This is a genomic window from Flavobacterium denitrificans DSM 15936 (genome assembly GCF_000425445.1).
Taxonomy (GTDB): Bacteria; Bacteroidota; Bacteroidia; order Flavobacteriales; family Flavobacteriaceae; genus Flavobacterium; species Flavobacterium denitrificans.
On record NZ_KE384378.1, the window covers coordinates 532205 to 589875 of the forward strand.

Below are 57671 nucleotides of genomic sequence, written 5' to 3' on the forward strand. Positions count from 1 at the left end.
TGTGTTTATAGTTCCAATCACTTTTTGTTCCGAATTTTTAGTTCCGTTTTGAATAATCGCAATTGGCAAATCATCCGTTCTGTTTTCTTGATAGATTGAAATGATTTCGTCCAATTTGTGCATTCCCATCAAAATCACTACAGTCGCCGCCGATTTTGATGCTAAATGAATATCTTTCGACAATTCATGATTGGAAGTTGTTCCAGTAATTACCCAAAAACTTTCTGCAATTTTACGCTGTGTCAAACTGATTCCCGCAGAAGCTGGAACACCCAAAGCTGATGAAATTCCTGGAACAACAGCCGTTTCTAAACCAAATTTTACGGCGTAATCAATCTCTTCGCTTCCTCTTCCAAAAACAAAAGAATCACCGCCTTTTAATCGTACCACATGTCCATGAACATTAGCCATCGAAACAATCAAATCGTTGATCTGGTCTTGCGTGTAAGCGTGGCAACCTAAACGTTTTCCAACAAAAACAATTTCTGCATTTGTTGCATATTCTAATAATTCTTCATTTACTAATGCATCGTACAAAACTACATCGGCACTTTGTAAAGCCTTAATTGCTTTTAGCGTGATCAATTCAACGTCACCAGGACCTGCGCCTACAATCGTTAATTTTGGTGTTTTAAAATTTTGCATAATCTTCAAGTTAAATTGATATTCAGATCATTTAATTCGTCTGCCGAATTAATATTGGTTAAAGGAAAGTTTTCACTTTCTTCAATATTGATGATTTGGTGCGGTATATTGGCAAACAAATTCATCATTTTCAAATCGTCGTTATCAATTGCGCCTTTGATAACAGGCAATATTTTTTTTGAATAAATTCCGATTAACGGATGCAATCTGCTTTCAGAAGCAAAAACCGTAATTTCGGCTTCTGTATTATGTTTTGAAATTAATTCCTGCAATAATTCGGTTGAAATCAATGGAATATCACAACTTAAAATCAAATTGAATTCGGTTTCAGAATGTGACAATGCTGTGTAAATTCCTCCTAACGGACCTTTTTCTGCAATCAAATCTGGAATTTTTTCATATTCCAAATAATCATATTCTTTTGATGCCGTAATCAGCTTTATATTATTTGTAATAGGCAAAATCGCCTGAATGATATGCTCAATAAATGGTTTATCCTGAAACAAAACCAATCCTTTTTCTGACTGCATTCTGGTGCTTTTTCCTCCGCAAAGAATAAATACTGTTGTTTTCATTTTTCTTTTGTTTCAGGTTTAACGTTTCAAGTTTGCCAATCTTTTTCTTTTATTCTAACACATAGAAACATAGTTTTTCTTTGTGTTTAAGGCGTTTCACTTGCATAAATAAACATAGCGCTATGTGTAATAACTAGTTATCTTTTTATTCTTTATTTTAATTTAATCTATGTTTCTATGTGTTTAAAATTTTTCTTCTCTACGGAAAAATCAATTTCACACTTGCCATTAAAATTACGGTTCCTAGAACCATTTTTAAGGTTCTGTTTGAGAATTTTCCGCTTCCATAAAATCCGCCTAACATTCCTCCTATAACTGCTATTGGAACTAAATAAAAACTATCCATCGGGATTGTTTTTCCTCCTAAAAAGAATCCTAGCATTCCGGCAAATGAATTCACAAAAATGAACAAACTCGAAATCGCCGCTGATTCTTTAACCGAAGCCCATCCTAAAAATAATAGAATCGGACTTAAAATAATTCCCCCACCAATTCCTAACATTCCTGATAATAATCCGATAGTGAACCCAATTGCTAATGCAAACGGAAGATTTATTTTTACTTCTTCTTTCTCTTTAAAATTGAAAATTCCAAACAATCTCAAAGCAGCAAAAACCAGTACAATTCCGAGAACTATTTTGTAAATCGTATTATCCAAAGTGATAAAGCCACCAATAAAAGCCGCCGGAATCGATGCAATTGCAAACGGATAAAAGAGCTTTGGCTTGAAATAATTATTTCTGTAATAAAACAAAAACGAAATACTAGATACAAACAAATTCAGCAATAAAGCCGATGGTTTCATTACTGAAACTGGGAAAGCAAAAATGCTCATTAATGCCAGATATCCCGATGCTCCGCCATGCCCAACACTTGAATATAAAAATGCAATGACAATTAATGCGAAACTGAATAATAGTATGTTTTCGGAACTAAGTAAGTGCATTTTGTTTAATCGTTTATTTGGTTAACTGTTTAATCATTTTTTTCTTCAGATTTCTTAGCTATATGTTTTAATTTATACACTGCTTTTCATCAGTACTACCTAAAAATCTATTTTCTTGCTTCTTTCTTCTATTTTCTAATTCTAAAATCTAATCAATCGGCAATAATGTCACTGATTGTCCTTTTACATAATTTTCTATATTCTCTGGAACAATTAATAAACTGTTTGCAACGGCAAATGTGTTTAGCATTGCAGAGCTTTGGCCGTCTAAAACCGTGACATTTGTTTGGTCATATTTTGCTTTTAAAAACAATGTTTTTCCAGTGGTGTTCTTTATTTGTGAATTTAGTTTTCGAACTACTTTCGTTTTATGGATTTCCGAAAACCCCATTCTATTTTTTACTGCCGGTGCGACGTAAATATAAAAATTAGTCAATGAAGAAGCGGGATTTCCCGGAAGGGCAAAAACTAACGTTTCATTTTTTTTACCAAAGAACATCGGTTTTCCCGGTTTTTGATTGATTTTGTAGAAAAGCTCTTTTACATCATTTTGCAATAAAGCTTCTTTAACAAAATCATAATCACCAACTGAAATACCACCCGAAATAAGAACGATGTCATATTTTTTTAAAATCTCTTTCAAAGATTTTTTTGTCGCTTTTAAATTATCTTTTACTCTAAAAACTTTCGTTTTTTTTATTCCGATTGTTTGAAGTGCGGCTTCCAACATAACCGAATTGCTTTCAAAGATTTTTCCTTTTTTTAGTTTTTTTCCCGGTTGAACCAATTCATTTCCAGTAACTAAAATGGCTACTTTTGGCTTTTTATAAACTTCAATTTCTGTAATTCCCAAACAAGCCAAAAATCCAATTGCTGCAGGCGTAATTAGCGTATTAGCCTCAAAAACCATTTCCTCTTTGCGAATTTGTTCTCCAATTGGGCGAACATTTGCTAATTTTTCTGGCATTGTAGCAATCAAAATTGAATCATTATTTGCCATTACATGCTCTTGCATTACCACTGTATCTGCGTGATCTGGAACGTGAGCGCCTGTAAAGATTCTAATTGCTTCGGTTGCTTTTAATTTTATATCCGAATGATCTCCAGCCTGAGAAATCCCCACAATGTCATATTGATGTCGAATGCTGTGCGCAAAAGCATATCCATCCATTGCCGACTGACGAAACGGCGGCATGTTTATTGGCGAAATCACTTTTTTAGCCAAAACATATCCCAAAGCTTTATTAACCTTAATTCGCTTGGTTGGCATTTTAGTACTGTTCGCTTCAATAATGGCTATGGCTTCTTCAACTTTGATCATTTCTGGTAATATATTAAAAGCAAAAAATACTTATTACAAATATAAGTATTTTTACTTAGTTAAAATCATTAAAAATCTTAATTCTTTAAAAAATATAAATTTAGTGTAATTAACGCAATTAGAATCAGAAAAAATCAAAATAGCTTTTTGAAATTACGGATTTCATTTTATTTCTTTCTAAAATTTCCCTTTGGAAGATAGTATAGCCATGCAAAACCAATGAAAAATAGGATTGCCGAAGCTATAAAAGCAGGAATTAAAATTTCTTTATTATTATCTAACGCATTATTCAATGAGGCATACAAAAGCCAAATCTGGATACTGACATTTAAAATCAGAATAAAAATAAGTGTCGAAAGTATATTATTCAGTTTATTAGGATTTGCTCGGTTCTGGCTTCTTCTAAATGTGCTCATAGTTTAAAAATTAAATTAGCTTTCTTTTTTCTCAATCAGCGCTTTTACAAAAACGGCATTTTCTTTAAAAAACACTTCCAATTGTGGCAATGCTCTTGGCGGTGGCCCAGCAATTACGTCACCAGTACTGGCATCAAAAGATCCTTCATGGCACGGACAATGTATAATTCCGGTTCCAGGTTTGTAAAAAACAGAACAGGAAAGATGTGTACATTTTTGCTCGTAAGCTCTAAAGTCGCCATTTTCAAGATGGATCAAAATATACGGAATTGTGCTTCCTTCTAAAACAAAACCTCTTGTCCCTCCCACAGGAACATCTTCTTTGTTACAAATAAAATGTTCTCCCTGAACTTCTTCTTTTGGCAAAAAAAGCGCTTTTGCCGTAACGAAGCCAGTTCCAACCATTAATCCGCCTGAAACAAATGTTAGGAACTTGGCAAAATCGCGTCGACTGACTTGAGTTGATTCTTGTTTTTTTATTGGAAAATCTTTTTTCCAGTTTTCATTTAAATTATCTTCTTTAGACATGACTTGTCATTTAATAAATTCGTAATTCTGTACTGCCTTTTGGCATCATAATATTAACTTTTGTCGTTACTTTTTCTTGTCCAAAAATAAAATTATTAATTGGTGTACTATTTGGTCGCATTTCTTCAATTTGTTCTCTTGTACCAAAAAACAAAGCACCGCTTGGGCAAACTGTTGCACACATTGGTTTTTTTCCAACGCTTGTTCGGTCGTAGCACATATTGCATTTCATCATCAAATCATAATCTTCATTTTTCTTTGGAACTCCGAAAGGACAAGCCATAACGCAATTCGAACAGCCAATACATCTTTCTGTGCTTGCAGTGTGAACAATCCCAAATTCATCCTGCGAAATTGCATCTGCAGGGCAAACATTCGCACAAACGGGATCTTCGCAATGCATACAAACCTGAACTGTCGTCTGGATTGTTGAAGCACGATCTACATAATTCACGCTGATTAAGGTTTGCTGACCGTTGGTTTCACATTCGGCGCAAGCCATTTCACAGGCTTTACAGCCAATGCAACGTTGCATATCTACAAAAAATTCTTCACTGGTATTAAAATTGGTTAAATTCATAAGGTTAAATTTTTATAGATTAAACACTTGCATATGCTTCAGATTCTTTAGACGGCGAGGCAATTGTTCCCTGCGGAAATAATTGACAGGCACAGACTTTAAACTCTGGAATTTTTGAAATTGGGTCTAAAGTTCCAGGTGTTAATTGATTTGCCGATTTATGTCCCGGCCAGTGATACGGAATAAAAACAGTATCTTTTCTGATAGTTTCTACAATATTGGCTGGAAATATTCCTTCTCCTCGACGCGTTACCACTCGAACTAATTCACGTTGCTTTATATTGTATTTCAGAGCCATTTCGGGATGAATTTCAACCATTGGCTCCGGAAACTGATCCACTAATTTTCCAATTCTGCGGGTTTGTGTTCCGCTCAAGTATTGCGAAACGACACGTCCGGTTGTCAATGTTATTGGATATTCTTCATCGGTAATTTCGCCCGGAAGTTTGTATGGAGCAGGATTAAAATGTGCTTTTCCATCAGGTGTTTTGAATTTTTTATCTTCCCAAAGTCTTGGTGTTCCGGGATGATCTTCGGTTGGGCAAGGCCAAAAAATGCCCATGTTGTCTTCTACTTTTTTATATGTAATTCCGAAATAATCTGCTGTTCCTCCTTTTGAAGCTACACGCAGTTCGTTGAAAATTTCTTCGCTATTATTGTAGGTGAATTTATCCTTTTCGCCCAAACGTTCAGCTATTTCTAATAAAATCGAAGTATCAGTTCGCGCTTCACCCGGAGGCGTAACGGCTTGCCTGATGCGAATTACTCGACCTTCTGCCGAGGTTGTTGTTCCTTCTTCTTCTTCTTGTAAAGATCCTGCCAAAACAATATCGGCATGTCTTGCGGTTTCATTTAAAAAGAAATCAATACAGACGTAAAACTCTAATTTTTCTAAAGCTGAACGCACATAATTATTGTTTGGAAGTGAAACTAATGGGTTAAAACAAATCGAAATTAATCCTTTGATTTCATCTCTATGAATGGCTTCTATAATTTCATAGGCCGTAAGTCCTTTTCCGGGTAAATCTTTTTCGTCAATTCCCCAAACTTCTGAAATGTATTTTCTGTGTTCCGGATTTTCAATATCTCTGTTTCCCGGCAATTGATCGCATTTATGTCCATGTTCTCTTCCGCCTTGGCCATTTCCTTGTCCGGTAATAGTTCCGTAACCACAATATGGTCTTCCAATTCTTCCGGTTGCTAAAACGAGGTTAATACATCCTAAAACATTATCGACACCTTTTGAATGGTGTTCAATACCACGTGCATGAAGTAAAAAACTTGTTTTCGCTTTTCCCCATAATTCGGCGGCTGCTTTTATTTTTTCTTTGTCAATTCCGGTAACTTCTTCTGCCCATTCTAATGTATAGTCTTTTACAGCATCGATAGTTTCCTGAAATCCTGAAGTATAATTATCAATAAAATCGTGATCAAGCATATCGTGATCGACTAAATATTTCAGCATTGCTCCATACAACGCAGAATCTGTTCCGGGTTTTACATCTAAATGAATATCGGCAGTTCGCGCAAGTGGAATCATCCTTGGATCGATTACGATTAATTTTGCGCCTCTATCTCTTGCTTTCCAAATCCAATGTGTCAGCGTTGGAAAAGTTTCACTAATATTGGCTCCAGTTACAATAATCACTTCGGCATATTCTAAATCGGAGTAATTATTTGAAGCGCGATCTAAACCGAATGCTTTTTTATTTCCGGCACCAGCACTTACCATGCAAAGTCTTCCATTGTAATCCAGATTTCTTGTTTTTAGAGCAACACGGGCAAATTTTCCAACTAAATAACTTTTTTCATTTGTCAATGAAACTCCAGATAACATGGAGAAAGCATGTTTTCCGTATTTTTCCTGAATTCTTTTTATTTCAGAAACAGTTTTATCCATCGCATCATCCCAAGAAACTTTTTCAAAACCTTTTCCCTCTACTCTTTGTATCGGGTGTAAAAGTCGGTCTGGGTGATTATTTTGCAAATAACGTTGCACTCCTTTTGGACACAAACGCCCTTCGTTGAAAGGAAATTCCATCCAAGGTTCAAAGCCCACGACTTTATTTTCTTTTACCATTAATTGAATTCCACATTGCATTCCGCAGAAACAACAATGCGTTTTTACAACTTCGTCTGGTTCATCTCTTCCTTCATATCCGTCTACTGGCGCATAATTTTTGTGTGGACCAAAAGCCTCTATAATTTCCTCTATTGATACTGGTAGTTTTGCCATGCTTTTTTTGTTTGTTTTGTTTCAAGTTTCAGGTTTCAGGTTCTGTACGGAACTTGAAAACTTAAACTTAAACCTTTTATAAATTTTGTCTTCAGGTTTCAGGTTCTGTGCGGAACTTTAAACTTTAAACTTTAAACCTGAAACTATTTTCTTTATCCAAATAAATTTCCGCCCTCTAATCTGGCTTTTAAATGTGCTTGCGCTAGTCTTGATCTTTTTCCTTCGGGACTTAAATCAAGGTGAGAAGTTCCGTCTTCGTGGGTAAAATCAAACCCTAATTGTTTGGTTACTGTTTTTAAATCGTCGATATGAAGCTGTGTAGCGAATTCTTCACCAGTATGCGGACAAACTGCCATTCCTTTTTTAATTCCTTCTTGCTTATAAATATGTGCGCCAATTTGTGCCGGGCGCTGAATGATATGAAAGAATTTCCCAAACGGAATCCACAACAAAAACATAATTACAGTTACACAATGAATTACAGCAAGGAAATCGTATGCAAAACCTTTCATGAATTGATACGAATAAGTTAGGCACAAACCTGTAACGGATATTGCGATCAATAAAATTAGAGGCAGTAAATCGCCTTCAAAAGTTTGTGTTGCAATTAATCCAGGATTTGTCAATCTTCTTCTTAAATAATAAACTGAACCTATTATTACAAGCCAAGATGACCAGTTTAAAGCATGAAAAATTAGAAATGCCAAAAAGGAATTTATCTGGAAATCCATCATTTTGAATCCGAAAAAATGAGCTTCGTAAATGGAAATGGAATTGGGTGCCAATGTGAAATGAATCCATCCGAACGTAAGCGGAATTGTAATAGCAAAAGCCGATAAACATCCTAAAGCAATACAAAAATGAGCAAACCAACGCCATTTGCTTCTTGGATAAATGAATCTTTGAACTAAAATATTTTGTACCGATTCTTTCCCCAAAAACCATAAATGTGCAAACACTTTTCCGGTAAAAAGGAATTTAAGGCTTCTTTTAAAATACATCCAGGTTGGAGGTCTTTGAAGCCAGACTGTGTATCTATAAACAATTCCAAAGAAAGCAAATACGGTTCCGAATAAATAAGTAACCAGTGCTGCATCAAAATTTTGCAATTGTCTTGAACCGTAAAACACTAGTATAATTGTAAGTATAGAAACTACTGTTGCAACCAGTAAAGCTTTGGTATTAAACGTTTTATTTTTCATCCTTAATTTTTAATTTAATGATTACTTCCTTAACTTGGCTTCTCGCAATTCTTACGATTGTAAAACCACCAATTGATACCTGTAGCTAATATAGTAAAAAAAGCAACACCAATAAAAAATTGATTTACAGTACCATTACTAGAAATATTATTTCCTATTAATTTAGAAAATATAAATGGCCCAAACGCTGCTATAGCAGCTGTCCAGCCAATAACACCAGCTGCCTGACGCGGATTTTCTTTAAAAATAATTGGATATTGTCTAAAAGTACCCGCATTTCCAATTCCGGTGAAAAAGAACATTACCATAATTACTCCCACAAAAAGCGGAAATTGATCCATGCTTGTTGGTGCAACTAATCCTTGAGTGACTAAAACAACCGCTCCAACCAGAATTCCTAATCCCGTTATGGTTGTCAATACTGCCCCTCCAACTTTATCGGCAACAAAACCGAAAGCGATTCGGCTGGCAGAACCAATCAATGGACCATAAAAAGCATATACCAAAGGATCTGGCGCATTTGGAAAATCTCCGTATAAAAATTTAATCATTAAAGGAAAGGCGGCAGACAAGCCAGCAAAAGTTCCGAAAGTCATAACGTAAGTGATTGTACAATACCAAGTATGCTTATTGGAAAAAATATCCAATTGCTCTTTTACTGAAGCTTTCATTGGAATACTTTTTAAATAAAACCAGCTCACGATCGTCATTATTATTAAAAAAGGCGCATACCAAAATGCTGCAGATTGCAAATAAATTGGTTTGTTTTTTACTGCCGTATTTTCAGCACTGAGGTTGTTTATTATTTTTTCAGCTAGTTTTGGATTTGCATTTGCAATCGCTTTTGCCTTTGCTTTATTAGGAAGTGAAATAAAAACAATTGCATTATCATTAGAATTCACGGCAGTGCTAACTGAATCAATAACAATCTTCTTTACATTAGAAAGAATTTTTGCTTGCACTTCGGTATCTAGCGCTACAAAAACTTCTTTTTGTTTTTCTATTGATGAATTTTGAAAAACTGCTAATGTTTCTTTGGGATCAATATTGGTAAAAACGGTTGAGGCTCCAAAAATTCCAACACTGATGACTAAAGGTGTAACAAATTGCGCTATTGAAACACCAAAATTTCCAATTCCTGCCTGAATTCCTAATGCAGTTCCTTTTAATTTTTGAGGAAAAAACAAACTGGTACTTGGCATATAAGATGAAAAATCACCACCGCCAAAACCAGTTGTAAAAGCCAAAACTGCAAAAACCCAGAAAGGTGTATTTACATTCATAACAGCAAAACCAATTCCGATTACAGGAATTAATTTAATTGCTGTTGCGAAAGACACAATATGTCGTGTTCCAAAAATAGGAAGCAAAAACGTATGAATAATTCTTAAAAATCCAGCAGCTAATCCAGGAATTGCAGTCAACCAGAAAAGCTGGTCTTTTGAAAAATTAAATCCTAATCCGGGTAATTTTACTGCTATAACGCTCATCATAAACCAAGAAGCAAATGACAGCACTAATGTAATTGTTGTAATTGTTAAAGTTCTCCAAGCTATTTTACTTCCGCCAGCATTCCAATACGCTTCATCTTCGGGGTTCCATTTGTCTAACCAAGTTTTCATTTTATTGTATTTTAATTTTTAATGATTGTCTTCTATTTCTCTAGTAAAATCAGGTGATTTGCTTCGTAATGCATTTATAATTGTTCTGTGCATCCATATCAAACAACCCACAGAAACTAGAAATATGAATATCCATGAACTTGTCCAGAGTCCGGTATAATTGAGGAGATAACCAAAGATTATTGGACCTAAAAATCCACCTAGACCGCCAATCAAGCCAACCATTCCTCCCACAACTCCAACTTCATTGGGAAAATATTCTGGAATATGTTTGTAAACCGCTGCTTTACCAATTCCCCATGAAATTCCAATTAACGTTACCAAAATAACATACACCCAAAGATTAGCGCTGAAGTTGATTTGCGTAATTCCTTTTGCTAATAATTCTTTCTTTTTAACTTCTTGATTTTGTTGTACGATAATTTCCTGCCAAGATTTTTTTACAGGAAAAACGGTAGATTCACTGTTTATTTCTAAGTCTTTTTTATTATTGATTTGATGTTTTTTTCCGTTGACGATTATTTTATCAGCCGCTATTTCTGTTACAGTTCCACTACTTAAAGACATAACTCCGGGTCCTGCAGTAAAGATTTCCATTTTAGGAAACATTAATAAAAAACTGATTATGATTGAAGACCCTAGAACCCAATACATTACTTTTCGAGCCCCAAATTTATCAGATAGATAACCTCCAAAAGCTCTTATAACCCCTGAGGGAAGACTAAACATTGTTGCAAACATTCCGCCCATTACTAATGTAGTATTATAGACATTCATAAAATTGGGAAGAAGCCATTGCGAGTAGGCAACAAAAAAACCGAAGACTAAAAAATAATAGGTTCCAAAGCGCCAAACTCTGACTTTTTTAAGCGGAGACATGAGCTCACTCATAGTTTTTGAAACGCCTTGATTTGTTTTGTTTTTAGCAAAAACCATAAAAAGAATTCCAATAATAACAAGTGCAAAGGCATAAATAACCGGAAGCATTTTCCAGCCATTAACGGGATTATTTTCCGATAAATCATTTAGAATAGTTGGCGCAATAAAAGTGGTAATTGCTGCACCAGCATTTCCCATTCCGAAGATTCCTAATGCTCTTCCCTGCCATTCTTTTGGGTACCAAACTGAGGTATATCCAATCCCGACAGCAAAACTAGTACCTACTAATCCGAAAAAAAAACTGAGGACTGCGAAACTCCAAAACGAATCTGCAAAAGGCATTAAGAAAAGTGGAATAGAACAAAGCAGAAGCAAAACAGAAAAAATAATTTTACCTCCATACTTGTCGGTTAAAATCCCAATTGGAAGTCTAAAAATAGCCCCTGAAAGAATCGGAATTCCTAAAAGCCATCCGATTTCGACAACTGTAAAATTGAAAATTCCTTTATCGGCCAAAAAAGTGATCAAAACTCCATTTAATGTCCAACAAGCAAAACACACTGTAAAAGCAAGGGTATTGAGAAATAAAATTCGGTGAGATTGAGATAAATTACTCATAAAATATAGATTACTTGAATATCACATAGAAATTATTCTGTGTTATACCAGCAAAATTATAGACTCAAATCTTCATTTTATATGACATATATCATATAAAAGACAATTATATCTTATTTAAAAAAATACTGAAAAATTAAAGTTTAAAACATAAAAAAGCCTTTTTCTCATTTTAAAGAAAAAGGCTTTTAAGTATAACTTTTTAATGCGTTTTATTTACATCAATTTTAATGTTTTCGATCCATGTCTTTTGCATATTCTGGTGATTTCTCTTTCATCAATTTCACGACAACGCGATGCATCCAGATTAAACAAATAATTGAAATTGCCAAAATGAACATCCAGGAACTTGTCCAGAAACCTGTTGTACTCAAAAGATACCCGAAGATAATTGGTCCAAAAAAACCGCCTAAACCACCCAGCATTCCAACCATTCCTCCAACAACTCCAACTTCATTTGGGAAGTAATCTGGAATATGTTTGTAAACTGCTGCAGAACCAATTCCCCAAGCAGAACCAATAAGAATAACTAATACCAAATAAATCCACATATTGGCTTCAAAATGAATTTGTGTAATTCCCTCTGCCAATAAATCTTTCTTTTGAACTTGTTGATTTTGTTTTACAACTACTTCCTGCCATGATGTTTTTGAAGGCAGAAATTTGCTATGTTTGGCATTTTTATCCTCTTGCGTTATCGGATAGGTTTTATCACCAATCACAACTTTATCTGCTGAAACTTCCGTAACTGTCCCTGCTTTTGCAGCAGTAATTCCAGAACCAGAAGTTGTAATATCCATTTTAGGAAACATCAATAAAAAGCTTAGAACAACCGATGAGCTCAAAACCCAATACATAACTTTTCTCGCCCCGAATCGATCTGATAAAAATCCGCCATAGGCTCTGATTACTCCAGATGGCAAACTAAATATGGCGGCGAAGATTCCGCCCATAACCAAAGTTGTATGATAGACATTCAAGAAATTAGGGAGCAACCATTGTGAGAAAGTTACAAACGAGCCGAAAACCAGAAAGTAATATAATCCGAAACGCCAAACTCTAACACTTTTTAATGGTTTGAAAACCTGTTTTAAAGTTTTGGGAGCCGCTTCAATTTTTTTATTTTTCGTAAAAATCAGAAAGACAATTCCCATTGTCAGCAAAACACTTGCGTAGATAACAGGAAGTAATTTCCAACCGTTTTCAGGATCGCTTTCTGAAAATTTTGTCAATAAAGACGGAGCTAGAAAAGTAGTCAGTGCGGCGCCAGAATTTCCCATTCCGAAAATCCCTAACGCTGTTCCCTGCCACTCTTTTGGATAAAATAGTGAAGTATATCCGACGCCAATTGCAAAACTAGTTCCTACCATTCCAAACAAAAAACTCAAAATGGCAAACGTCCAGAAATTATAAGCAAAAGGCAACAAAAACAAAGGAATTGAACTTAAGATTAATAAACAGGAAAAAACAGGTTTTCCACCAAATTTATCGGTCAGAATTCCCATTGGCAATCGCATTACCGAGCCTGTTAAAACTGGGATTCCGAGCAACCATCCAATTTCGACGACACTCCATTCGAAAATACCTCGGTCGTTTAAAAAAGTTACCAATACCCCATTGAGCGTCCAACAGGCAAAACAGATTATAAAGGCTAACGTATTAAAAAAAAGAATGCGATGTGATTGGGAAAGGTCTGACATAGAAAAATAGTGTTAGAATTGTTACTTAAAAATTTAACCTATAAATCAATACTTCGGAAAACAAGTTACCGTTGTTTTCTGGTAAAAAACTAAAATTAGGAAAAAATTGATTAAAACACTAATAATAAATCAGATAACTGACAAAAGGTAATTATAAAATAACATTTCCTAGTTATTATAAATTGATATTAAAACCATTTTCAAGAAGTTTTGAAGCTGTTTTTCATTCCGTTACGAACTTTTAGAAACAAAAAAATCAAAAAATCAAATGTAAAATACTACAATTTCATCTTTTTAATGAAATCCTTTTAACATTTTCACGCTTTTACAAAAACAACACAAAACATTGAAAAACAGCAATTTACACAATAAACTATATTCCAAAAAAGGAAAATAACAAGAGTTTTTCAAAAATAATCGTCAATTTTTTTGGTTTTTATTATATTAAAATTAACTTTGTCTATAGGATTAGTAGAGTTTAAAATTATATTTGAAACTAAAAACACTATATTTTGAAAACAACCGAAAGCATATCGTATTACATTCTTCCTAAAAAATATACCTATAACAATTGTTGTTATATGTGCTTCTGTTGTTAATTCCTAACAATTACATATTCGTTTTACAGATTGATTTCTACATCTAAAAAACGAAATCTAAATTTAACCTCAAGATTATTTTACTGAAAATACAACGATCTGATTGTTGCTTAACCAGCGGCAAAAGGTTTTTGATTATAACTATATTTTTAAAAAGAAAATGACTAACAACTAAAAAAAATCAAGATGAAAAATATGCAAAGCTGTTGCTGTAAATAAAAAAAGCCATTTCTGCGGCAACAGAAATGGCGAGGCTTAAAGAACATTTATCACTAAATCAAGGACATTATTAGAGGGTTGAAAATTCAACGCTCAGGGCGCCTTGTTAATTACTTAAACCATTACAAAGAAATGAAAAATAATTTAAAGATATACTCTATATTATTTCTCCTGCTTCTGACGGCGGGAATTAATGCTCAAAATACAACTCCCCTCATTCAATCAAAACTTGACGGAACCGTGGTTGATGATGTTACAAATCAACCCATTATAGGCGCATCAGTAATTATTAAAGGTACAACTCACGGAGTCCAGACTGATGCCGAAGGAAAATTTTATTTTCAAACAGGCCAAAAATTTCCTTATACTTTGATTGTATCCTACATAGGTTATAAAAAAGCCGAAGTTGTTGTAGATAAAAATCCTGTTATCATCAACTTAAAAGAAGAGCGTCAAGAATTAGACGAGCTTGTAGTTGTTGGATACGGATCTCAGAAAAGAAAAGATATTACAGGTTCTGTAGCATCTGTTCCAAAAGCCAATTTATCGCAAGTAACCTCATCGGCAGACAACCTGCTTCGCGGCGCCATTCCGGGTGTGGTAGTTACGCAAAGTTCAGGTCGTCCGGGAGCATCATCAAGTGTGCGCATTCGTGGAGGAAACTCAATTACTGCAGGTAATGAGCCCCTTTACGTATTAGACGGTGTTTTAATTTATAATGACAATAATAATGGAACTGCCGGCGTGGCTTATGCGGGAGCATCAGTAAACGTACTTTCGACAATAAATCCAGCTGATATTGAATCTATTGAAGTGTTGAAAGATGCCTCTGCTACTGCAATTTACGGATCAAGGGGTGCAAATGGAGTTGTCATTATTACGACAAAAAAGGGAACAAAAGGACAAGACAATATTTCATACCAAGGTTATTTTGGATTTCAAAACGTTTCAAAAAAATTACATTTAATGAATGCAAGCCAATGGGCAAGCTTGCGAAACGATGTTCAAGCAAGCATTGGTCAGGCTCCTTCTTTTTCTGCTGATCAAATTGAAGCACTTAAAACTTCTGGTGGCTATGACTGGCAATCTGCCTTGTTTAGAACGGCTGCGCCTGTACAAAATCATCAATTGACTTTTTCTGGAGGCGATGAACGTTCAAGATATACAATTTCAGCAGGATATTTTGATCAGGACGGAATTGTAATTGCATCAGACTTTAAACGAATTTCCCTTCGCGCCAATTACGAAAGAAATTATTCCCAGAATTTCAAATTTGGCGTAAATGCAAATTATACCAATTCAATTTCAAATGGCGTTGGAACAAATGGAGGTGCAAGCGCAGGAAGACAACCAAATCCATTAGTTGTTGCATTGTATCAGCCACCAGTTGTGCCAATCAAAAATGAAGATGGAAGCTACAACTTAACCAATAATCCATATGCTACGGCAGTGAATGGCATTATTCCGAATCCGATTAATGATTTGGAAAACACTACAAACGAAACCAAAATCAACAGAATTTTGACCAGTTTGTTTGGTGAATACAAAATAACCAAAAAATTGACTGCTAAAGTTGTAGTTAGCGGTGACGTAATCGATACCAAACAAAATTATTACGCACCATCAACAACTACAACTGGGGCGGGAGTTAAAGGTTTGGCTTCTGTTGGTGATCGTCGTGTAAGCTCTGTTTTGAATGAAAACACATTGAATTACAACACAACCTTTGGTGAAAATCATAAATTCTCAGCTTTAGGGGGGTATACATTGCAATACACAAAAGGCGAAGTGGTAAACGCTGGAGCACAAACATTTGTGAACGACGCTAATACTTATAATGCATTACAAGATGGTATTCCGGTAAAACCTTATAGCGATGCCTTTGAAAGTGTTTTAAAATCGTGGTTAGCGAGAGTAAATTATTCGTATAGAGGAAAATATAATTTTACGCTTTCAGGCCGTGCGGATGGTTCTTCAAGGTTTGGTTCAGAATCACTTTGGGGTTATTTTCCATCAGCAGGATTCTCTTGGAACATTACCGACGAAGACTTTGCCAAAAACATCAAAGGCGTAACCGAAGCCAAATTAAGACTTACAGCTGGAACAACCGGAAACCAAGAGATTGGAAATTACCTTTCGCTTGCTTCGATGGGTTCTGTAAATTATTCTTTTGGAGGAACAACTTACACTGGTTTAGCCCCTACTCGACTAGCAAATCCAGATTTGAAATGGGAAAAAACAAATCAGTACAACATTGGTTTAGATTTATCATTATTGGACAGAAAAATCAATTTTGTTTTTGATGTGTATTACAAACAGACTAAAGATTTGCTAATCAACGTTCCAGTACCATTGACTTCTGGGTATGCGACTGTTCTTCAAAACATTGGAGGTGTTGAAAATAAAGGTCTCGAAATTGGTTTGATTACTGAAAACATCAAAACAGAAAATTTCGCTTGGAATTCGAACTTGGTTTTCTCAACCAACAAAAATAAAGTTACAGCAATCGGAAATGGCGTAGAACAATTTTTCCCTGTAGTTCCAAACGGTTCTTTGCTACAGCAACAACCTGTAATAGTAAAAGTTGGTTTGCCTCTTGGAACGTTCTGGGGATATCGAACAAACGGAATTTTCCAAACGCAAGAAGAAGTTAATACACAACCCAAAATCAACAGTTTAGCCAACACAAAAGTGGGAGACAGAAGATATGTTGATACAAATGGAGATGGCGTAATTACAGCCTTGGACAAAGGAAACCTTGGAACATCTCAGCCAAAATTCGTTGGAAGTTTCAGCAACACAATTTCATATAACGACTTTGATCTGAATTTCTCTTTTCAAGGCGCTTACGGCGGAAAAATATTCAACGCTTTGAATCAGCAATTAGAGATTTCAACTCTTGGAACAAACGCTGCTGAAACTTTAGTAGACAGATGGACGCCAACAAATCCGAGCAATGAAATTCCGAGAGCCTCAAGTTCACCATTAGGAATTGTTTCTGAAAGATATGTAGAAGATGCTTCTTTCTTAAGATTGAAATTAATTACTCTTGGCTACACATTACCAAAAAGCGTTTCAAAAAAACTGGGAACAAAAAGTGTGAAATTTTACATCTCAGCAGAAAATTTAATTACATGGACAAAATACACTGGCTATGATCCAGAAGTAAGTTCATACGAGCAAAACAACTTGTATCCGGGAATTGACTTTGGTGCTTATCCAAACACAAAAACGTTCATCTCGGGCCTAAACGTAACTTTTTAAGTAAAAAAAATATAAAATGAAAAAGATCATTATAACATTCTTATTAAGTGCCGGACTATTAGTATCGTGCACAGATTTAGAGGTAACCCCTACCTCTTTTGTAACCGAAGACAATTATTTCAAAACACAAGACGATGCCGTTGCTAGCGTTACTGCAGTTTATGCTTCATTGAGCTTAGATCCAGGCGAGCAAAGTTTATTTGGGAGAAACTTATATTTCTTAACCGATATGGCTACAGACTATGCGGCCGCAGGAGTTTCGGCAACTAACCCTCAAGTTAGAGCGTTGAGCAGTTTGACACATGATGCAACTTCAGACCGTGTGCAAGTGGCTTGGAGACAAATTTATGCTGGTATTAACAGAGCAAACGTAGCGATTGACAATGTTCCTAAAGTTGCCGGAACAGAAGCAGTAAAAAGCAGATTGATTTTGGAAGCTAAATTCATTAGAGGATTATTGTATTTTCAAGCTGTTCGTCTTTGGGGAGGTGTGCCAATTGTTTTGCACGAGCCAACTTCTATTCAGTTAGAAAGCTTAAAATCAAAAAGAGCAACGGTTGAAGAAGTTTACGCACAAATTATTTCAGATTTAAAAGATGCTGAAGGTCTGCCTAAAACGTACCCAGCAACCGATGCTGGCCGTGCAACATCTGGTGCTGCAAAAGCAATTTTGACAAAAGTTTATCTAACAAGAAAAGACTGGCCGAATGCGATTACAAAAGCTAAAGAAGTGATTAACGGTGGCTACGGTTATGCTTTGTTCGAAACTTTTCAAGATATCTTCACAAAAACAAAAAAGAACGGAAAAGAACATATTTTCTCTGTTCAATTTGAGCCTAATCAAGCTGGAAATGGTTCAAGCGGAAGCACTTTTCAAGCCACTTCATTTACAGGATTTACGGCGACTGAACCTGCTGATATCATTTCTGATGTAGCCTTGTTTTATGACATTTACGCAGCGGGAGATACCCGAAGAGATGTAAGTTACGGCAAACAATTGCTGAATCCTGCAACTGGAACTTTGTACACTTTTCCTAAACCAATTTTTAGAAAATACTTGGATGTAACCAATTTAGCAACTCCTGCAAACGTGGCAATCAACTTTCCTGTAATTCGTTATGCTGACATTTTATTGTCTTTGGCGGAAGCAATAAATGAACAAGGCGGACCAACTGCAGAAGCTTACGAATTAATCAATCAAGTTCGAAGAAGAGCTTTTGCCAAACCAATTACAACACCAGATCCAACAGTAGATTTAATTGGATTGACACAAACCACTTTTAGAGCCGCAATTCAGGAAGAACGCAAAAAAGAATTTGTTCAGGAAGGACAAAGATGGTTTGACTTAGTGCGCTGGGGAACTTTGGTTACCGAAGTAAAAAAAGTAACAGCTAAAAATTCAGTTTCAGAAAGAAATAATCTGTATCCGATTCCGCAGAGCGAAAGAAATATTGATCCAGTTGGTTTACCACAAAACCCTGGCTATTAATTAAAAACCTTAACTAATAAACTATAGAAAATGAAAAATTTAAATTTTAATACTGCTTTCAAAAGCCCTAAAAAAGGGCTTTTGATTACTGCTATCCTAATTGTTCAATTAGGATTAGCTCAAGAGAAACAAGAATTCAAAGGCACAATTGGAAAAACTTTAGCCGATTCAAAAGAATATTGGCCTGAGCCTGTAACTGCTCCAAAAGGCGCTCCAAATATTGTTTGGATTCTATTAGACGATGTGGGGTTTGGAGCATCAAGCGCTTTTGGAGGCTTGATCAATACACCAACTTTTGAAAATTTAGCAAACAATGGTTTGCGTTATACTAATTTCCATACAACAGCAATTTGTGCTCCAACTCGCGCGGCTTTACTGACAGGAAGAAACTCAGGAAGAGTTCACGTAAGCGGGTTTTCGCATACTATTTTATCAGCTGGTTTTCCTGGTTGGGACGGAAGAATTCCTTCGGATAAAGGAACAATTGCAGAGATTTTACGTGAGAACGGTTACAATACTTTTGCAGTTGGAAAATATGGCGTTACACCAGATGAAGAAGCATCAGATGCAGGTCCGTTTGACAGATGGCCTACTGGAAAAGGTTTTGATCATTTCTATGGATTCTTAGGTTCCCAAACCGATCAATACAATCCTGATTTAGTAGAAGATCAAGTGCATATCAAACCAGACGGACGCCATTTGAACGAATTGATTACAGACAAAGCGATCAGCTATATTCAAAAACAACAAAAAGCGGCACCTGGAAAACCATTTTTCTTGTATTATGCGCCGGGAGCGGTTCACGCACCTCATCAAGTTGCTGAAAAATGGAGTGATCAATACAAAGGTAAATTTGACGAAGGTTATGATGTTTACCGCGAAAAAGTTTTGGCAAACCAAAAGAAATTAGGGGTATTTCCACAAAACGCTGTACTTCCAGAACGCAATCCGCTGATTACAGAATGGAAAAAACTTAGTCCAGATCAAAAGAAAGTATATGCGAGGTTTATGGAAGTTTATGCCGGATTCTTGACGTATACAGATTATGAAATTGGAAGAGTCGTTGACTATTTAAAGCAAAGCGGTCAACTTGACAATACTTTGATTTTTGTTGCCATTGGTGATAATGGAGCGAGCAAGGAAGGAACTTTGCAAGGAACAATCAACCAAAGTTTGTTTTCTCAAGGAACATCTGACGAGCAAAATCTTCAAAGCAACTTGAATAATATTGGCGAGATTGGAACTGCAAAAGGTTTGAATACCAATTATCCTTTAGGATGGGCTCAGGCAACAAATGTTCCGTTCAAAAATTGGAAACAAGATGCACAATCTGAAGGCGGGACTCGCAACCCTCTGATTGTTTTTTATCCAAACGGAATTAAGGACAAAGGCGGCATCAGAAACCAATACAGCCACGTAACCGATCTTTTGCCAACCACTTTGGATATTGTGGGAATCAAAGCGCCAGAATACATCAAAAATATCAAACAAGATATTATTCAAGGTTCGACTTTTAAAGCTTCTTTAGACAATCCAAAAGCGGAATCATTGCATAAAGTACAATACTATTACATCTTTGGAAACAGAGCGATTTACAAAGATGGATGGAAAGCCGGAGCGGCGCATTTGCCAGATTCATTTGCAGTGAAAAAATCTTTGGGAAGCAATCAAAAACCAGCTGAAAGCAATTTTGATGCTGATGTTTGGGAACTTTACAACCTAAACGAAGATTTCAACGAACGCAATAACTTGGCAGCAAAATATCCTGAAAAATTAGCTGAGCTTAAAAAACTGTTTGATGAACAAGCCAAAGAAAACAATGTTTATCCATTGATCGACTGGCAAGATGTTTACAACAGAAGAATCCACAACACGGGAGCTGATAAAAACAAAACTGTTTCAGACTTAATCAAACAGGCCACAAAACCTGGGGGAAGCTCAAATTAAATAATTCACATAACCTCCAAGGTTTTCAAAACCTTGTAGGTTTCAAATCACAAAACATTAAAAACAATACCTACAAGGTTTTGAAAACCTTACAGGATAAAAAACGAAGAATTATGAAACGAGTAGATTACGAAATCATCGGAAAAAAAATCATCGTAGGCGCGATCGTTTTTTTAGTCCCGCTGGTAATTCTGGCAGGAGGTCTAGCAATAATTAATCAATTTTTAAAATAAGAAATCATGGCAATAGTTCAAAAAGAAAAACTGACAAGAGATTTACTAATAAGTCTTTTTATATATTCATTGCCGGTATTGGCAATTTATCTTTATTTCAAATTAAGCAATAATCCAGTAAGCGAATCGCATATCACATTGCCTTCATTTTTAGAATTTATACAACCTGCCTTTGCAAACATCAGAACTTGGGGATTAACCGTATTTATGATCGTATTAGGAATCATAGAATTTGCTGCAGGATTGTATGACGATCAATGGACGGGTGAAGAACGAAAAATTGATATTGTTTCTTTTTTAGCGCCAAAATTGCTTTTACCTCCAATTATTGCTTTTTTCAGTTTAACAGCTTTGCCTTATTTAATTCCGAATTTGGCTAATTCCCTTTCTTGGGTTCCATTCTGGGGAGGTTTTTTCCTGATTGCCATTGCCGATGATTTGACGCAATACTGGTACCATAGATTACATCACCAAGTTCCGTTTTTATGGCGTTTTCATAGAACCCATCATTCGGCTCCTTACATGGGAATGGCGATGGCCTCCAGACAAAACTTTATTTATACAGTATTCTTCTCCCAAATTTATTTGACTGCAACATTGACTTATTTAGGTTTAGGATTACCGGCCTTATTTGTTTTGGTCATCAAAAGTTTCATCACTTTGGGCGCTCATTCAAGCATTGCTTGGGATAAACCATTTTACAAATACAAAGTATTACATCCTATCGCTTGGGTTTTGGAAAGACTAATTTCAACTCCTGCAACGCATCACGCGCATCACGCAGATACAAGCGGAGACGGTGTGGGTCACTTCAAAGGAAACTTTGGAAATATGTTTTTCATTTGGGATGTCATTTTCGGAACTGGACTAATTACACGCAAATTCCCGGAATCATACGGAACAAAATCATACAAACAAGAAGAATGGTATGCACAGTTTTTGTGGCCAATATTCAAGTCTAAAAAAGAAGGAAGCTCTCTTGCTGATGGTGTTTTGTCACTTCCATCAAAACCAAAAGTTGTTGAAGAAGCTCCAACTCCAATATTAGAGCAAGTTTAATCTTAAAACAAAGATGAAAAACTCAACATTCAAAAATAGTTTGACAGCAATTGTATTTTTACTTGCAATTGCTGTTTTTTCGCAAAATAAAAGCAGAAATACTTTGACTTTAGATTCTTTTTATTCTAAAATCCAAAGCCAAAAAAATCCGCAGATTATTGATGCGCGAGGTCCCGATGAATTTGCTTTGAATCATATTATTGGAGCTGTAAATTTCAATTTAGAATCCAAAGATTATGCAAAGCAAGTTGCAAAATTAGACAAAACAAAACCCGTTTTTATTTATTCCATTGGAGCTGGAAGAAGCGTTCAATTGCAAAATGAATTGCTTAAAAACGGTTTCGCTGAAGCTTACAGTTTAGAGGGCGGAATCGCTAATTGGATTGGTGGTGGAAAACCTTATTTTGCCAATTCCAAAAGCAAACTGACTTTGGCTGAATACAATAAAATTATTTCTGAGAACAAAGCGGTTTTAGTGGATATTGGCTCTGTTTATTGTGGCGCATGCAAAAAAGTAAAACCAATTTTAGAAACTATCAAAGCACAATATGGAACCAATCTAAAAGTAGTCGAAATTGATTTGGAAGACAACACGCAAGTCATCGCCGATTTGAAAACAATAAAAGTTTTCCCGACTTTAATTTTATATCAAAATGGAAAAATCATTCTCAAAAAAGAAGGTTTTGAAAATTTGAAAAATGAGGTTGATGTGGCTTTGGCTTCTAAATCATAATTTAATTTTTACAAGAAGATTTACCCACATTTTTTGTCATTTCTCGTTCCTCGAAATGACAAAAAATACGTGCACAAAATGAGAAAGACGCACTGCTGTACGCCTCTACAATAAAACCTTTGTCTAAAAACAACTTACCAAAACATGGCAACTTATAAAAAAATAACCAAGATTGTTATCCCCATTATAATCATACTCTTTCTTTTAGCAGTATTTCTTTTCTGGCCAATAAACACAGACGGAACTTTGATAAAACCCAATGAAAAACTAGCTGAAGGAAAAGCAGCATTTTTAGCACAAAAAGATACCTCAACTTCTCAAAAAAAGCCAAACATCATTATTCTTCTTGCTGATGATTTAGGCAAATATGATATTTCATTATATGGAGGAAAAGAAGTTCCAACACCTCAGATTGATTCTTTAGCCGCTTCCGGAGTTACTTTTACAGATGGTTACGTTTCTGCTTCAATCTGTTCTCCGTCACGCGCAGGATTACTTACAGGACGTTATCAAGAACGTTTTGGCCACGAATATCAGCCGGGCGACCGTTATCCAAAAAATAACTTGGAATATTATGCTTTTAAATATTTGATTAATACTAATAGCTGGAGACTTAATGATAAAATCAATTACCCAAATAAAGCGTCTATAGCCACACAAGGTTTACCACAATCTGAAATCACTTTTGCGGATTTGGCAAAAAAACAAGGTTACAGCACTGCAATTATTGGGAAATGGCATTTGGGGCATAACAAAGGATTTTTCCCTTTAGACCGCGGTTTCGATTATCATTACGGATTTTATCAGGCTTTTTCGCTTTATACTCCAGAAGATGATAATCCGGATATCATCAATCATCATCATAAAGATTTTACCGATAAAATGATTTGGGGAAATGGGCGTGTCGGAATTGGGCAAATTCGTCGCGATACTACTATTATTCATGATAAAACGTATTTAACAGAAACCTTTGCTGATGAAGTTGAAGCATTTATTGATAAAAATAAAAATAAACCGTTTTTGCTTTACGTTCCGTTCAACGCGCCACATACGCCGTTTCAGGTTCGTAAAAAATATTACGATCGTTTTCCGAATGTAAAAGACGAAAACAAACGTGTGTATTATGCGATGATCAGCGCACTTGATGATGCCATTGGAAGAATCAGAGCAAAAGTCAAAAAAGAAGGTCTAGAAGATAATACGTTAATCATTTTTGCCAGCGACAACGGTGGTGCCGATTATACTTTTGCAACAACAAATGCTCCATTAAAAGGAGGCAAATTTTCACATTTTGAAGGTGGAATCAATGTTCCGTTTGCACTTTCGTGGAAGGGAAAAATAAAACCGCATACTATTTATAAAACCCCTATAAGTTCACTAGATATTTTCAGCACGATTGCTTCTGTTACGGGTTCTGGCTTGCCAAAAGACCGTGTTTATGATGGCGTTGATTTGATCGATGTGGTCAATAATAATAAAGAAGCGCACAAAAATTTATATTGGCGTTCTGGCGATGCAAAAGCGATTCGAAGCGGAAATTGGAAATTAATTGTAAGCGGCAAAACACACGAAACATGGCTTTATGATTTAGCAAAAGACAAATCTGAAACTACAGATTTAGCTTCAAAAATTCCTGAAAAAGTAAAAGAACTGCAAACTGCTTTGCAAAATTGGGAAAAAGTATTAATTAAACCGCTTTGGCCTAATTTGACTTATTATGAATTCGATTTTGGAAAACAAAAATACTTTGTGGATTTGTAAAAAACCTTAGCTAAAAATTGCCTCCAATTAGCACGAATTTAAATTTGTAAAAATTTGTCTAATTCGTAACAAAAACCTTTCCTGCCTTATTTTTATTCTATTTAAAAACATCAAAATCAATGAAATACCAAAGCATTTTAGAAACCATAGGAAACACGCCTCACATTCGATTAAACAAGCTTTTTCCATCACATGAGGTCTGGATTAAATTAGAAAAATCAAATCCGGGTTCCAGCATCAAAGACCGAATCGCATTAGCAATGATTGAAGACGCCGAAAGAAAAGGACTTATAAATGAAGAAACTACTATTATAGAACCTACTTCCGGAAATACGGGAATCGGACTTTCATTAGTAGCAGCGGTAAAAGGTTACAAAGCAATCATTGTTATGCCGGAATCAATGAGTATTGAACGTCGAAGAATCCTGAATGCTTACGGCGCCGAATTTGTTTTAACACCAAGAGAAAAAGGAACTTCGGGAGCTGTCGAAAGAGCAAAAGAATTAGCATCGACGATTAAAAATTCATTTCTTCCATCACAATTTACCAATAAAGCAAATGTCGAAATCCATGAAAGAACAACGGCTCAGGAAATTTTAGCTGATTTTCCAGATGGCATCGATTATCTAATTACCGGAGTTGGAACAGGAGGACATATTACCGGAGTTTCTAAAATACTAAAACAACATTTTCCAAATCTGCAGACATTTGCTGTTGAACCAGCTTTGTCTCCTGTTTTAAGTGGCGGTATTGCCTCTCCTCACCCGTTTCAAGGAATTGGAGCAGGTTTTATTCCCGAAGTTTTTAATCGTGAGTATGTAGATCAAATAATAACTGTTGACAAAAACGAATCTTACAATTTTACAAAAAGAATCGCCAAAGAAGAAGGAATATTTGCAGGAATATCTACTGGAGCCGCGCTCGCATCCATTTCCAAAAAACTTAAAAATATTCCGGAAAATGCCGTTATTCTAACCTTCAATTATGATACAGGTGAAAGATATTTATCAGTAGATGAATTGTTTGATTAAAATTAAAAAAGCAAGCAAATCCTATCAAAAAAATGATTATTTTTTTTTGATATTTTGAATAATTATAAACCAAGCGACTGTTAAGAAAAACAGTCGCTTTTTTACATTAAATTTGACACAAACAAGTTAAAATTTCACAAATTGTTATAAAAATCATACTTTTTAGCTTAATTTATGTTAATTCGCTTCATTTATCACAAAAAACTAAAAGCTTTGATTAAAAATTAAGCAATTTATTACATCATTTTTTACAAAATTAGGTTTTTTTCATCATAATTGTTACAAATAATACAAAAACAATCATTAATGTTATATTTAATGTTAAAAACACTCTTTTACTTAACATATATTTAAGATATTTGAAAGAACTAATTTAAACACAATAAAAAATGAAAATTAATTTAAAGCATTTTTTGTGGCTGCTGCTCGTTTTAAGCGTGCAAATAGCTGTGGCCCAAGGAGGGACAATTTCAGGAACCGTTACAGACAATAAAGGGGTTCCAATTCCAGGAGTGAATATTGTACTAAAAGGAACAAGTGTAAGTACACAAACTGATTTTGATGGAAATTTTAAAATTCAAGCCAATACGGGTGATGTTTTAGTAGCTAGTTATGTTAGTTTTGCTACCGTCGAAGTAAAAGCTTCAAATGCTATGACAATAAAAATGGTGGAAACTCAAAATGAGCTTGAAGCCGTTATGGTTGTAGGATATGGTACCCAATCAAAAAAGAACTTAACCGATAATATTGCCCGTGTAACTGCCAAGGATATTCAGCAGATACCGGTTTCAAATGTTCAAAATGCTTTAGTTGGTAAATTAGCCGGAGTGCAGATTACGCAGACCAACGGTAAAGTCGAAGGCGGAATAAACATTCGTGTACGTGGTGCGGCGAGTATTAGTGCAGGAACACAGCCCTTGTATGTTTTAGATGGAATTCCGCTGATCAATGATAACGAATCAAGCAACGGAGCACCAACAAACCCTTTGCTAACTTTAAGCACAAACGAAATTGAATCGATCGATGTTTTAAAGGATGCTTCTTCTGCAGCGATTTATGGTGCACGTGGGGCAAACGGAGTTGTTTTGATTACTACAAAAAAAGGAAAAGAAGGAAAAGGTAATTTTTCGCTAAACTTTTCGCAAGGTGTTAGCGAACCAACGCATAAAAGAAAATGGCTGAACGCAAAGCAATATGTTGAATTATTGCAGGAAGCCGGACGAAATGTAGATGATCTAGAGTCAGTTGAAGACGAGTTAGAATATTTATCTCAAGGAACAGACTGGAGAAATGGGGAAGTTGATACAGACTGGCAAGATATTGCTTTTAGAACTGGCTATACTACTGATGCAGATTTTAGTGCTTCTGGCGGAGATGACAAAACTAAATATTTCTTCTCTGGAGCCTATAACAATACAACTGGAATTATTGATAGCAATGATTTAGAAAGAATAACGGCGCGATCCAATCTATCGCATAAAGTTACTGATCGTTTTACAGCTGGAATTAATTTTGGTTTTTCAAGATCTGTAATCCATAGAGTTCAGGATGATAATTCATTCTCAACACCCTTGCAATCTGTAGCTCAGGCACCAATTTCACAAGCGAGATTAGAAGACGGAACGCCAAACCCGAATACAGAATATGTCAACTATTTACTGGCAAAGGACAATACATCTTGGAAAACGATTATGAGAAGACTTACCGGAAAAATTTTCGGAGAGTTAAAACTCGCGAAAGGTTTAAAATTCAATTCGGATTTCTCATATGACCTTTTGATGCAGACTGAAGATTATTGGCAAGGAAAAAACGCACCATTTATGGCTACAGACGGAGCTGTATTTGCAACCTCTGTCAATACAGAAAATTACGTTTTCAGTAATTACTTTACTTATGACCATACTTTTGCTGAAAAACATGTTTTGAATGCTGTTGCAGGTATGGAATTCAACAAATACAACAGACGTTACCAAGATGTGAACAGTATTTATTTCCCAAATGATGATTTCCACACTATTGACGGAGGTGCTGAGGTAAATGAAGGTCATGGAAATGAAACGGATTATGCATTTGTTTCTCAGTTTGGAAGATTAAATTATTCTTATGCTGGAAAATATCTTTTTAAAGCGAGTGTACGTCGTGATGGTTCTTCTCGTTTTGGAAAAAATGAAAGATTTGGAATCTTCCCTGCTTTTTCAGCAGGTTGGGTTATTTCTCAAGAAGAATTCTTAAAAGACAATAATATTTTAAGTTATTTAAAAGTCAAAGCCAGCTGGGGTAAATTGGGAAATGCAGAAATCGGAAACTTTGCATCCCGCCAATTGTACAGACCAAATCCGTATAATTTAAAATCGGGACTTACTTTTGATCAAGCTGGAAATGATAATTTGACTTGGGAAAAATCTACTCAGACTGATCTTGGTGTTGAAGTAGGTTTCTTAAACAAAATAACGTTTGAAGCCGATTACTATCAAAAAGATACTGATGGCTTGCTTTTCCAAGTGCCTTTGCCTTTAAGCTCTGGCGCAACTTATATCAATAAAAATATTGGCAAAATAAGAAGCAGCGGTTTTGAATTTACTTTGAACACAAAAAACATTGAAACAGAAAACTTTAAATGGAATACAAGCTTCAACCTGACTACAAATGAATCAGTAGTAAAATCGTTGCCAAATAACAATACTGATATTATTCTTGATTTCGGAATTAATAGAGTTGGCGAAAACATTTCATCTTTTTATTTAGTCGAATATGCAGGAGTAGATCCGGCAAACGGAGATGCACTTTTTGTAAAAAACACAGTAAATGCAGATGGAAGCCTAGACAAAAGCACTACAAACGATTACAGTGAAGCAAAAAGAATTATTAGCGGTAATCCATTCCCAACTTTAATGTCTGGCCTTACCAATACCATGACCTATAAAGGTTTTGACTTTACTTTTACTTTTCAAGGAGAATGGGGAGCAAGTATTTATAATTCGGCAGGACAATACATGTCTACTGCTGCAGATTATTTTGACAACCAAACGGCTGATCAGTTAAACAGATGGCAAAATCCTGGAGATATTACTGATGTGCCTCAAGCACGATTTGGAGCTTCAAATGGAACTCAAGCCTCTACACGCTACTTAGACAAATCAGATTTTATTCGTTTAAGAAACTTGACTTTCGGTTACTCATTACCTAGCCAAGCAGTTAAAAAAATGCAATTGAGCAGCTTGAGAGTTTATTTTACTGCTGTCAACTTGCTTACTTTTACAAATTATGAAGGATATGACCCAGAAGCAAGAAGAGATGATTCAAGAGCAAGTGGAGCTGCAGTAATTGGGGAAGATTTTTACTCGGCACCGCCTGCAAAAACAATAGCGATAGGAGTAAATATTAATTTTTAAAAATGATCAAAATGAAAGCAAATAAATTAATACTACTTATAATTTTCACCGTATTTTTTGCTAGCTGTGAAAACGAATTAGATTTAGATCCTAAGCAAAGAGAAGATGCAACAGTTACATTAAGTACTGAAGGAGGTGTAACAAATGTTTTAACTGGAACCTACGCTCTTGCTGCCAACGGAAATGCTTACGGTGGCCGTGTTTTGCTTTATGCAGATTTACTTGGCGTAACAGGCTCATTAAGCACAACCGATTTAAGATGGCGCGGGTCTTTTGGAGAACTTAGACAAATGTACAACAAGCTTATGCTGTCTGACAATGTGATCATTGAAGGAACCTATTCAAGACTTTATTCCATCATCAATGCGTCAAATACGGTAATCGAAAATATTGACAAAGTAAAAGATCCAGACAAACAAAAGGTTATGATTGGAGAAGCTAACTTTTTAAGATCATTGGCATACTTCGATTTGGTTCGTTTTTTCGCAAAACCTTACGTAAGCGGACAAGCCAATACACAATTAGGAGTTGTAATTCGACCAAATGCTATTTACGATTTCGGTGCTGATCTTTCAAAAGAAAGAAGCACGGTTGATGAAGTTTACAAAGTAATTATCGACGGATTAAACCTGGCTTACACTAATCTTCCAGAAGAAAACTCTTTTTATGCTGACAAATATTCAGCTAAAGCTTTACTCGCAAGAGTTTATCTGCAACAAGGAAATTACACTGCAGCAAGAGATGCCGCTAATGATGTTATTGAAAACAGCGGGCACAGTTTATCTGCAAAATATGCCGATGCTTTTAATCATGACACAGACAAAGCAGAAGATGTTTTTGCCATCCAAATTACCAAACAAACAGGTTTGAATGATATGGTAACTTTTTATGCTTCTGAAGGAAATGGAGGTCGTGGTGGAGATTTCACAATCAGAGATGCGTATTTGGAAAAATTTAGCGATCCCGATGACAGAGCCGTTTTTAATTATGTAAATGAAGACAACGGAAGACTTTTGACTTCTAAATTTACAGATCAATTTGGTGATGTGCCGCTTATTCGTTTGGCCGAAATGTATTTGATTAGAGCTGAAGCGAATTTACGTTTAGGAACTGCAACTGGAGACACTCCATTAAATGACATCAACCTTATTCGTACAAGAGCAAACGCTGACGAATTGCTAACACTAACTGTCGATGATATTTTATTAGAACGCCAACTGGAATTAGGAATGGAAGGATTTTTAATTCATGACATCCGAAGAACCAAACAATCAATCGACATCAGTGCAGATGGAGATGGCTCAGACTTGCTTCTATATGATTCCAACCGATTGGTATTCCCTATTCCATTAAAAGAAATGGATGCCAACAAAAAAATTACGCAAAATCCAGGTTACGGAAGTTAATCTAAAATCTTTTAAAAAAACAAAAAACCATTCGCAAAACGAATGGTTTTTTTGTCCCAAAAAAAATATATAAGTAAAATAGAAAGGTAAATTCAGTCGGAAAATTTATTACGCTTCAGCTGGTACTTTTTTCTTTAATTCCTGTGCAATAGTCAACGTAATGGGATCCAAATGCCCCGAATAAAAAGTATCTAATAATTCCTGAAATATCGGATTTGCATTTTCTACTTGAACAAAAAGGCTCAAAGAAGAGCGTAATTTACGAGCGTCTAATTCGCCGAGAATAGCCTCAATAGATTTTGTTTTGTAGTTTAACAAAAGCTGTGCAATTTCAACTAAATGTTTCGCTAAAACGGGATGATTTAAATAAGCTTCTGCTTCTTGAAGATCGGCAATAGCATAATAATTTGCAATATTGCTTTTTCCTAATCCCTTGATCTGCGGAAAAATAAACCACATCCAATGCGTTTCTTTTTTCCCTTTTTTCAATTCCGAATAAGCTGTCAGATAAAGCTTGTTTTGTGCATCTAGAAAACGTGTCAAATCAGTATTATTATAAGCCATAGAGGTAAAATTTTATAGAGGTTCAACAATTTAGCTGCTGTTTTAAATTATATTCCAAAACTACTTAGGAAGCTTATCTTTCAGTTATATAATTTTTTATACTTCGTTATATAATTCCAATTTGAGAAGAGAAGAACAAAGAACAAAGAACAAAGAACAAAGAACAAAGAACAAAGAAGAATGAACAAAAAAGAATGAAGAAAAAAGAATGAAGAAAAAAAAAAAAAAAAAAACAGTTGCAAAAATTTACAACTGTTTTGATAGGATCACTTTGTATGCTTATTATTTAAACTCGTTGAGCGATTTTTCTATAATTTCAAGACATTCATGAATTTGTTCTTCAGTCATCACTAATGGCGGTGCAAATCTAATTTTGTTTCCATGAGTTGGTTTTGCTAATAATCCGTTGTCTCTAAATTTCAAACAGATTTCCCAAGCCAGATCAGACTCTTCTCCACTATTAATTACAATCGCATTCAAAAGTCCTTTTCCGCGAACCAACGTTATCAAATGATTTCTTTCTGCGATTTTATTTAATCCTTTTCTCAAAATAGCGCCTAGACGTTCTGCATTCTCAGCTAATTTTTCTTCTTTCACCACTTCAAGTGCTGCAATCGCAACCGCCGCAGCAACCGGATTTCCACCAAAAGTTGATCCGTGTTGACCTGGTTTTATTACATTCATGATTTCATTGTTTGTCAAAACTGCCGAAACCGGATAAACACCGCCAGAAATTGCTTTTCCTAAAATTAGAACATCTGGTTGCACATTTTCGTGGTGAACGGCTAATAATTTTCCAGTACGCGCAATTCCGGTCTGAACTTCATCTGCAATAAACAAAACATTATGTTTTTCGCACAACGCTTTTGCTTTCGCCAAATAACCTTCTGACGGAACATAAACACCCGCTTCACCCTGAATTGGTTCAACCAAAAATCCGGCAATATTTTTAGATGATTCTAAAGCTTTTTCAAGAGCTTCCAGATTATCATATTCAATTTTTATAAATCCGTCTGTAAAAGGCCCAAAGTTTTTACGTGCCGTTTCATCATTTGAAAATGAAATAATCGTAGTGGTTCTTCCATGAAAATTATTTTCGCAAACAATTACTTGTGCTTGATTTTCAGGAATACCTTTTACTTCATAAGCCCATTTTCTGCATATTTTTAGTGCGGTTTCAACAGCTTCTGCTCCAGTATTCATTGGCAGCACTTTATCAAAACCAAAATAATTGGTTACATATTCTTCGTAATTTCCTAGTTTATCATTGTAAAAAGCACGTGAAGTCAAAGTCAGTTTTTGTGCCTGATCAACCATAGCTTGCACAATTTTTGGATGGCAATGTCCTTGATTCACCGCAGAATAAGCTGATAAAAAGTCGAAATATTTTTTTCCGTGAACATCCCATACATATACACCTTCTCCTTTTTCTAGAACCACAGGAAGCGGATGATAATTATGAGCTCCGTATTTATTCTCTTTTTCAATCAAAACTTCCGATTTTGATGAAAGTGTATTTTCTGTATGTGCCATAATATGTTATTTTTTTAAATACAAAAATATCAAAAATTCTCAAATACAGTATTAAAAAGTAAAAATTAAACTTTCAATTAACAAAAATAAGTCAAATTAAATTTTTAAATCGAAAATAAAATCAAATTACCTTATTTGGTGTTTGGATTTTATTCCTGATTATTGAAAAAAATAGTTACTTTTATAAATCAAAAAAGAAAACAAACTCAATTTGAAAGAATGGATATTTTAGACGAATTCGATATTAAAATACTGAAAGAATTAGAAAAAGACGGAAGAATGGCTTTTTCTGCCATTGCAACCAATTTAAAGATTTCGAATACAATGGTGCATCAACGCGTAAACCGTATGATCGAGCAAGGCGTTATTGGCGGAATTAAACCCATTATTCAAGAAAAAAATATCGGCTTCGACTGGGCATCTTTTACCGGAATCACTTTAAACAAAGATTCTGATTCTGATCGAATTATCGAGGAGATGAAAAAAATCCCTGAAATTACAGAATGCTACTATGTTACTGGTTCTTTTACGCTTTACATAAAAATTGTCGCGAAGAATCACGAACACATGCGAAAAATTCTTTACGAAAAAATCGATAACATTCCCGGAATTGCCAAAACTGATTCTATTATAGAATTAGGTTGTGCTTTCAAAAGAAATATTACGTTATAAATCTTCTACTTTAGCTTTTGCGCTTTTTACGAAAACGCGCTTCATTAAACGATAAACCATGAAACATAAAAGATTTCAAATTCAGAAAATATTTACCATTTTCTTGTTTATGACAGCTTATTTACTGCAGGCGCAAAACCCTAAAGGAAAATTATTCATAATTGGTGGAGGTGATCGTTCTGATGATTTGATGAAACAAGTTTTGGCAGTAGCCGAATTAGGAAAAAAAGATTATATCGTGGTTTTGCCCATGTCAAGCGAAGAACCAGACAGCTCCTTTATTTTCTTTAAAACACAAATGGTAAAATTGACGCAGAATCCAATTGTAATGCTGAATTTCAATAAAGAGACTGCGCAAAATAAAAAACTAACCGATTCTGTTCAAAAAGCAAAACTGATTTTTATAAGCGGAGGCGATCAAAGCCGTTTTATGGCTGTGGTTCACAATACGCCAATCAAAACGGCGATTCAAAAAGCATACGAAAACGGAAGCACGATTTCTGGAACGAGCGCCGGAGCAGCCGTTATGTCTGAAAAAATGATTACCGGAAATCAGAAATTAGAAAAAGAATATTCGGGCACTTTTGATAATATTAGATACGACAATTTAGAAACTTCTGAAGGTTTGGGCTTATTAAAAACTGCCGTTATTGATCAGCATTTTTTAAAAAGAAACCGTTACAATAGATTGCTATCTGCTTTAGTTGAATTTCCTGAACTAACAGGAATTGGCATCGATGAAGCAACTGCAATCATTGTTCGAAACAATCAGGTTGAAGTTGCAGGAGAAAGCGAAGTTATTGTGGTTCGCAAACCAAAAGGCATTAAAAAATCAAATAAAAACAATCTTATATCGATCGAGAATTTACAAATGAGCATTTACACTCCCGGTCAAAAGTTTAATATCAAATAATCATGCATTTCTATTCTAAAATAATAAAATCCTTCTTTTTCATTTGTTTGAGTTTTCAAATTTCGGCACAAAATAGCAACGCAAAAGAAATTGCTCGACTAGAAAATCTTGCCAAAAAAGTTACTATTATTAGAGACAATTGGGGTATTCCGCATGTTTACGGAAAAACAGATGCTGACGCTGTTTTTGGATTATTATACGCACAATGCGAAGATGATTTCAAAAGAATTGAAATGAATTATATTGAAAAACTGGGACGTCTTTCTGAAATAAAAGGACAATCGGTTTTATACAATGATTTAGAAATCAAACTTTTAATTGACGTAAACGAAGCGAAAGCTGATTATAAGAAAGCACCAGAATGGCTCAAAAAACTTTTGAACAGTTATGCAGATGCTATTAACTTTTACTTGTACAAACATCCAGAAGTAAAACCAGTTTTATTGACACATTTTGAACCTTGGTTTCCTTTGCTTTGGACAGACGGAAGTATTGGCGCCATTAGTACCGCTGATCTCTCTACTTCCGAATTAAAAGCTTTTTACTCTGGTAATAACGATAAGGTCGCGTATGTTGAAAGAGAAAAATACGTTCAAACCGGCTCAAACGGATTTGCATTTGCCCCATCTAAAACCGCAGACGGGAATGCAATTTTATACATTAATCCGCATACTACTTTTTATTTCAGGCCTGAAGTTCAAATTACAAGCGAAGAAGGTTTGAACGTTTACGGCGCAGTAACTTGGGGGCAATTCTTTATTTATCAAGGTTTCAACGAAAACTGCGGTTGGATGCACACATCTTCAAATGTAGATGTTGCCGATATGTATGCCGAAAAAATCATCAATAAAAACGGGAAATTATTTTATGAATTTGATAAAAAACTTTTGCCCGTAATTGAGAAAGAAATCACAATAAATTATACCGAAAACGGAAAACTGATACCTAAGAAATTCAAAACGTATTTCACTAATAACGGCCCAATTATGGCCAAACGCGACGGAAAATGGATTAGTTTAAAATCAAACAATCGTTCGATGACCAGTTTGATACAAAGTTGGATTAGAACAAAATCTAAAAACTTTGGCGATTATAAAAAAGCAATGGATTTAAAGGCCAACACCTCAAATAATACAGTTTATGCTGACAGCAAAGGAAATATTGCTTATTGGCACGGAAACTTCATTCCGATTCGCGATAAAAAATTGAACTGGGCAAAAGTTGTTGATGGTTCGACTTCTGCAACACAATGGAAAGGTTTGCATGAAGTAAATGAAACTGTTCATGTTTACAATCCAGTAAATGGCTGGCTCCAAAACTGCAACTCCACTCCTTTTTCTGTTGCCGGAGAAAACAGCCCAAAAAAAACCGATTTTATTCCATACATGGCGCCAGATGGGGAAAATTTTAGAGGAATTAATGCAGTCCGAATTTTCAGCAAAGGCAACAAATATACTTTAGACAAAGTAATTGCTGATGGTTATGATTCTAAATTATCGATTTTCGAAATATTGATTCCGAGTTTAGTAAATGTTTTTGAAAAGAATACAAACCCCGAATCTTCTGAATATGTGACTCTAAAAGAACCAATAGCAATGTTGAAAAATTGGGATTACTATGCCAATGAAAATTCTATTGCGACCACTTTAGCTGTGGAATGGGCTTATAAATTAAACCCGATTATTCTAAAAGCTTATGTCGATGAAGGCGAAAAAGACCAAGTTGAAAACACAAAAGATTTTGCAAAAAATGCTACAGTCGAGCAAATGATTCCGCAGTTGCAGACGGTATTAAAAGAATTAGAAACAAAATTTGGAACTTGGCAAGTGGCTTGGGGCGAAATCAACCGTTTTCAGCGTTCTAGCGGCGATATTGATTTAAAATATGATGACAACAAGCCAAGTTTGCCAATTGGTTATGGTCCTGGTTCATGGGGAAGTTTGCCTTCTTTCAAAAGCAGTTATCAAAACAATTCTAAAAAACGTTATGGTTATAATGGAAACAGTTTTATCTGTGCAGTTGAATTTGGCCCAAAGATAAAAGCAAAATCATTATTAGCTGGCGGAAACAGTGGCGACCCAAACTCTAAACATTTCACTGATCAAGCAGAAATGTATCAAAAAGGAGAATTTAAAGAGGTTCTTTTTTATAAAGAAGATGTCATTAAAAATGCAGAAAAGACGTACCATCCCGGAGAATAGTCAAATTCAAATCAATTTGTTAAATAACCTTTCAAGAAATACCTTGTAAGGTTTTTTTGTAACATAATATTTCTGATATTTGTTAAAAATTGTAAAAAATGAAAAATTCAATCGCACTTATTTTTGCAACTATAATCTTTTCTGCCAACATGAATGCACAATTAAAACCAGTAAAATATGCTGAGGGCAATCAGACATTAAATGGATTATCTATAAAACCGGCTAAAAAAAATGCTAACAATCCTGGGATTTTATTACTGCCTGCATGGCTTGGAATTGATAATGCCTCTAAAGGAATTGCTGAAGATTTATCAAAATTAGGTTATACTGTTTTTATCGCTGATATTTATGGGGAAGGGAATTACCCAAAAAACACTTCAGAAGCAGGAAAACAGGCCGGATTCTATAAAACAAATTATGAAGCGTATCAAAAAAGAATCAACGCAGCTTTGCAAGAATTAATCAAATCGGGCGCAAATGCTGATAATATCGTGATTATAGGATATTGTTTTGGAGGAACTGGAGTTCTTGAAGCTGCACGTGGACATCTAAACGTAAAAGGAGTTGCATCATTCCACGGTGGTTTAGGCAAAGATGCCTCAAGAAAAACAGAACCCATTACTACTAAAGTTTTGATTTGTCACGGAGCTGATGATCCATTCGTTTCAAAAGAAGAAATCACAGCTTTCCAACAAGAAATGCGCGACTCAAAAGCAGATTGGCAAATGATATATTATGCAAATTCTGTTCACTCTTTCACTAACCCAGAAGCAGGAAACGACAATTCAAAAGGCGCTGCTTATAATGCGGTTGCTGCAAAAAGATCTTTTGAGCATCTGAAGCTTTTTCTTAATGAAGTACTAAAAAAATAAACGCTACATACCGAAACAACCCAATCAAAATCAACAAATCAACCAATGTCACATAGTCCGATTAGAGAAGATAAAACATGTTTAAATTGCAGACATGTTGTCGAACATAAATTTTGCCCCAATTGCGGTCAAGAAAACACAGATTCCAGGAAAACATTTCATCATTTATTCATCCACTTTTTTGAAGATTTAACGCATTATGAAAATGCATTTTGGAAAACAATAAAAAATCTTCTTTTTAAGCCTTCAACCTTAACTAAAGAATATCTTTCAGGAAAAAGATTATCTTATCTGGCACCAGTTCGTCTTTATATTTTTATCAGTTTTATTACCTTTCTTTTAATTGCATTATTTCCAAGTAAAATAAGTGAAGACTTGACAAAAGGCGAAAAGGAAATCTCATCCAATTTCGAAAATGTAAATAAAAAAGAAACTAAAAACCAGAAGGACAAATCATACCTTAAGTCGAAAACATTGGACAAATCCTATTTTCAGCTGCGACCAATGAAAGAAATCGATTCCATTCAAAAATATGGAAAGGAAAGCGAAAAGTTAAATACAACATCGTACTGGATTTACGAAAAAGCCGTTCATGTGACTGAAAACAATACAAAACGAGAAATCATTAAAAAATTCATAGAGTCCTTTGTACATAACATCCCTAAGATTCTTTTTATCATAATGCCATTTTTTGCTTTCTTTTTATGGCTCTTTCATGGTAAAAAACGTTGGTACTACTTCGATCACGGGATTTTTACACTACATTATTTTTCGTTTCTGCTCTTAATATTTCTCATTTTATTCATAATCAACAAAATAGCTTTATTATTTGAAGGAAATGGCATAATTTCATTTATAGCAATCCTCATTAACTTTGTAGGTATTACTTGGATGTGCTACTATTTTTATCCCGCGCATCACAGATTCTATGGGGAGAGCAGATTTGTTTCATTTGTAAAAAGTGTATTCCTTTTCATTATAAATTCGTTTTTTATTTTATTTTTACTGACATTCTATGTTCTTTACATATTCATTAATTTACACTAACCCAAAATGAAAAAAATTGTAATTCTGTTATTAATTGCTTCGGCTTTTTCATGTAAAAATTCGCAGACTGTCGCTTCAAAAGACAATTCAGACCCAACGAAATACATGAACTCGATCACGGCAAAAGACTTAAAAAAAATGCTTTATGTTGTTGCTTCTGATGAAATGGAAGGTCGCGAAACAGGTTCGAAAGGACAAAAGAAAGCTGGGCTCTACATGATCGAGCAATACAAAAAAAATAAAATTTCGTTCCCAAAAGGAGCAACAGATTATTACCAACATATTCCAGCATCTTTTTTAAATGCCCGACGCAATGAAAACTTGCCAGATTCAGAAAACATTTGGGCGTACATCGAAGGATCTGAAAAACCAGATGAAGTTTTAGTAATTTCTGCACACTACGACCACGTAGGTATTAAAAATGGAGAAATATACAACGGAGCTGACGATGATGGTTCTGGAACTGTAGCGGTTATAGAAATTGCTAAAGCATTTGCAAAAGCTAAAAAAGAAGGACACGGGCCAAAACGTTCAATTTTATTCCTACATGTTACTGGTGAAGAGCATGGTTTACACGGATCTCGTTTCTACTCTGAAAATCCATTGTTTCCAATCGCAAATACAATTACTGACATCAATATTGATATGATTGGCCGTCGTGATGTTGAACATACAAACACAAATAATTATGTATATGTAATTGGAGCTGACAGATTATCTAGTGAATTACACAATGCAGTTGTAGCTCAAAATGATAAATACATCAAAATGGACTTGGATTTTAAATTTAATGACCCAAAAGATCCGAATCATTTCTACGAGCGTTCTGACCACTATAACTTTGCTAAACACGGTATTCCGTCAATCTTTTTCTTCAATGGAGTTCACGCAGACTATCACGGAAAAGACGATACCCCTGAAAAAATAGAATACGACGCTTTAACAAAAAGAGCACAGCTAGCTTTTGTACTTGCGTGGGATTTAGCTAACAGAGAAAACAGACCAGTAGTGGATAAGAAATAGCTTTCTTTAAGCTTCTAAGGTACTGAGGGGCTAAGGTTGTCTAAACTATAAAAAAAGGGATGAGTAAAATTACTCATCCCTTTTTTTATAGTTTAAAATTTAAAAGCGCAAAACATCAAGATTTAATTGATCTCTAGTTTTTTACAATTTTTTCGTAAAGATTGTTTCCATTCATTAGTTCAACTTTCAAAAAATACAGCGCTTTTGGTAATTTAGAAATATCGATTTTATTTGATTTTACGCTGGTTAGTATCAATTTTCCTGAAAAATCGTATAATTCAATCTTATAAATATCATCTTGATCTATAGCAACATTAACGATAGAAGAAGTTGGATTTGGATATACTTTAATATCGTAATTTTTCTGATTTTCAACCTGTTCTCCAATTCCCAGCATTTGATCTAGAATATTATATTTATGAATAAAACCACGGTACCAACTGTAGGAACTATACGTGTATATTTGAACTCCGTTTCTTCCCGTCAAAATAATATTATTGGATGCATCTTTAGCAGAACGCGTATAAGTTAATTCTCCTGGCAACTTAAAACTTCGTACTAATTGAGCATTTTTATCTACTACTTTGACTAAATTGTCCCAATAAGTATTCACCAATAAGTAATCGCCTAATTCAAATAAACTGGCATAACCACTATAAGGCTCGGTTCCTCTTGCTAAAACTTCTAAATCTTTATTGTATAAAGTGAGCTCATGATTATCAGTAATCATAAAATTGGTATTTCCAGAAGTACATGCAATTCTATTTATTCTGTTGTCAACTTTTATGTATTTATAATCATTTAACAAACTAAGGCGATGCAATTTATACTCACTTTGCCCCCAAGCAGAAGAGAAAACAAGGTTCCATTTACATCAATTGACGAAACTGCCATTGCAGTATAGGTGCCTTCTAAACTTATTTTTCGCTGAAACTCCAGGTTTAGGTTTTTATAAACTTCAATTCTTGGATTGGTATTGTTATAAGGATTATTATCACCTGGAAACATATAAGTATAAGAGTCTCCATTTTTAGACGTAAAATTCCCTAAATAATTAACACCTTCAAAAACTTTACTAGTCAACAACCTTCCGTCTTTAGAACTTAGATTATATATTGTCGTGTCTTCATCAATTGTTATTGGATTTGAGATTGGAAGCGATACGACGTTTATATTTTTTTCTTTATCAAAATAGATATTACTTGACTGATAGCTTGGAACATCAAAAAGAAGATTTCCTTGTTCTGAAATCTTTAAAAATTTATATTTTCCGTCTTCAGTTTTGGCATTTATGTAAATATTATTTTCTAAATCAATAATTATATTTACATCCTCAGAGGTTAATGGCCCTATAATATTGTATGGAATCTCTATTGTCCATAATAGCTTTAAATTTGAATCATATTTATACAAATTTCTTTGTAATGGCCCGCGAGAACCTCCAATTTCTAAATTATCAGGACCAAGTTTTTCTTCAGAAGCTATTATATAATTATTTTTATTATCGATAAGTATCTTCTGTCCAAATGCTTTTGAAGTACCCTCTCCGGAATAACGATACGTTTTTAAAGGCTTTTCCGGCTGAATTCTTTGAACCACCACATCTAATTCAGTATAATAATCTGATGTTGGGTAACCTTTCTCATACGTAGTCCCAGCTACAATTAAAGTTTCATTATCTAACTTACAAAAATCATCAATCTCTAAACCTGTATGCTGAAAATCGCGAACCAAATTTAATTTCTCATCATAGACTTTAATAGCCTCTTTTGTTTCTATAAAAAAGCTGTTATCTTTATTTTTTTTGAAATTATTTATGACAATATCATTTTTGATAGTTTCTTTATAAACAGATCCCTTATCATCTAATTCTAGCAAGCTTAATTGTGCAGATTTGTTAACCTCATCTTTATCTATATAATTCAATAAACACAAATGTCCTTCTAAATTAAAATATGTGGTTATAAGATGTCTCATTCCTCCATTTGGAGTAGCAGTTTTATAAAGTAAGCCTAATGAAGTATCAAACTTGATGTTGTTAATAAATCCATTTTTAAAAGATGCATAACTGAGAAATACGTTATTAAACTTGTCAAACTGTAAATCCGCATCTACAAAAGCATTACTATCTTCAATATCAATAATTGGATTTAATGGAACATCAATTACCGAATTTTTACCGATTTTTTTTATGTAATGCAAAGGTTCATTTGTATACATAACATACTTTCTATATAACATATAATAAAAACCATCTCGATAAAAAAAGTTATTATATACGTTAAAATTACCCACAAATTGAATTAAATCTGGTTGTGTATATTTTTCAACAACAACGCCTTTGTCATTAAAAGAATAAAAATTGACATCTACTTTTTGAGGATCTTCATTGTCAACAGAATTGACTACATGAAGTATATTATTCTCATCCAAAAAAGACTTTTGAAAACGATAATTATAATTTTTTGGTGTGCTAGGATTATCAAAATAATAATGCCACAATTCTGAACCTTCAGAATTATAACAAACTACAAACAATATACCTGTTGTATTTGAAAGATTGCTAACTACACTTCTCCCAATTGTAATGATATTATTATTCTTGTCAATATGCGTGGCCAATGGCACATCATACGAAATATAGTTGTCTATTGAATATCTTTTTTTCCAAATTAGATTCAACTCCTTATCAAGTTTTGTCGTTAAGATATCTGTATAGGTACTGTCTCTTTCAGTAGTTGACGTTACAATTATATTACCAGCATTATCAACATTAGAAAAATAAGAAACATCTCTATTAGTATGACGGTTGAGAGCAAATGTTTTCTTCGCTGTAGGAGTTAAAAACTCCTGACCAAAAGAACTAGTAAACGCAAATAAAAAAAGTAGAAGTATTCTCATAAAAATATTAAAGTGTTATAGTCACAAATATAACAGAATCTATATAATAAAAAAGGGATGAGTTTTATAAACTCATCCCTTTTTTATTATATAAACTAAAGTCAAAGAAAAACTTAAAATCTTGGCATCTAGAACCTTAGCAACTTTTTTTAGTCATTCATCGAAATCAAAAACTCTTCGTTATTTCTTGTTTTCTTGAAACGGTCGTTTACAAAATCCATAGATTCTACAGGATTCATATCTGACAGATATTTACGCATGATCCACATTCTTTGTAATGTTTTTTCATCCAATAACAAATCGTCACGACGCGTGCTTGACGAAGTAAGATCGATTGCAGGGAAAATACGTTTGTTGGCAATTTTACGATCCAATTGAAGTTCCATATTTCCAGTTCCTTTAAATTCCTCAAAGATCACCTCATCCATTTTAGAACCTGTTTCAGTCAATGCAGTTGCTATAATACTCAATGAACCACCGTTTTCAACATTTCTTGCTGCTCCAAAGAAACGTTTTGGTTTCTGTAATGCATTTGCATCAACACCTCCACTTAATACTTTTCCAGAAGCTGGCTGAACTGTGTTGTAAGCTCTTGCTAAACGCGTAATCGAATCCAAAAGAATTACCACATCGTGACCACATTCTACTAGACGTTTTGATTTTTCAAGAACAATATTAGCAATTTTTACGTGTTCTTGTGGCTCTCTGTCGAAAGTAGAAGCAATAACTTCTCCACGAACACTTCTTTGCATATCAGTAACCTCTTCAGGACGCTCATCAATCAAAAGAACGATCAAGTAAACTTCAGGGTGATTTGCGGCGATTGCATTTGCAATATCTTTCAAAAGCATTGTTTTACCCGTTTTAGGTTGTGCAACGATCATTCCACGTTGTCCTTTTCCTATTGGAGAAAACAAATCGATAATACGAGTTGATATAGAACTGCCTTTTTCGGCTAATTTGAATTTTTCAGAAGGAAAAACTGGCGTCAAGTGTTCGAAAGAAACTCTATCACGAACTACTTGAGGATCGTGACCATTAATTTTAAGTACACGAACTAAAGGGAAAAACTTTTCACCTTCTTTAGGAGGACGAACCACTCCTTTTACAGTATCTCCAGTCTTTAAACCAAATAATCTAATTTGGGAAGTTGATAAATAAATATCATCTGGAGAAGCTAAATAATTATAATCTGATGAACGCAAGAAACCGTAACCGTCCGGCATCATTTCAAGAACACCTTCGCTTTCAATAATTCCGTCAAATTCAAAATCAGAATCTCTGAAATTATTGTTCTTTTTATTTTTATGATTCGGATTCTGATTTCCGTTATTTCCATTACCGTTTCCGTTTTGGTTCGGATTCTGATTTTGGTTCTGGTTTTGATTTTTATTTTGATTCGGATTTATCTTTTTTTCCTGAGGAGCTGCTTCTGCTTTTTCTGCTACAACAGCCACTTCTGCAGTTTCTTCGGCAATCACCTCTTTATCAACACCTTTAACTGCTTCTTTTTCCTTTTGAAGAGCAACTTTCTTTTCGTAAGCTGATTTATTAAATTTTACGATTTTTGGTTCCTTCTTCTCTGCTACAGGACTATCGGCACTTTCTTGAGCTTTAGGTGCAGTTTGAATCTTAGGACTAGCTTGGATTTTTGGCTTTGCTGCAACTGGAGTTACTTTTTCAGGTGTTTCCTCAACTTTATCAAATTCTAAAACAGGAGCATTTTTTGGAGCTGCTGTTTTTTTTGCAGGAGCTATCCTTGCTCTTTTTGGTTTTTCATCTGCAATTTCCTTTTCAGCCACAGGAGATGCTGGCGGCGCTGTAGTCGCTTCTTGATGTGCTAAAATCTGAGTGATTAAAGTTTCTTTTTTAACACCATTAAACTTTATAGTTTTAGCCAACTTAGCTATTTCTTGAAGCTCAGAAAGCTTCATTTCTTTTAATGCAGAAATATCAAACATGAATGTTCTATGAATTTAATTATTTTAAAGGAAATACTGTAAAAAGTAGGTAGATAAATGATTTCAATTGACCGCAGTATGAAGTGCTTACGGTATTATGATGCAATAATACGAATAAATTTTAATCATACAATAGTATTTCTAAAAAAGAAAATATATTTTTGTAAAACAATTTCAAGTTATGTTACAACGAATTCAAACCGTATATTTAATTCTTACCTTTGTGATAACAGGGGTCTTAATGTTTTTTATACCGCTTTGGTCATTAAACGGTAAACCTTTCTACTTTATGCAAGATCAGGTTTACACAGTAGTATTAGGATTAAGCACAATGCTGACTATTATCAGCATCATATCATTTAAGAAGAGACAAAATCAGTTTGTGATGAACAGACTGAACATAATATTAAATTTAATTTTATTAGGATTATTTGTATATCGATCACTAAATTTATCTGGAGGGACTGCTACAGCTGCCCCTGAGAAAGGTATTGGGATGTTTCTTCCAATTGTTGCTATCGTGTTATTAGTTTTAGCTAATAAGGCCATCAAAAAGGACGAAGATCTTGTAAAATCTGTAGATCGTTTGAGATAAACCTATAAACTTAATTTTTTGTGCGAAGAAGAACCCGAATTTTATTCGGGTTTTTTTTATGTCTTATTTTATTACAAATCAGGCTTAATGAGTCTATTTTAAATCGAATTTTCACGATAATTTTGCACTTTCAAATTCAAAGAATCATGAGACCTAAAATAAGGATCCATCTTGCCGATGATCATCAAGTACTTATTGATGGCTTAACCAATTTATTGCATACAGTTGAAAATTTCGAAGTTGTGGGCAGTTCTTTAAATGGCAGTACGGTTTACGATGATGTAATTCAAAACAATGCCGATATTTTGATTCTAGACATCAGCATGCCTGAAAAAGATGGCATCAAAGTTCTCCAAGAATTTCATGAACAAAGTAGCCAATGCAAAATTATCATCCTCTCAAGTTATGATGATTTAAAAATCATTAAAGAAGTCATGAAACTAAATGCAAAAGGGTATTTAACAAAAAAATGTGCCGGCGAAAATATTATCGAAGCCATTCATGCCGTGTATCAAGGACAGGAATATTTTAGTGATGCTGTGCGAGAAAAAATCTTCAACAGTTTTACCCAAAACAATCCGAAATTAAACAAAAATACTAGCGTCGAAAATCCGATTTTAAGTCCGCGAGAAATCGAAATAATCACTTTGATATCACTAGAATACAGCGGTAAAGAAATTAGCGAAAAACTCTTCATCAGCATCAATACAGTTGAAACTCACCGCAAAAATATTATGAAAAAATTACAGATAAAAAACACCATAGGCCTTGTTAAGTATGCTTTAAAAAACAATTTAATCAAACAGTAATTCTTTGAATTGAAAGCTGGCTGTAATCACCTTTATCATGCGTCTTTTAAAAATAGCAATCGTTCTCTTAATAGCAAATGTTTTGAATGGAAATCTTCTTTATTGCCAGCAAAATACTTTTCCACAAGAAAACATTCAGCAATTACAGAAAACGAATATTAACGATCTACAAGAAATAGAACAATTAAAAAACAAAAAGATTGTAAGCCTTACTATTGTTTTAGTGATCATTTTATCTTTTTTATTTTATTTTTTTTATCAGAACAATAAATTGAAGCAAAAAATAAGGCAAAAAGACATTAAGCAAAAAATTCTGCTCAATGTCATCAATTCAAGCATTGACAGCCAAGAAATTGAGCGTAAAAAAATCGCTTCATTCTTGCATGATAATGTAAATTCCTTATTATCCTCTGCTGGATTGCACTTAAATACTTTTACGGCTCAAACCAATATAGATTCTAATGAAATAAAGAAAGCGAAAGGAATTTTGACTGAAGCGCATGATCTTTTACGAGATATATCACACGATCTTGTACCAAGTCTTTTAGTACGATTTGGTTTAATTTATGCTTTGGAAGATTTATGCGAACGAAACTCAAACCACACAATTGACTTTGCCTTTTCAAGCCAGGTTTCAACAAGCAAAAGATATACAGAGAAATTCGAAATAAAAATTTATTTTATTGTTTCGGAACTCTTTAGTAACATTATAAAACACAGCAATACTACTAATGCTGAAATATTTTTAAGTGAAGATCAAAATAATTTCAACATCAAAATACGGGATCACGGAATAGGCTTTAATGCAAAAAAAACAAATGAATCTGAAGGCTTTGGCTTAAACCGAATAAGAGCTCGTGTCAAAAAATTCAAAGGGAAAATTGATATTGTTTCCAAAGCAAATCAGGGCACCACAATTAAAATCAAAATTCCGTTGCCACATTAAACATCACTTTTTCCCGATTTCAATAATTTCCAAATCTTTGATTTTATCACCATCAATCACAAATCGTAACATAGTACGCATTTGATGAAAACCGCTTTTCCCTGCGGCACCCGGATTCATGTGCAATAAATTATTCTTTTTATCAAACATTACTTTTAAGATATGTGAATGTCCGCAAATGAATAATTTCGGTGGATTCAGAGTCATTTCTTCTCTAACATTCGGATTATATTTTCCTGGATAACCACCAATATGCGTAATCCATACAGAAACATTCTCGCACATAAATCGGTTATTTAATGGAAATTCTACTCTTGCTTTTGCATCGTCAATATTTCCATAAACCGCTCTTAATGGTTTTAGTTTTTTGATTGTATCGGTAACAATCAAATCTCCAATATCACCTGCATGCCAAACTTCATCAGCTAGTGCTACATATTTCAAAATTGTATCGTCAATATGACTGTGAGTGTCGGAAAGCAGAAGGATTTTGGTCATTTTTAAGAGGCTGAGATTCTAAGATGCTAAGATACTAAGGTTTCTTAAAAGATGCTAAGGGTTTAAGATACTAAGATGCTAAGCTATCAATAAAAAACCGATTTGTTTTCACAAATCGGCTTTCAAAACACTGAGTTAGACGCACTGCAGTGCGTCTCTACAATTTATCATTATGAAAATTACTATTTCTTAGGATTTTTAGAATCTTTCGTATCCATCATTTCCATAAGCTTCATGCCTAATAAACCACTAATAGAACCATCAGAACCACCATTTCCTGAAATCAATACATCTGGAATTACTTTGATGTTTCCTTTACCAATTTCTTCAGTCACTTTGTAACGAGTAAAGTTGTCTCCACCCATTGCGCTTACCTGAAGTTGGTATGCCTCAGCAGTTGATTTACCAATTGCCATAATTTTTTCCGCTTCAGCCAAACCAGTTTTTGAGATTTTCTCAGCTTCTGCACTTGCATTCAATTTTGTTGCTTCGGCTTGTGCTCCTGCTCTTGCTTTTGTCGCTTCTGCTTCTGCATTTGCACGCATTTTTGTTGCTTCTGCTTCAGCATTAACATTCAATTTCAAACTTGTCGCGTCTCCTTCTGCTTTCTTCACTGTTGCATCGGCAGTTCTTTGTGCGATTTCAACACTTTGCGAAGCACGAACAATTTCTTTCTGCATATCGGCAATTGCAGTTTCTTTTTCCATACCCTGACGCTGTTCTTGAGCCATTCTTTGCGTTTGATATGTTTTTTGCTCTTCTTCAGCCAACTTTCTATCTGTCAAAGTTTTCATCAAAGAATCTGGAGGCACAATATCTCCAATCAAAGTATCAACCGCATTAACGTTATATTCGTCAAGAACTAACTTAATATGATTTTTAGCCGATTCCTGACGCTCTTTTCTTGTTGTCAAAAATGAAATCACATCGCTATCCTGCGCCGAGTTTCTAAAATAGTTACCAATTGTTGGTTCTAAAACCTGCGAAACCAAATTGTTCATGCTTCCAAAACGCGCAATTACTTTTGGCGCCTCTGCCGCAGGAACGTGAATGATTTGTGCCACGTCTAGATTAAATGGGAAACCGTCTTTTGAACGAACCGTAATTGTAGACAGGTTTTTATCTAAATCATGTGATTCACTTCTCGCATTCGCCCAGTTCAAAACCAAGTTTGTTGTTGGAACAGCTTCTAACTTTGTTGTGTATTTATTCAAAGCATATTTTCCTGGTCCAAAAGGCTCCATCCAAACCCCTCTTTGTCCTTTTGAAACAATATTTCCGTGTTTAAAAGTATCTCCTGTTACATCTTGACCATCTTCTCCAATATATGATATGACAACACCTACATAACCGATCGGTACATCTGTCATTGGATTCTGCTCAATTTGAACTCCCCAGGTATTGATATAATAAGAACCTGCTAACATCACTTGAGGCTGTAAACCACGATTTCCGCCTTGTTCTAAGAACTTATCAAAATCTTGGAAATTATTATGGTTTTCGACAAATTTACCCGCAATTTGCCCCTGTGGAATTGGCTCTCCATCAAGTGCTGTAACAATACCAATCATGTTTTCGAAAATCTTGATTTGCTCAGCAATTACAATCTCAAATAAAAATGTATTGATACGATACGATCCCGTTGTGATAAAAGCGGTTTGACGGCCTTTTTGTCCGCCATTGTTTAAGAAGGCTGTCGCATCTTGAAAATTATCGCTTTCCACCCTTCTGGCCAAGATCCTTCCGGTCGGAATCTCTTTCCCATCTTTACTTAAAACCAATCCGATTTTTCCTTCTGGAATAATCGTAAATCCAGTCATATCTATTGAATATTGCCAGATCCACATTCCCCAATACAAACCTGGAGCAAGCGTTTGTGCCTGATAACCTGCCTCACCTTTTGTTGCAATAATACGGCCGTCTGGCAGAGATTTGTCGGCACCAAACAAAACGAATTTTTTGGTTACCAAACCAATTTTATCCTCAGGAACAATCACCATTCCGAAGAAAACACGTAAAATAAATTTGTAAAAAAGAAAGGCAAATAAAATTAAAATTATCCACCAATAAGAAGTAATTTCATTCATAGTTTTTGATATTTAGTCGTACAAACATAGGAGAAATATTTCCTGTTAAAATCAAAAATTTAAAAAATTAACTTTTGAAGTTTTTTGCTGAAAAATGTTAAAAAATCATTTATTCTCCATCGTTGGAATTTCAATTTTCTGACACGATTTTTTACTGAGTCAACTGTGGTTTGTATTTTGGTTTTTAACAGTTTTTAGGTTGGGTACAAAGGCCTAGAGTGACAAAGGAACAAAGGTTTTGTTTTTAGAATTTTGGTCAACACATTTTTTAAATTGACAAAAAATGCCCAATCTAGTGTTAGATGCACTACAGTGCATCTCTACAATTAAACCATATGAAAACTTTTTGCCTTTGCAACTTTGCATATTAAAAAAGAAAAAACCTTAGCATCTTAGCATCTTAGAACCTTAGCCACTTTTTTTGTACCTTTGGCACTCTGAACCTTTGAACCTCTACAGTGAGATATTTTATTCGATTTGCATACAACGGAACACCTTATAATGGATGGCAATTTCAGCCAAACGCACCTTCTGTTCAGGAAACTTTAAACAAAGCGCTTTCGGTTTTACTAAATACACCTATAAATGTTATGGGTGCCGGACGCACAGACACTGGAGTTCATGCAACAGAAATGTATGGGCATTTTGATGTTGAAAATCCTTTAGACGTTTCCGTTTTAGTTCATAAGCTAAATTCATTTTTACCAAAAGATATTGCTGTTTTTGATATTTTATTGGTACATGATGATGCGCATTGCCGATTTGATGCCACTAAACGCACGTACGAATACCACATCAATACTGTTAAAAATCCGTTTTTGCAGGAACTCAGCTGGTATGTAAGTCAAAAATTAGATGTAGCTTTGATGAATGAAGCTGCCAAAATTTTATTAAAGCATACCGATTTTCAATGCTTTTCAAAAGTCAATACAGATGTAAACACTTTTGATTGCACGGTTTTTGAGGCATATTGGAAAAATGAAAATAATAAACTGATTTTCACAATTTCAGCAAACCGATTTTTACGAAATATGGTTCGTGCCATTGTAGGCACATTAATCAATATTGGTCTTCATAAAATTTCTTTGGCCGATTTTGAAAATATTATTGCCAGTAAAAGCAGAGAAAAAGCTGGATTTTCAGTTCCAGCACACGGTCTTTATTTGACCAAAATTAATTACGATTACATAAATAGCCCTGATTGAAGTGAAAAGCTTTTTTGAAAAAAATATTGTTTTTGTGTTTTTTTATAAAGCGACCAACGGAAGCTCTTATAAAAAACAATACAAAAACATATTTTTGAGAAAAACTTGTAACGGAAAGCAGGAAATAGCTCCTTATACTAAATGAAAGCAAAAGCATTTGATACCGGCTTATTCAAACGAATTTTAAAATATACCAAACCTTACAAATGGCGCTATTATGGCGTAATTGTTTTTGCTATTTCGCTGTCGATTTTTGCGGCACTTCGCCCTTATTTGCTAAAACAAACTGTTGATGGTTATATCAAAACTCACGACAAGTATGGCTTATTGATGTATATTATCTTGATGGGACTTGTGCTTTTGATGGAAGTTTTTTCTCAATTCTACTTTGTGTATTGGGCCAACTGGCTTGGACAGGATATCGTAAAAGACATTCGCACCAAACTTTTCAAGCATATTTTAAGTTTCAGAATGAAATATTTTGATTTGGTTCCGGTTGGACAATTGGTAACTAGATCCGTTTCAGACATTGAGTCTATTGCACGTATTTTCAGTCAAGGACTTTTTATGATTATTAGTGATTTGATGAAAATGCTTGTGGTTTTGCTGTTCATGTTTTACATGAACTGGAAATTGACATGGATTGTGGTTGTAGCAATGCCAATTCTGGTTTATGTTACCCGAATTTTTCAACGCAAAATGCAAGTTGCTTTTGAAGAAGTCCGTACTCAGATTGCCAATATGAACTCTTTTGTTCAGGAACGTGTGACAGGAATGAAGATTGTACAGCTTTTTAACCGAGAAAAAATTGAAGCTGAAAAATTTAGAGAAATCAACGATAAACATAGAGTCGCTTGGATTAAAACCATTTTATATAACTCGATCTTTTTTCCAATTGCCGATATTATTTCGTCGATCACTTTAGGTCTGGTAGTTGTTTTTGGCGGATTTAAAATTTTGAATGGAGATCATTTTACAACATTTGGAGATTTATTCTCTTATACGATGTTCATCGGAATGCTCTTTAATCCGCTGCGTCAAATTGCTGATAAATTCAACGAGATGCAATTAGGAATGATTGCTGCCAATCGTGTTTTTGATATTATTGACACGCAAGACCATATTCAAGATACAGGAACAATTGAAGCTCCCGATTTTAACGGCAGCATTGAATTCAAAGACGTTCGTTTTAGTTATATTCCAGAAGAGGAAGTTATTAAAGGAATTGATTTATCTGTTAATTCGGGGCAAACCATTGCAATTGTTGGCTCTACCGGAGCAGGAAAATCAACAATTATCAATTTACTGAATCGTTTCTATGAAATTAACAGCGGAACAATTTATATCGATGGACATAATATTGAAAACTACACATTAGCTTCTTTACGAAAACAAATTGCCGTGGTTTTGCAAGATGTGTTTTTATTTGCCGATACAATTTACAATAACATCACTTTGCATAATCCAGAAATAACGCGCGAAAAAGTACTTGAAGCCGCAAAGAAAATTGGCGTTCACGATTTTATTATGAGTCTGCCTGATAATTATGATTTTGATGTTAAGGAGCGTGGTGTAATGTTATCTTCCGGCCAGCGCCAATTGATTGCGTTTTTGCGGTCGTATGTGAGCAATCCGAGTATTTTGATTTTGGATGAAGCGACTTCTTCAATTGATACCTATTCTGAAGAATTGATTCAGCGCGCGACAGAAACAATTACCAAAGGAAGAACTTCAATTATCATTGCACACCGATTGGCAACAATTGTAAATGCCGATAAAATTGTAGTAATGGATAAAGGACTTATTGTAGAGCAAGGAACGCATCAAGAGTTGCTTAACAAAAACGATGGTTATTACAAAAACTTGTATGATTCGCAATTTTCGGTTGCAAATTAGGTGTCAAAATGCTAAAAAAACATTTATAAACGTTAAATCAGCGTTATAGAAATCATAAAACTGCTTCTTAGCACCAAGTCTTTAACATATCGTTTTTGGTTTATTCTTTATCTTTGAGATTGTAGAAATCAAATGTAAAAGAAAATGCCACAAAACAGATTTTATCCAGACGAACAGTTCAAAGAAATAGAAATAAACGCCTCATTACAACTTAAATATGCCATTTCAAACCGAGGCCGATTAATCAGTTTTACCGACGAAATTGAAAACGGCAGAATTCTCAAAGGCGGTTTAAGCGATGGTTATCCAACCTTTAGATTCAAAGTTAAAAAAGATGACAAAATTGTCAACAAATATCTTTTTCTCTACAAATTAGTTGCCCAATATTTTATCCCAAAACAATCTGAAGATCAAACGTATGTTCTCCATTTAGATTACAACCGAAGCAACGATGATGCAAGCAATTTGCGATGGGCTACCAAAGAAGAAATGATGGCACACAGCCGAAAAAGCCCACGTGTGATTCAGGCGAAAAAGAACTTGATTGAACACAATCTAAAAGCAGACGGAAGAAAACTCACAACTACAAAAGTGATGCTGATCAAAAAAATCTTAGCCAGACCAGAACAAAAAACACGTTTGAAAATGATCGCTAAACAATTTGGCGTAAGCGAAATGCAGATTAGAAGAATTGCAAGCGGTGAAAACTGGGGACACGTTAAGGTTTAATTTTCATGGAAAAGGTGAAAGGTAAAATGTGAAATGTTAGATTATTTGAATCAAAATTTCACATTTTACCTTTTATTTTTTAAATCTCTTCCAATTTAGATCTTACTTTTTCACATTTTCACATTTTACCTTTTTACAACTTACTATTTTTTAAAATAAATCCTTAAATTCGCAATCACAAATAACAAAAAAAGAAAATCGACAAATGAGTTTCGGAATTATACTTCTCATTTTCGGTAATAAATACTAAAAACCAAAAAAATGAAATACGACGTTATTGTTTTAGGAAGTGGTCCTGGTGGCTATGTAACAGCAATTAGAGCTTCTCAATTAGGCTTTAAAGTAGCTGTAGTTGAAAAAGAAAACCTAGGAGGTGTATGTTTGAACTGGGGCTGTATCCCAACAAAAGCATTATTGAAATCAGCTCAGGTTTTTGATTACCTTAAACACGCTTCTGATTACGGATTAAAAGTTTCTGAATTCGATAAAGATTTCCCAGCAGTTATTCAACGTAGCCGTGGTGTAGCAGAAGGAATGAGCAAAGGAGTTCAGTTCTTGATGAAAAAAAACAAGATTGACGTTATCGAAGGTTTTGGAAAACTAAAACCAGGAAAAAAACTAGACGTTACAGACAAAGACAATAAAGTTACTGAATATAGCGCTGATCACATTATCATCGCAACTGGTGCTCGTTCTCGCGAATTGCCAAACTTACCTCAAGATGGTGTAAAAGTAATTGGATACCGTCAGGCAATGACTTTGCCAACTCAGCCAAAATCTATGATTATTGTTGGTTCTGGAGCAATTGGAGTTGAGTTCGCTCATTTCTATAACTCTATGGGAACTGATGTTACTATCGTAGAATTTATGCCAAACGTAGTTCCTGTAGAAGACGAAGATATCTCTAAACAATTTGAGCGTTCTTTGAAAAAATCAGGAATCAAAGTGATGACTAATTCTTCTGTTGAGCGTATTGACACAACAGGTGCAGGAGTTAAAGCTTTTGTTAAAACGGCAAAAGGAGAAGAAGTTCTAGAAGCTGACATTGTACTTTCTGCGGTTGGAATCAAAACAAACATTGAAAATATTGGTTTAGAAGAAGTTGGAATCGCTGTTGATAGAGATAAAATCTTAGTTAATGCTTACAACGCAACGAATATTCCTGGATACTATGCAATTGGTGATGTTACTCCAGGTCAAGCTTTAGCGCACGTTGCTTCTGCTGAAGGAATCAACTGTGTTGAAAAAATCGCTGGTATGCATGTAGATCCAATCAATTACGGAAACGTTCCAGGTTGTACGTATGCAACTCCAGAAATTGCTTCTGTTGGTTTAACTGAAAAACAAGCTAAAGAAAAAGGCTACGAATTAAAAATTGGTAAATTCCCATTCTCAGCTTCTGGAAAAGCTAAAGCTGCTGGAAATGCTGACGGATTCGTAAAAGTAATCTTTGATGCTAAATATGGAGAATGGTTAGGATGCCACATGATTGGTGCTGGTGTTACAGATATGATTGCTGAGGCAGTTGTAGCTCGTAAACTAGAAACTACTGGCCACGAAATCCTTAAATCTATCCACCCTCACCCTACTATGAGTGAGGCTGTTATGGAAGCTGTTGCTGATGCTTACGGCGAAGTAATTCACTTGTAAAATATACAATGTAAAGGCTTAAATGTCTTTGCGGAGTTATATATAATTTTTCAATTTATAAAATCCGATTTGTGCAAACAGATCGGATTTTTTTGCTTTAAAAAGCTTAATTTAGCAAATGCTGAGATGCATTTTTAAATCCTAATTTCAGCTTTAGCATTCAAAAAAATGGTGTTTAATAAAATCTACGTTATGAATACAGCCATTCAAGATTATAACAATTCACAAAGCAGTTCTGACAAAGAAATTTGCGATCGATTAGCAATGATAATTGATGAAAATATGCGGGATGCCGAAAACAAAATATGGCATGCGCATCCCGTTTGGTTTTTAGAAGGAAATCCAATTGTGGGCTACAGCAAGCTAAAAGGTTCTGTAAGATTGCTTTTTTGGAGCGGACAATCTTTTGAAGAAGAAAAACTACATAATGAAGGTTCATTCAAAGCCGCCGAAATGCGCTATACAAACGTCGATCAAATCAATAATGAAGACCTGAAAAGATGGCTCGAAAAAGGCACAGAAATTCAGTGGGATTATAAAAATATTGTCAAACGAAAAGGAGTCTTACTTCGACTCAAATAACAACCCAAAAACAACTAAAACTTAAAATGAAATTTTTACCCCTAATCGCCTTAATTATTATTACTTCTACAAGTTTTTCACAAACAAAAATGCGTCCATTAAACGAACTTATAGACAAAAACGATTCTGGCTGGAAATCGGTTAAAGAAATGGCAGGAACTGCAAAAAACAAAATAGAAATCCTTCCTGCTGATTCTCAAAAAGCAAATGATGCATTGTATCATACCCAAATAAATACAAATACCACAATGGGTGCCGTTGTTTACAAAACAGGCGGCATTCTAGTCGATAGCGGGTGGATCAGAATATTAGGTTCTGGAAGCGCAAAGCTAAACCGCAGTCTTCCGGATTGGAACAAAGGAAAATCTTTCAAAGAGTTTGGCGAAGTTCCCGGCTATTTATTAATTGCAGATGACGCTTTAGGCGGATTTTATATTTTAAACAGTGGTGCACTTGGAACTGATGTTGGTAAAATATATTATTTTTCGCCAGACAATTTGCAATTTGAACCTCTTGACATTAATTATCCTCAATTTTTGGATTTTTGCTTCAACAACGATTTAAATAAATATTATGAAGGAAGCAGATGGGACAAATGGAAAGATGAAGTTGCTGGATTAAAAGGCGATCAAGTTTTTAATTTTTATCCTTTTTTATGGACTGAGGAAGGAAGCGACATCAACAAAGTAAGCAGAAAAATAATTCCTATTGAAGAACAATACAGCCTGAACACTGCATTGAGAAAACAAATGGGAATGTAAATCATTTCAAATAAATAACACAATTCTTTAATTTTCAGTTTTTTAATATTATTTTTACTACTGACATAAGGTTGTCAGAAGGTGATTTTATTTTTGGAATAAAATTAAATTATGGAAACTAAAGATGGAAAATTAGCCTTTTATGCCGCCACTAGACAAGATTGGCGCAATTGGCTCGAAACAAATAGTCAAATCGAAAAATCGGTTTGGCTTATTTTATATAAAAAAAACAGCAAAACACCAAGCATCAATTTAATTGAAGCTACTGAAGAAGCTCTTTGCTATGGATGGATTGACAGTCTTTGCAAAAAACGTGATGCAGAAAGCTATTATTTGACATTTTCTCCCCGAAACCCAAAAACCAGTAAATGGAGCAAACCTAATATTGAACGAGCAGAAAGACTTATTGCGCAAAATTTAATGACGGAACATGGGCAAAAATTAATTGATATTGCCAAACAGCAAGGAAAATGGATTACAGATTAAGAAGTAATTGGTATAATTTTAAGCTCAAAATAAATCCAAAATAGCAACTAACTAAATTCTAAAACCATGATTAGAAAAATTGTACTGTTTGTTTCTTTACTAATTAACTTTATCGCTTTTTCGCAAGAACTTGAATTCAAAGCTCCCGATTACAAACAAATTGAAAAAGAAATTCAGGATAAAAAATCGGCATTTTATTATCCAAATCTAATGGATCGATTTGCTAAAAACGATACACTCATGACACCTGATGAATTTCATCATTTGTACTTTGGGTATGTATTTCAGCCAAAATACAATGCTTTTTGGTCATCTCCAGACGAAACAAAACTTAACGAATATTACAACAAAGAAAAACTAAATACAGCTGATTACGATGAAATTATCAAACTAGCCAATCACACGCTTGTTGATTTTCCCTTTGATTTAAAACAGCTTAATTATCTGGCGTATATTTATCATCTAAAAGGCGATGTAGAAGCTGCTAAAATAACTTCATACAAATTTCACAATATCATGAATGCCATTTTAGCTTCTGGTGATGGCAAAAAATGTGAAACTGGTTTTCATGTTTTATTGGTCGAACATGAATATATTATCTTGAACCTTTTTGAGATCGAATCAAAAGGACAATCTTTGGTTGGCAATTGTGACTATCTTAGCTTTGAAAAAGGAAAATACAAAGTTGATGGCGTTTATTTCAACATTGAAAAAATGCTAGAAAACGAAAGAAAATCATTGCACTAAATAGATGCCGAAAACAGAATTAAAAATAATTGAAATCAGAAACAGCGATTACGACGCTTTGAAAAAATTATTTTTAGAAGAAAGACGAAGAACATTTTCATGGCTCGATCAATCGGAATTTCAATTAGATGATTTTGAAAAGCTGACTCAGGGCGAATTCATTTTGACTGCATTTTATAACACCAAAATTGTTGGGTTCATTTCCATCTGGATGCCTAACAATTTTATTCATCATTTATATGTCGATCATCACTATCACGGAAAAAGTATTGGAACTGAATTATTAAAAGCCTCCATTAAAAAAACAGCATTTCCGATCACATTGAAGTGTTTAGAAAAAAACACCAAAGCCATTCATTTTTACAAAAGAAAGGGTTTTATCGAAAAAGAAAGAGGGAACTCAGAACACGGAACTTATATTTTATTTGAATTGCTAGAAAACATTCACTAATCAAAATTACAAAGCTCGCAAATAGACACCCCTGAATCATCTATTGACAAAAAACAAAACATTGAAACGCAACCTTTTAGCAAAAACATCATCTCTTAATAAAACCAATAAATTTTAACCGATGAAAAAAACTTTTACCCT

General features: G+C 34.5%; 47 protein-coding genes (2 of these 47 running past the window's edge). 28 read left to right on the forward strand and 19 right to left on the reverse strand.

Annotated elements, in window-relative coordinates; all coding sequences use genetic code 11:
- From cobA to H600_RS0118970, 12 genes are all read right to left on the reverse strand, one after another.
- Positions 1-645: the 5' portion of a uroporphyrinogen-III C-methyltransferase gene (gene cobA / locus H600_RS0118915; protein ID WP_026730260.1), read on the reverse strand. The gene continues 144 nt to the left of window position 1, outside the view; only the first 645 of its 789 coding nucleotides appear in the window; it begins with the start codon at positions 643-645; its stop codon lies off the left edge, out of view.
- Positions 646-650: 5 nt separating this feature from the next.
- On the reverse strand, positions 651-1220 hold the full coding sequence (locus H600_RS0118920) for a molybdenum cofactor guanylyltransferase (protein WP_026730261.1): 570 nt from the start codon (positions 1218-1220) through the stop codon (positions 651-653).
- A gap of 199 nt (positions 1221-1419) precedes the next feature.
- Positions 1420-2166, reverse strand: coding sequence for a sulfite exporter TauE/SafE family protein (locus H600_RS0118925; protein WP_026730262.1), 747 nt, complete (start codon positions 2164-2166; stop codon positions 1420-1422).
- Between the two features lie 148 nt (positions 2167-2314).
- Positions 2315-3487, reverse strand: coding sequence for a molybdopterin molybdotransferase MoeA (locus H600_RS0118930; protein ID WP_026730263.1), 1173 nt, complete (start codon positions 3485-3487; stop codon positions 2315-2317).
- 167 nt (positions 3488-3654) lie between these two features.
- Positions 3655-3903 (reverse strand): DUF6755 family protein, encoded by a 249-nt coding sequence (locus H600_RS0118935; protein ID WP_026730264.1) that lies wholly within the window; start codon positions 3901-3903, stop codon positions 3655-3657.
- 15 nt (positions 3904-3918) lie between these two features.
- Positions 3919-4431: a Rieske (2Fe-2S) protein gene (locus tag H600_RS0118940; protein ID WP_026730265.1), complete on the reverse strand. Its 513-nt coding sequence runs from the start codon at positions 4429-4431 to the stop codon at positions 3919-3921.
- 10 nt (positions 4432-4441) lie between these two features.
- Positions 4442-5011, reverse strand: coding sequence for a 4Fe-4S dicluster domain-containing protein (locus tag H600_RS0118945; RefSeq protein WP_026730266.1), 570 nt, complete (start codon positions 5009-5011; stop codon positions 4442-4444).
- A gap of 19 nt (positions 5012-5030) precedes the next feature.
- Positions 5031-7247 carry a molybdopterin oxidoreductase family protein gene (locus H600_RS0118950; RefSeq protein WP_026730267.1) on the reverse strand — a complete coding sequence of 739 codons (2217 nt, stop codon included), beginning with the start codon at positions 7245-7247 and terminating at the stop codon, positions 5031-5033.
- Positions 7248-7399: 152 nt separating this feature from the next.
- On the reverse strand, positions 7400-8449 hold the full coding sequence (locus H600_RS0118955; protein WP_026730268.1) for a hypothetical protein: 1050 nt from the start codon (positions 8447-8449) through the stop codon (positions 7400-7402).
- A 29-nt stretch (positions 8450-8478) separates the two neighbouring features.
- The gene (locus H600_RS0118960) at positions 8479-10071 is read right to left on the reverse strand and encodes a magnesium transporter MgtE N-terminal domain-containing protein (RefSeq protein ID WP_026730269.1); all 1593 of its coding nucleotides are present in this window, start codon (positions 10069-10071) and stop codon (positions 8479-8481) included.
- Positions 10072-10089: 18 nt separating this feature from the next.
- Positions 10090-11568, reverse strand: a complete 1479-nt coding sequence (locus tag H600_RS0118965; protein ID WP_026730270.1) for an MFS transporter — start codon at positions 11566-11568, stop codon at positions 10090-10092.
- 227 nt (positions 11569-11795) lie between these two features.
- Positions 11796-13268: an MFS transporter gene (locus H600_RS0118970; protein ID WP_026730271.1), complete on the reverse strand. Its 1473-nt coding sequence runs from the start codon at positions 13266-13268 to the stop codon at positions 11796-11798.
- Between the two features lie 950 nt (positions 13269-14218).
- Here H600_RS0118970 and H600_RS0118975 point away from each other — a divergent pair.
- The 9 genes from H600_RS0118975 to H600_RS0119020 all read left to right on the forward strand — a co-directional run bounded on the left by H600_RS0118975 (position 14219) and on the right by H600_RS0119020 (position 30401).
- Positions 14219-17350 carry a SusC/RagA family TonB-linked outer membrane protein gene (locus H600_RS0118975; RefSeq protein ID WP_026730272.1) on the forward strand — a complete coding sequence of 1044 codons (3132 nt, stop codon included), beginning with the start codon at positions 14219-14221 and terminating at the stop codon, positions 17348-17350.
- Positions 17351-17366: 16 nt separating this feature from the next.
- A complete protein-coding gene (locus tag H600_RS0118980) occupies positions 17367-18839 on the forward strand; it encodes a RagB/SusD family nutrient uptake outer membrane protein (protein WP_026730273.1) in 1473 nt (490 codons plus the stop codon).
- A 30-nt stretch (positions 18840-18869) separates the two neighbouring features.
- A complete protein-coding gene (locus H600_RS0118985; protein WP_026730274.1) occupies positions 18870-20786 on the forward strand; it encodes an arylsulfatase in 1917 nt (638 codons plus the stop codon).
- A 239-nt stretch (positions 20787-21025) separates the two neighbouring features.
- Positions 21026-22078, forward strand: coding sequence for a sterol desaturase family protein (locus H600_RS0118995; protein WP_026730275.1), 1053 nt, complete (start codon positions 21026-21028; stop codon positions 22076-22078).
- Between the two features lie 13 nt (positions 22079-22091).
- Positions 22092-22811 (forward strand): thioredoxin domain-containing protein, encoded by a 720-nt coding sequence (locus tag H600_RS0119000; protein WP_026730276.1) that lies wholly within the window; start codon positions 22092-22094, stop codon positions 22809-22811.
- 144 nt (positions 22812-22955) lie between these two features.
- A complete protein-coding gene (locus tag H600_RS0119005; protein ID WP_026730277.1) occupies positions 22956-24572 on the forward strand; it encodes a sulfatase-like hydrolase/transferase in 1617 nt (538 codons plus the stop codon).
- A 119-nt stretch (positions 24573-24691) separates the two neighbouring features.
- Positions 24692-25603: a cysteine synthase A gene (cysK, locus tag H600_RS0119010; RefSeq protein WP_026730278.1), complete on the forward strand. Its 912-nt coding sequence runs from the start codon at positions 24692-24694 to the stop codon at positions 25601-25603.
- A gap of 389 nt (positions 25604-25992) precedes the next feature.
- Entirely contained in the window at positions 25993-28995 is a 3003-nt protein-coding gene (locus H600_RS0119015; RefSeq protein WP_026730279.1) for a SusC/RagA family TonB-linked outer membrane protein, read from the forward strand.
- 11 nt (positions 28996-29006) lie between these two features.
- Positions 29007-30401 (forward strand): RagB/SusD family nutrient uptake outer membrane protein, encoded by a 1395-nt coding sequence (locus H600_RS0119020; RefSeq protein WP_026730280.1) that lies wholly within the window; start codon positions 29007-29009, stop codon positions 30399-30401.
- Positions 30402-30509: 108 nt separating this feature from the next.
- Here the strand turns inward: H600_RS0119020 and H600_RS0119025 are convergent, their stop codons facing one another.
- Positions 30510-30965, reverse strand: a complete 456-nt coding sequence (locus H600_RS0119025; RefSeq protein ID WP_026730281.1) for a DUF1810 domain-containing protein — start codon at positions 30963-30965, stop codon at positions 30510-30512.
- Positions 30966-31247: 282 nt separating this feature from the next.
- Positions 31248-32498 carry an ornithine--oxo-acid transaminase gene (gene rocD / locus H600_RS0119030; protein WP_026730282.1) on the reverse strand — a complete coding sequence of 417 codons (1251 nt, stop codon included), beginning with the start codon at positions 32496-32498 and terminating at the stop codon, positions 31248-31250.
- Positions 32499-32717: 219 nt separating this feature from the next.
- On the opposite strand from rocD, the gene H600_RS0119035 reads away from it, so the two are divergent.
- The 6 genes from H600_RS0119035 to H600_RS0119060 all read left to right on the forward strand — a co-directional run bounded on the left by H600_RS0119035 (position 32718) and on the right by H600_RS0119060 (position 39226).
- Complete coding sequence (locus H600_RS0119035) at positions 32718-33170, forward strand: Lrp/AsnC family transcriptional regulator (RefSeq protein ID WP_026730283.1); 453 nt, start codon at positions 32718-32720, stop codon at positions 33168-33170.
- A gap of 58 nt (positions 33171-33228) precedes the next feature.
- Complete coding sequence (locus H600_RS0119040; protein ID WP_026730284.1) at positions 33229-34083, forward strand: cyanophycinase; 855 nt, start codon at positions 33229-33231, stop codon at positions 34081-34083.
- A gap of 47 nt (positions 34084-34130) precedes the next feature.
- Positions 34131-36284 (forward strand): penicillin acylase family protein, encoded by a 2154-nt coding sequence (locus H600_RS0119045; RefSeq protein ID WP_245176602.1) that lies wholly within the window; start codon positions 34131-34133, stop codon positions 36282-36284.
- 98 nt (positions 36285-36382) lie between these two features.
- Entirely contained in the window at positions 36383-37156 is a 774-nt protein-coding gene (locus H600_RS0119050; RefSeq protein ID WP_026730286.1) for a dienelactone hydrolase family protein, read from the forward strand.
- Positions 37157-37201: 45 nt separating this feature from the next.
- Entirely contained in the window at positions 37202-38203 is a 1002-nt protein-coding gene (locus H600_RS0119055; protein ID WP_026730287.1) for a DUF3667 domain-containing protein, read from the forward strand.
- A gap of 6 nt (positions 38204-38209) precedes the next feature.
- Complete coding sequence (locus H600_RS0119060) at positions 38210-39226, forward strand: M28 family peptidase (RefSeq protein ID WP_026730288.1); 1017 nt, start codon at positions 38210-38212, stop codon at positions 39224-39226.
- 133 nt (positions 39227-39359) lie between these two features.
- On the opposite strand, the gene H600_RS0119065 is transcribed toward H600_RS0119060, so the two are convergent.
- The 3 genes from H600_RS0119065 to rho all read right to left on the reverse strand — a co-directional run bounded on the left by H600_RS0119065 (position 39360) and on the right by rho (position 44088).
- Positions 39360-40049 (reverse strand): T9SS type A sorting domain-containing protein, encoded by a 690-nt coding sequence (locus H600_RS0119065; RefSeq protein WP_157509954.1) that lies wholly within the window; start codon positions 40047-40049, stop codon positions 39360-39362.
- Positions 40028-42127 (reverse strand): hypothetical protein, encoded by a 2100-nt coding sequence (locus H600_RS0119070; protein WP_026730290.1) that lies wholly within the window; start codon positions 42125-42127, stop codon positions 40028-40030. Before H600_RS0119070 ends, H600_RS0119065 begins: the two co-directional genes overlap by 22 nt.
- Positions 42128-42276: 149 nt before the next feature.
- The gene (gene rho / locus H600_RS0119075) at positions 42277-44088 is read right to left on the reverse strand and encodes a transcription termination factor Rho (RefSeq protein WP_026730291.1); all 1812 of its coding nucleotides are present in this window, start codon (positions 44086-44088) and stop codon (positions 42277-42279) included.
- Between the two features lie 181 nt (positions 44089-44269).
- On the opposite strand from rho, the gene H600_RS0119080 reads away from it, so the two are divergent.
- The 3 genes from H600_RS0119080 (at position 44270) to H600_RS22350 (ending at position 46438) form a co-directional block, all read left to right on the forward strand.
- Positions 44270-44683 carry a DUF4293 domain-containing protein gene (locus H600_RS0119080; protein ID WP_026730292.1) on the forward strand — a complete coding sequence of 138 codons (414 nt, stop codon included), beginning with the start codon at positions 44270-44272 and terminating at the stop codon, positions 44681-44683.
- 146 nt (positions 44684-44829) lie between these two features.
- On the forward strand, positions 44830-45492 hold the full coding sequence (locus H600_RS0119085; protein ID WP_026730293.1) for a response regulator: 663 nt from the start codon (positions 44830-44832) through the stop codon (positions 45490-45492).
- Positions 45493-45529: 37 nt separating this feature from the next.
- Positions 45530-46438, forward strand: a complete 909-nt coding sequence (locus H600_RS22350) for a sensor histidine kinase (protein ID WP_084157407.1) — start codon at positions 45530-45532, stop codon at positions 46436-46438.
- A 3-nt stretch (positions 46439-46441) separates the two neighbouring features.
- On the opposite strand, the gene H600_RS0119095 is transcribed toward H600_RS22350, so the two are convergent.
- Together H600_RS0119095 and H600_RS0119100 are read right to left on the reverse strand one after the other, a co-directional pair.
- The gene (locus H600_RS0119095) at positions 46442-46936 is read right to left on the reverse strand and encodes a metallophosphoesterase family protein (protein ID WP_026730294.1); all 495 of its coding nucleotides are present in this window, start codon (positions 46934-46936) and stop codon (positions 46442-46444) included.
- A gap of 182 nt (positions 46937-47118) precedes the next feature.
- Entirely contained in the window at positions 47119-49023 is a 1905-nt protein-coding gene (locus H600_RS0119100) for an SPFH domain-containing protein (RefSeq protein ID WP_026730295.1), read from the reverse strand.
- Positions 49024-49481: 458 nt separating this feature from the next.
- On the opposite strand from H600_RS0119100, the gene truA reads away from it, so the two are divergent.
- The 10 genes from truA to H600_RS0119155 form a co-directional block, all read left to right on the forward strand.
- Entirely contained in the window at positions 49482-50228 is a 747-nt protein-coding gene (gene truA, locus H600_RS0119105) for a tRNA pseudouridine(38-40) synthase TruA (protein WP_026730296.1), read from the forward strand.
- 141 nt (positions 50229-50369) lie between these two features.
- On the forward strand, positions 50370-52124 hold the full coding sequence (locus H600_RS0119115) for an ABC transporter ATP-binding protein (protein WP_026730297.1): 1755 nt from the start codon (positions 50370-50372) through the stop codon (positions 52122-52124).
- A 144-nt stretch (positions 52125-52268) separates the two neighbouring features.
- Positions 52269-52853: an NUMOD4 domain-containing protein gene (locus tag H600_RS0119120; RefSeq protein ID WP_026730298.1), complete on the forward strand. Its 585-nt coding sequence runs from the start codon at positions 52269-52271 to the stop codon at positions 52851-52853.
- A 261-nt stretch (positions 52854-53114) separates the two neighbouring features.
- The gene (gene lpdA / locus H600_RS0119125) at positions 53115-54503 is read left to right on the forward strand and encodes a dihydrolipoyl dehydrogenase (protein WP_035108757.1); all 1389 of its coding nucleotides are present in this window, start codon (positions 53115-53117) and stop codon (positions 54501-54503) included.
- A gap of 192 nt (positions 54504-54695) precedes the next feature.
- On the forward strand, positions 54696-55085 hold the full coding sequence (locus H600_RS0119130; protein WP_026730300.1) for a DUF1801 domain-containing protein: 390 nt from the start codon (positions 54696-54698) through the stop codon (positions 55083-55085).
- A 26-nt stretch (positions 55086-55111) separates the two neighbouring features.
- A complete protein-coding gene (locus H600_RS0119135) occupies positions 55112-55846 on the forward strand; it encodes a DUF2625 domain-containing protein (RefSeq protein ID WP_026730301.1) in 735 nt (244 codons plus the stop codon).
- Between the two features lie 111 nt (positions 55847-55957).
- Entirely contained in the window at positions 55958-56332 is a 375-nt protein-coding gene (locus H600_RS0119140; protein WP_026730302.1) for a YdeI/OmpD-associated family protein, read from the forward strand.
- 66 nt (positions 56333-56398) lie between these two features.
- Positions 56399-57079 carry a DUF4919 domain-containing protein gene (locus tag H600_RS0119145; RefSeq protein ID WP_026730303.1) on the forward strand — a complete coding sequence of 227 codons (681 nt, stop codon included), beginning with the start codon at positions 56399-56401 and terminating at the stop codon, positions 57077-57079.
- A gap of 4 nt (positions 57080-57083) precedes the next feature.
- Positions 57084-57530 (forward strand): GNAT family N-acetyltransferase, encoded by a 447-nt coding sequence (locus H600_RS0119150; RefSeq protein WP_026730304.1) that lies wholly within the window; start codon positions 57084-57086, stop codon positions 57528-57530.
- Between the two features lie 121 nt (positions 57531-57651).
- Positions 57652-57671, forward strand: the 5' portion of a protein-coding gene (locus H600_RS0119155) for a hypothetical protein (protein WP_026730305.1). Its footprint extends 370 nt past the window's final position; only the first 20 of its 390 coding nucleotides appear in the window; it begins with the start codon at positions 57652-57654; its stop codon lies beyond the right edge, outside the window.

Bases quoted from the DNA above. Each gene is read 5' to 3' on its own strand.
- H600_RS0119070 (WP_026730290.1), bottom strand. From the start codon at position 42,127: ATGAGAATACTTCTACTTTTTTTATTTGCGTTTACTAGTTCTTTTGGT.
- H600_RS0119025 (WP_026730281.1), bottom strand. From the start codon at position 30,965: ATGGCTTATAATAATACTGATTTGACACGTTTTCTAGATGCACAAAAC.
- H600_RS0119095 (WP_026730294.1), bottom strand. From the start codon at position 46,936: ATGACCAAAATCCTTCTGCTTTCCGACACTCACAGTCATATTGACGAT.
- H600_RS0119120 (WP_026730298.1), top strand. From the start codon at position 52,269: ATGCCACAAAACAGATTTTATCCAGACGAACAGTTCAAAGAAATAGAA.
- H600_RS0118970 (WP_026730271.1), bottom strand. From the start codon at position 13,268: ATGTCAGACCTTTCCCAATCACATCGCATTCTTTTTTTTAATACGTTA.
- H600_RS0118960 (WP_026730269.1), bottom strand. From the start codon at position 10,071: ATGAAAACTTGGTTAGACAAATGGAACCCCGAAGATGAAGCGTATTGG.
- H600_RS0118930 (WP_026730263.1), bottom strand. From the start codon at position 3,487: ATGATCAAAGTTGAAGAAGCCATAGCCATTATTGAAGCGAACAGTACT.
- H600_RS0119135 (WP_026730301.1), top strand. From the start codon at position 55,112: ATGAAATTTTTACCCCTAATCGCCTTAATTATTATTACTTCTACAAGT.
- H600_RS0119005 (WP_026730277.1), top strand. From the start codon at position 22,956: ATGGCAACTTATAAAAAAATAACCAAGATTGTTATCCCCATTATAATC.
- H600_RS0118935 (WP_026730264.1), bottom strand. From the start codon at position 3,903: ATGAGCACATTTAGAAGAAGCCAGAACCGAGCAAATCCTAATAAACTG.
- H600_RS0119145 (WP_026730303.1), top strand. From the start codon at position 56,399: ATGATTAGAAAAATTGTACTGTTTGTTTCTTTACTAATTAACTTTATC.
- H600_RS0118980 (WP_026730273.1), top strand. From the start codon at position 17,367: ATGAAAAAGATCATTATAACATTCTTATTAAGTGCCGGACTATTAGTA.
- H600_RS0119020 (WP_026730280.1), top strand. From the start codon at position 29,007: ATGAAAGCAAATAAATTAATACTACTTATAATTTTCACCGTATTTTTT.
- H600_RS0119100 (WP_026730295.1), bottom strand. From the start codon at position 49,023: ATGAATGAAATTACTTCTTATTGGTGGATAATTTTAATTTTATTTGCC.
- H600_RS0119035 (WP_026730283.1), top strand. From the start codon at position 32,718: ATGGATATTTTAGACGAATTCGATATTAAAATACTGAAAGAATTAGAA.
- H600_RS0119130 (WP_026730300.1), top strand. From the start codon at position 54,696: ATGAATACAGCCATTCAAGATTATAACAATTCACAAAGCAGTTCTGAC.
- H600_RS0118940 (WP_026730265.1), bottom strand. From the start codon at position 4,431: ATGTCTAAAGAAGATAATTTAAATGAAAACTGGAAAAAAGATTTTCCA.
- H600_RS0119015 (WP_026730279.1), top strand. From the start codon at position 25,993: ATGAAAATTAATTTAAAGCATTTTTTGTGGCTGCTGCTCGTTTTAAGC.
- H600_RS0119080 (WP_026730292.1), top strand. From the start codon at position 44,270: ATGTTACAACGAATTCAAACCGTATATTTAATTCTTACCTTTGTGATA.
- rocD (WP_026730282.1), bottom strand. From the start codon at position 32,498: ATGGCACATACAGAAAATACACTTTCATCAAAATCGGAAGTTTTGATT.
- H600_RS0119040 (WP_026730284.1), top strand. From the start codon at position 33,229: ATGAAACATAAAAGATTTCAAATTCAGAAAATATTTACCATTTTCTTG.
- H600_RS0119140 (WP_026730302.1), top strand. From the start codon at position 55,958: ATGGAAACTAAAGATGGAAAATTAGCCTTTTATGCCGCCACTAGACAA.
- rho (WP_026730291.1), bottom strand. From the start codon at position 44,088: ATGTTTGATATTTCTGCATTAAAAGAAATGAAGCTTTCTGAGCTTCAA.
- H600_RS0118955 (WP_026730268.1), bottom strand. From the start codon at position 8,449: ATGAAAAATAAAACGTTTAATACCAAAGCTTTACTGGTTGCAACAGTA.
- H600_RS0118965 (WP_026730270.1), bottom strand. From the start codon at position 11,568: ATGAGTAATTTATCTCAATCTCACCGAATTTTATTTCTCAATACCCTT.
- H600_RS0119060 (WP_026730288.1), top strand. From the start codon at position 38,210: ATGAAAAAAATTGTAATTCTGTTATTAATTGCTTCGGCTTTTTCATGT.
- cysK (WP_026730278.1), top strand. From the start codon at position 24,692: ATGAAATACCAAAGCATTTTAGAAACCATAGGAAACACGCCTCACATT.
- H600_RS22350 (WP_084157407.1), top strand. From the start codon at position 45,530: ATGCGTCTTTTAAAAATAGCAATCGTTCTCTTAATAGCAAATGTTTTG.
- H600_RS0118925 (WP_026730262.1), bottom strand. From the start codon at position 2,166: ATGCACTTACTTAGTTCCGAAAACATACTATTATTCAGTTTCGCATTA.
- H600_RS0119150 (WP_026730304.1), top strand. From the start codon at position 57,084: ATGCCGAAAACAGAATTAAAAATAATTGAAATCAGAAACAGCGATTAC.
- H600_RS0119085 (WP_026730293.1), top strand. From the start codon at position 44,830: ATGAGACCTAAAATAAGGATCCATCTTGCCGATGATCATCAAGTACTT.
- H600_RS0118920 (WP_026730261.1), bottom strand. From the start codon at position 1,220: ATGAAAACAACAGTATTTATTCTTTGCGGAGGAAAAAGCACCAGAATG.
- H600_RS0118945 (WP_026730266.1), bottom strand. From the start codon at position 5,011: ATGAATTTAACCAATTTTAATACCAGTGAAGAATTTTTTGTAGATATG.
- H600_RS0118985 (WP_026730274.1), top strand. From the start codon at position 18,870: ATGAAAAATTTAAATTTTAATACTGCTTTCAAAAGCCCTAAAAAAGGG.
- H600_RS0118995 (WP_026730275.1), top strand. From the start codon at position 21,026: ATGGCAATAGTTCAAAAAGAAAAACTGACAAGAGATTTACTAATAAGT.
- H600_RS0119050 (WP_026730286.1), top strand. From the start codon at position 36,383: ATGAAAAATTCAATCGCACTTATTTTTGCAACTATAATCTTTTCTGCC.
- H600_RS0118950 (WP_026730267.1), bottom strand. From the start codon at position 7,247: ATGGCAAAACTACCAGTATCAATAGAGGAAATTATAGAGGCTTTTGGT.
- H600_RS0118975 (WP_026730272.1), top strand. From the start codon at position 14,219: ATGAAAAATAATTTAAAGATATACTCTATATTATTTCTCCTGCTTCTG.
- H600_RS0119115 (WP_026730297.1), top strand. From the start codon at position 50,370: ATGAAAGCAAAAGCATTTGATACCGGCTTATTCAAACGAATTTTAAAA.
- H600_RS0119055 (WP_026730287.1), top strand. From the start codon at position 37,202: ATGTCACATAGTCCGATTAGAGAAGATAAAACATGTTTAAATTGCAGA.
- lpdA (WP_035108757.1), top strand. From the start codon at position 53,115: ATGAAATACGACGTTATTGTTTTAGGAAGTGGTCCTGGTGGCTATGTA.
- H600_RS0119000 (WP_026730276.1), top strand. From the start codon at position 22,092: ATGAAAAACTCAACATTCAAAAATAGTTTGACAGCAATTGTATTTTTA.